This window comes from Amycolatopsis sp. NPDC024027 (genome assembly GCF_040638975.1).
GTDB lineage: Bacteria > Actinomycetota > Actinomycetes > Mycobacteriales > Pseudonocardiaceae > Amycolatopsis.
The window spans coordinates 55,356-112,302 of sequence record NZ_JBEZYY010000028.1; the positions used below are offsets into that span (position 1 = coordinate 55,356).

Below are 56,947 nucleotides of genomic sequence, written 5' to 3' on the forward strand. Positions count from 1 at the left end.
TCGTGGCCTCCTGGATGGCGTGGACGATCCCGTTGTAGGCGCCGCAGCGGCACAGGTTGCCGCTCATGCGCTCCCGGATCTCCGCGTCCGTCAGTTCGCCACCGGGGCCGGCGAGGTGTTCGGTGACCGCGCTCGGCGTGCCGGCCTTGTGCTCGGCCAGCATCCCGATCGCCGAGCAGATCTGGCCGGAGGTGCAGTAACCGCACTGGAAGCCGTCGTTGCGGACGAAAGCCCGCTGCAGCGGGTCGTCGACGCCCTCGATGGTCGTGATTTCGCGGCCGGTGTACTGCACGGCCAGCGCGAGACAGGAGTTGATCCGCTCGCCGTCGGCGAGGACGGTGCACGCGCCACAGGCGCCCTGGTCGCAGCCCTTCTTCGTGCCGGTCAGCCCCAGCCGCTCGCGCAGCGCGTCGAGCAGGCTGACCTGTGGTGGGAGGTCGAGCAGCTCGTCGACCCCGTTGACCCGCAACCGCACCTCGACCACGTGGATCCCCTTCGCTCGTGACGGTGCTCGCCAAATTAACAGAACGATGTCCTCTTAACAAGAGAACGTTGTCCTGTTAAGTGGACCGTATGATGGCTGAGATATGTCTCAGTCGATGTTCATGCGGGCCAGGCGGCCGGAGCAGAAGGAGCAGCGGCGCGTGGCCATCCTCGCGGCGGCCCGTGAGCTCGCTCTGGAATCCGGCGTGCGCAACGTGAGCCTGGGCAGCGTCGCCACGGCCGTGGGGCTGGCCAAGTCCAACGTCACCCGCTACTTCGGTACCCGCGAGGAGATCTACCTCGAGCTGGCCTCCGCGTGCTGGCGCGACTGGGCGGACGAGGTCGCCCGCCGGCTCACGGCCGGGAACGACGTCGTCGACGTGCTGGCCGAGACGCTCGCCGAACGGACGCTGTTCTGCGATCTGCTGGGCCACACCGCGACGTCGCTGGAGCACAACGTCTCGGTCGCGGCCGCCCGCGACTTCAAGCGGGTGGTGCTGGGTGCCCTCACCGAACTCGGCGCGGCGGTCGCCCGGGCGTGCCCGGAGCTGACCGAGGGCGAAGGGGCCGAGCTGGCCGGGGCGGCCAGCGGCTTGGCCGGGATGGTCTACCCGGCCGCGAACCCGCCGCCGACGCTGCGCGAGGTCTACGCCCAGGACCCGGACCTGGCCGCGGCGTGCCTACCGTTCCTGCCGACGCTGAAGCGTGCGCTCGCCGCCTTGGCTGCCGGATTGCCGTCCCTGCGCTGACGGACCACCAGGCGCCGACACGGCCGCGGCCTGCCTGTGCGCGGGGTCGGCTGAGCGGACCGCTGCGTTCGAGTCCCCCTTCGAGCACGCGGACGACGATTCACCAGGGCGGCGACACCGGCTGCCCGACCTATCGGCTACCGGTACTCCGCCTGAGCGGTCACGAGTAGGTCCAGTGGCCGAGCCAGGACTCACGCCATGCCACCGTCAGCTCGCCCACACCGTCCACCTCGGACTGGTCGACGTGCGCCTTCCACGCCTCTTCCAGCGACGAGCACAACTTCGCCGCGGGCTGTTCGATGCCGCCCGAGGAGAACTGCTGCAGGACCGATTTGGGCACGGCCAGCTTAGCTTTGCCCCGGACCACCGACTGCTCGGTGGCGCGGCAGATGAGGTATTCGACCGTAGCCAGGTCGGCCGCCGACGCCGTGGTGTCCGCCACGGGCACTTCGGGCGCGATCTGCGCCAGGGCCCGGTACAGGCAGTCCAGCGGCGCCGCGAGGCCCCGGTGCTGGCGGGCGACCTCCCACGACACCCACACCGCCATGCAGTCGGGCATCTGAAAGGGGCGGTAGGTGAACGCGGGGCCGGCGAACGTCTGGTAGTCGCTGGTCGGGTCCGGCGCGGCCGAGCTCGGCCCGTCGGGGTCGGGTGGCAGGCCGAGCCGTTTGAACAGCTCGCGCAGCAGCTTGTGCGGCCGGGCCGGCGTCGAGGACTCGCCGAGCAGCTTGCCCAGGATGCGGTTCAGCCGGTCCGCGGCCACGCCGTGGATCGACAGCTGCAGGTGGACGAACGCGACGTCCGACAGCGTCGTGCCCGCGCAGCCGACCACCCCCACTTGGGTGTAGCGCTGCAGGAAGGAGGCGATCGCGTGGGTGGAGCCGATGCGCGCCGGGCCGACGAAGGTCAGCGGCAGGATCGTGCCGATACGCTGGCGGGACCGGAGCTCTCCCCGGTACATCGGCGAAAACTGGCCGTCGGCGTGGGAGACCTCGAACCAGTTCCCCTGGCGGTGGCCGGGCCGCGTGTCGGCGAGCCACAGGCTGTAGCCGTGCTTCTCGCACAGCTCGCGGAACCGGTCGGCCAGTTCGAACCGGGCGGCGACGGACACGTCCCGCAGTGCGATCGCGAACCGGACCGCCAGCGACGCGCACGGTGGCGCGACCTCCTTGCGGGTGCGCAGGTCGTGATTGCGGGTCTTGACGATCGTCGGCATCTGGGCCGGGCACTGCAGCGACAACAGGGGCGCGTCGATGAGCGACGACGCGGCGTCGGAGATCTCCTTCACCAGGTCGCGGACGGCCAGGCCGTGCCACTCGAAGACTTCGCGCGCCCCGGGGTCGACAGCGATCAGGCCCTCGAAGGTCTGCGCCGACTCGTAGATGAACGTCGGGTTGGGCGAGGTCGTCTGCTGGAAGACCCAGCTGCCCACATTCTGCTGGGGGCGCTCCGCCGGCTGCTGGCCGTCGACGCGCTCGACCACCTCTGTGCCGTCGAGGGGCTTGCGGGTGCGGGTGCCGATCACGACTCCGGCGCCGTTCGTGGCCGAACACAGCGTTTCCAGGAAGACCGCGCTGTCGGTGCCCGCGGACACGAGCTCGCGCAGGTAGCCGGGGCGGGCCGCCGCGTGGTGGACCTCGAAGTCCACTTTGGTCACGGGCTGCCGCGCGATCTCGAAGCCGGCCCGCGCCAGGTCGGCCACGTTTCGCACGGAGATCCGCTGGCGCACCCTCACCACCCGCCGGAGGAGTCGAACCGCACGTCGGCGTCCAGCGGCTCGCGGCGGTCCCAGGCGCCGGCGCCCGCCCAGCGCGGTGCCCCGATGCGCGACAGCGGGATCGCCGATTCGCGCCACGACGCCCGGCTCAGCAGCACGAGCGCGGCCAGCACCGGCAGTGCCACCGCGACGGTGAGCGTGACCTGCACGACCTCGCCCCGGCTCTGCGTCGCGACGGCCGCGGCGAACCCGGCGACGGCCGCGATGCTCAGCTGGACCAGCGCCTGCGGCAGGGTGCCGAGGTAGCCGAGCACGGTCCGGCGTGGCGGCAGCGACAGGCGGCTGTAGAGGAAGCCGGGCAACAGCAGCAGCATGGTGATCACGGACTGGCCGTCGCCGATGTGGCCGAGGGCTTCGGTGGCTTCCCGGCCGTACGGCCACGGACGGCCCACCAGCAGCCACCCGAGCACGAATGAGACCGTCGCGACGGCCAGCGCGTAGAACGTCACGTTGAGCGGGCCGGCCTTCGTGGAGTCCTTGAGCACGAGCGTCGCGCGCACCCGGATGTGGTCGCCGCGCGGGTCGGGACCGCCGGACCGGCGCCAGTACGCCCGCGCCTCGTCTTCGGCGATGCCGTTGACCAGGACGAGGTCCTGCCCGAACTCCCGGTCGGCCAGCTCGCGGGCGGCCTCGCGCAGGTTCGCGGCCGTGAACTCCGGGTGCCGCCGGAGGGAGTTGTCCAGCTCGCCCGAGTCCGTCCGCACGGCCTCGCCCGTCGTGGCCGCGGCGGTGAGCAGATGGCAGGCCGGCAGGCTCCGCGGGGACAGCTCCACCCCGGACTGGCTCGCCTCCCATTTGCGCCGGCGCACCAGGTCCGCCAGCCGGCGCAGCACGGTCTGCGCCTGCAGTTCGAGGATCTTGTGCCGGGCGCCGTCGGCCTCCTGCAACGGGGCGGCGTCCTGCCGTTCGGCCAGCGACAGCAGGTCTTCGACCAGGCCGTCCACCTGGTGCTGGTCGGCGTCGGTGGACAGGTACATCCGGGAGATCTCGGCTTCCGGCGCGGTCCGCGCCACCAGGTGGTAGGACTTCAGCGTGGCCGGGATCATGGTCTCGTAGCTCACGACGTAGCCGCGGCGGCTGGCGGCCAGCCGCCGCCACTGCTCGTTCGCGACGGACTGGCGCGCGTCGACGTGCAGCGGGGTTTCGTAGCTGAGCCGGTGTTCCTCGACCGAGTCGTCCAGCGCCACCACGAGCATGTAGTCGCGGACGGCGACGTTCAGCAGGTACGCGTACTCGACGAGCAGGTCGGAACAGCCGGAGAGGACGTCCAGAGCCAGCTCCCGGCATTGCCGGCCGTAACCGGGCACCGTGCCGGCCGCCGGCGCCAGCGTGAACTCCTCTTCCGGGTGGTTCCGCTCGGTGAGCAGCGTCAACAGCGCCTGCTGGATCAGCCAGCGCGGCTCGTGCACCTGGAAGAGGAAGGTGTTCAGTTCGTGCTTGGCGGTCTGCGCGTTCTCGTCGCCGGCGAGGATCCCACGCAGCAACCGGTAGAGCCCCGCGGCGACCAGCCGGGACGCCTCGTGCTGGGTGAGCCGCGGCAGTTTCTGGCCTGAGCTGTCGAAGACGTCGATGGGGGAGACGTCGCGGCGCGGCAGCCGGGCCAGCGGAACCCAGAGGGACCGGTGCCGCGCCGGCCGCGACGCGGCCCGCTCGCCGTGTTCCCGCCCGATGAGGTCCTGCAGCTGCGCGGTGGCCTGACGCTGTCCCTCGTCGAGCAGCTTGAGGCTGACGTCGACCTCGGTGCTCCGGCGCGCGGTCCCGTGCTCGACCACGGTCAGCCGCTCGGTCAGCCGGCGCACGTGGTTGAGCCGCAGCGAGGTGTCCAAGAGCGCCAGCCCGACCGCGGCGCCCTGCCGGGACAGGCGAGGCGGGGCGCCGGGAATGGGGATCGTCTCGATTGCGTGCCGGAGACTCTCGATGCCGTCCACCCGACCGAGCGTAGGAGGTGACGCGCCCGGAGTCAGGAAAACTCCGGCATGCGCGCGGAAAACGGCGGCTGCGGGCCGGAATTGGTCCGAACGAGTGTACCGATCGGCCCGGCGGCTTCGGGCTGCGGTTACGACAGGCCGGTCTCCGGGCGGGGCCCACGGCGGTGCGGCGTTCGCACATCCGGGCACGCCGGCACCTGCTGTTCCGGCCAGGGGCGGCCTGTCGCGGTGCCCGCGCGCGGTTGACCACCGCCTCCTCCGGACGGTGGAGGCGATGCGGACCGTTGTGTTGACGCGCCGGACCGGGTCGCCGCGGGATTCTCGATCTGTCGGAAACGGATCGGGAAGGGACGGCGGCATGCCGGTCATCGAGGTCGAGCACCTCCACAAGCGGTACGGGGAAAAGGTCGCGGTCGACGACGTCTCGTTCGACGTCGAGCGCGGGGAGATCTTCGGCATCCTGGGCCCGAACGGCGCGGGCAAGACGACGACCGTGGAGTGCCTGGAAGGACTCCGGGTGCCCGACGGCGGGAGGCTGTCGGTGCTGGGGCTCGACCCGCGCCGCGACCGCGCCGAGTTGCGCCAGCGCGTCGGGGTGCAGCTCCAAGAGAGCCGGCTGCAGGACAAGCTGCGGGTCGGCGAGCTGCTCGACCTCTACGCCGCGTTCTACCGGACGCCGGCCGACCCCGGCGAGCTGCTGGCCACGCTCGGCTTGGCCGAGCACCGGAACACCGCGTACAAGAAGCTCTCCGGGGGCCAGCAGCAACGGTTGTCCATCGCGCTCGCGCTGGTCGGGAGCCCGGAGCTGGCGGTGCTCGACGAGCTCACCACCGGCCTCGACCCGCAGGGCCGCCGCGACACGTGGGACCTCATCGAGACCGTGCGCGCCCAGGGCGTGACGATCCTGCTGGTCACGCACTTCATGGAGGAAGCCGAACGGCTCTGCGACCGGATCGCCGTCATCGACGCCGGCCGGGTCGTCGCCGTCGACACGCCGGCCGGGCTGGTCGCCGGGGTGACCGACGAGCAGGTCGTGCGGTTCCGGCCGTCGGCGCCGCTGGACCCCCGCGTGCTCGAAGCGCTGCCGGAGATCCACCGCGTCGAGCGGCGCGGCGAGCAACTCGTCGTCAGCGGCCACGGCAACGTGCTCCACGCGGTGACCTCGCTGCTGGCCCGCCTGGGGGTGATCGCCGGGGAACTGCGCGTCGAACAGGCCGGCCTCGACGACGCGTTCGCGGCTCTGACCGGCCACCGGCCGGAATGAAGGGGAAGACCGTGTCCGTCCTGACCAAGCTGACCACCGCCGAGGCGAAGGTGTTCCTCCGGGACCCGGGCGCGCCGGCCATCGTCGTCGGCATCCCGCTCGCGCTGCTGCTGGTGTTCGGGCTGCTGCCCGGTGTGAACGAGCCGGACCCCGAGTTCGGCGGGCACAGCGTGCTGGCCACCTTGATCGCGCCGATGGCCATCACGATCCTGCTGGCCATGCTGGCGCTGACGCTGTTCCCGACCGCGATGGGCACCTACCGCGAAAAAGGCCTGCTGAAGCGGCTTTCCGCCAGTCCCGTGTCGCCGAGCCTGCTGCTCGCCGCGCAGCTGCTGGTGAACCTGGCCGCCGCCGTCGTCGTGGTCGCGCTGATCGCCGGGGTCGGCGGTCTCGCGCTCGGCATCCCGTTGCCGGGCAACCCGGGCGGCTTCCTGCTGTCGCTCGTGCTCGGGGCCGTCGCGCTGTTCTCCGTCGGCCTGCTGGTCGCTGCCCTCGCGCCGACCGGCCGCGCGGCCAGTGGCATCGGGAGCGCGCTGTTCTTCCCGATGCTGGCGCTGGGCGGGGTCTGGGTGCCGAAGGAGAAGCTGCCGGTCTTCCTGCAGCACGTCGCCGACGTCCTGCCGCTGGGAGGCACGCTCAACGCGCTGCGCGCCACCTGGGCCGGCGATGCCCCGGAGCTGCTCCAGCTCGGCGCGATGGCCGTCTTCGCCGTCGTCTGCTCGACGATCGCGGCGCGGGTGTTCCGGTGGGAGTGACGATCACGCCCGCTCCGGCCCCGGTCCGGCCGGTCGCGCCGGTCGCCGGGGCCGGAGTGGCGATCGTGACCGGGCTGATGGCGATCCCGTTGCTGCTGACGGCGAACCGCTACGGCTACGCCGGCGACGAGCTGTACTTCCTGGCCGCCGGCCGGCACCTCGCCTGGGGATACGTCGACCAGCCCCCGCTGCTTCCGTTGCTGGCCACGGCGATGGACGCGCTCGGGCACTCGCCGTTCGTGCTGCGGATCCCGGCGATGCTGGCCGCGCTCGCCGGAATCACGCTCACCGCGCTGATCACCCGCGAGCTGGGCGGCGGCGCGAAGGCCCAGACGCTCGCCGCGGCCACCTTCGGCGTGTCGGCGGAACTCCTGGCGGGTGGGCATTACCTCGCGACGTCCACAGTGGATCCGTTGCTGTGGACACTGGTGCTGTGGCTGCTGGTCCGCTGGCTGCGCACCCGCGCCGACGGCCTGCTCGTCTGGGCCGGCGTCGTCACGGCGATCGCGCTGTACACGAAGTTCCTCATCGGTGGCTTCTGGCTCGCCGCCGGGGTCGCGGTCCTCGGGTGCGGACCACGGGAACTGCTGCGCCGGCCCGCATTGTGGCTCGGCGCGGCGATCGCCGCGGTGGCGCTGGTGCCGACCCTGCTCTGGCAGGCCACGCACGGCTGGCCGCAGCTGGGCATGGGCGCGGCGATCTCGGCGGAGGTCGACGGCACCTGGGGTGGCCGGGTGGCGTTCGTGCCGGGGGCGTTGCTCGTCGCCGGGCTCCCGGTCGGTGTCGTCCTGCTCGGCTACGGCCTGTGGCGGCTCTTGCGCAGCCGGGAACTCCGCTTCCTCGGCTGGACGGTGGTGCTGCTGACCGTGGTGTTCCTGGCGGTGAACGGCCGGTTCTACTACCTCGCCGGGATGTATCCGGTGTGCTTCGCGACGGCCGCGGTCGCGCTCGAACGCGGGGAGCCGGCGCGCTGGTGGCGGTGGATCGCGACCTGGCCGTGCTACGCGCTGTCCGCGTTGCTCGTCCTGCCCGTCGCGTTGCCGGTCTGGCCGCGGGCGTGGCTGATCGAGCACCCGGCACTGCCGTCCCCGGTGCTAGCCTTCACCGAGATCGGTTCGCCGGAGGCCGCTCTCTCGGTGGCCGGCGCGTTCGCGCAGCTGCCCGAGCGGGTTCGGACCGCGGTGGTGACCGAGACCTACTGGGAGGCCGGCGCGCTCGACCGCTACGGCCGCGACCTCGGCCTGCCGGAGCCGGCCAGCGGCAACCGCGGGTACGCGACGCTGGTCGTGCCGTCCGAGGAGCTGACCGACGTGCTGTTCGTGGGCGCCGACCCGCGGCCGCTGCTCGGGCACTTCGCCGGCTTGCGGCCGATCGGGAAAGTGGACACCGGTGCGGCGAAGCCGAGCTACTTCGACGGCGTGCCGTTGTGGCTCGCGAGCGGCCGGACCGAGCCGTGGTCCGCGCTGTGGCCGAAACTGGTGAACACCCACACGTGAGCCGCGTCCCCGGCGTCACCGTCCGCGCGGGACGCCGGGGCGGGCTCTCGGGGGTGCCTCGTCAGAGCTGAGACGTGCCCGCGCCCCTTCGTCCACACATCGACCGAATCGAGGGCCGGCGGCGGAAACCGGTCCGCCGGATGACCAAGCCGCATCCACCGATCGGATGACCACGGGTGTGCGGAACCGCGCGAGCCACTGCCCCTACGGCGCCGCGACCGCCATCGCGGTGATCACGTGGACGACACCGGCGACGGCCGGGCCCACGGTCATGCGTATCTCGCGCCGCTGAGCGCCGATGACGGCGTCCCCGGCCTGGACGACCGCGGCGGTGACCAGCACCAGCGCGCTGACCGGCCCGGGTGCGACGAACGGCACCGCGCAGCCGAGAAGTCCCAGCGGCACCCCTCTGATCGAGTACATCCACGCGTAGAAGCGCTCGCCCCCGGTCGGTGTCTTCTCGTGGCTCAGGGCCGACGGCCGGACAGCCGCCACGATCGCGAACCCGGTGGACACCAGGGAGATGATGCCGTTGAGCACGGCCAGCCAGATCATGCCCGCACTCATGTCACTGCCCGGTGATCCGGGGGTTCGGTTCGCGGGCGGGAGTGGCGGTCCAGCTGGCGAGGACGTCCATGGCTCGTCGTGAAGGCGATCCGGGTTCGGTGGTGTAGATGAACAGGGTGGTCTCCGGGTCGCCGGGGAGGGTGAGGGTTTCGTATTCGACGGTGAGATCTCCGACGAGGTTGTGCCGGAGGCGTTTCGAGCCGTGGGTGCGCTGGTGGACGCGGTGTTGTTCCCACCATTGGTCGAATTCGCGGCTGTGTTCGCGCAGTTCGGTGACGAGGTCGGTGGTGGCGCGGTCGCCGGGGTTGCGGCCGACTTCGAACCGGAGGCTTTCGACGGCGGCGCGGGCTTGGTCGGGCCAGTCGAGGAAGAGGGCCCGGGCGCCGTCGTCGAGGAACATCCAGCGGGCGTAGTTGCGGTGGGTGGCCGGGAGCTGGTCGAAGTCGGTGAAGAGGGCTTTGGCCATGCGGTTGGCGGCGAGGATGTCGGTGCGGCGGCCGAGGATGAGGGCGGGCTCGCCGTCGAGGGCGTCGAGGAGCTGGTAGAGGCCGGGGCGGACGCGTTGGACGTCGCGGGTCCGGCCGGGGGAGGGTGTCGAGGTCAGGCCGATGAGGTCGTTGAGGTGGGCGCGACCGGCGTCGTCGAGGCCGAGGGCGCGGCCGATGGCTTCGACGACGGCGGCGGAGGGAACGATGCGGCGGCCTTGTTCGAGGCGGGCGTAGTAGTCGGTGGACACGCCGGCGAGGCGGGCGACTTCTTCGCGGCGGAGACCGGGTACGCGGCGGACGCGTCCGTCGGGGGGCAGGCCGGCGCGGGCGGGATCGATCTGGCTGCGGGCGCGCCGCAGGAAATCGGCGAGTTCCTGATTGGTCCGGTGCACGGGTTCGAGTATCCCCGAGCCGGCGCGGTCCTGGGTGGACCGGCGAGTCCCAGGTTCCGAAGACCGCGCCTCCGGAGGGCGCGAGATAGGCCCCCGAACGGGCTTGCGGTGGGCGAATCTTGAAGCACGCCGCCACGGAAACACCCCCGGAGGCGGAGCCCCGAAATCGCGAGCGAAGGACGACCATGAGTTTCCCGTCGGATCGACCCGCGACCTGGTTCGTGACCGGCACTTCCCGCGGCCTGGGCCCGGAGCTGGTCACGCAGCTGCTCCGGCGTGGCGACCAGGTCGGCGGGGTGTGGAAAGTCTTGCGTGCCACGCTGCCGCTCCTTCGCAGCCAGCCGGGCGACCCGGTCAAGGGCGCGGAGGCGATCATCCGCCAGGTCGTCAGCGGCGAGGGCCCGACTTCGCCGATGCTTGAGAACTCGCCCACCCGTCAGAGAAAGGAACAATCGTGCGCAAGATCCTGATCGTCATGTCCGCCGCGAACATCTGGGAGCGCACCGACGGCTCGGAATACCCGACCGGGTACTGGGCCGAAGAGGTCGCTGCGCCGCACGAGAAGTTCGTGCAGGCCGGATTCACGGTCGACTTCGCTTCTCCGGGCGGGGTTCTGCAGCCGCTCGACGCCCACAGCGCCGACCCGGAGATCGCCGGCCCGGACTGCGCGCACTACGTGGCGCACGCCGCGCGGGCGCTGAGTGAGTTCGGTCCGCTGCTCAAGCTGGACGAGATCGACATCGACGACTACGCCGCCGTCGTCGTCCCCGGCGGGCACGGTCCGGTCGTCGACCTCTACCAGGACCGTGACCTCGGCCGCCTGCTCACCGAGGCGGACGCGGCCGGGAAGATCATCGGGGCCGTCTGCCACGGCCCGGCCGGCCTCCTGTCCGCTGTGGACGAAGACGGCAAGTGGCTGTTCGCGGGCCGGGAGATGACGGCCTTCACCGACGAGGAGGAGCAGAGCTTCGGCACCGCGGACGGCGCTCCGTGGCTGCTGGCAAGCACGCTGCGTCAGAAAGGCGCGAAGCACTCCGGGGGACCGGCGTACCAGGCGTACACCGTGCGGGACCGGAACCTCTTCACCGGCCAGAACCCGGCCTCCAGCGCCCCCATGGCCGAGGCCATGATCGCCGCCCTCGCCTAGGAAGGAGCGTGGAACCCGTGGTCACCTTTCTGCCTCGGCCCGATGCCGTCGGACGTGTCGAGAAGGGCTTGTTCATCGGCGGTCGATGGCGATCGGCATCCGGCGGGGACAGCTTCCCGGTGGAGGATCCGGCCACCGGGCGGACACTGTGCGAAGTGTCGGACGCGACCCCGGAGGACGCACTCGCCGCCTTGGACGCGGCCAGTGCCGCCCAGGCGAAGTGGGCTGCGGTACCCCCGCGCCGGCGGGGCGAGATCCTTCGGCGGGCCCACGACCTGCTGATCGAGCGCATCGACGAGTTCGCGTTGCTGATCACCCTGGAGATGGGCAAGTCACTGGCCGAGTCCCGGGCGGAGGTCGAGTACGGCGCGCACTACTTGCGCTGGTTCGGTGAGGAAGCCGTCCGGATCGACGGGAGCTGGAAGGTCAGCGAGGACGGCACCGCCCGGGTGCTGGTCACCCGGCAGCCGGTCGGGCCCTGCCTGCTGATCACGCCGTGGAACGCGCCGCTGGCCATGCCGGCCCGCAAGATCGGCCCGGCCGTCGCGGCCGGCTGCACCATGGTGGTCAAACCCGCGCCGCAGACACCCCTGACGACGGCTGCGCTGGCGGCGCTCCTGACCGAAGCCGGCCTGCCCGGTGGGGTGCTCAACATCGTTCCCACCACCCGGGCCGCCGCCATCACCGAGCGGCTCCTCCCGGACGGGCGGCTGCGCAAGCTGTCGTTCACCGGCTCCACGCCCGTCGGCCGCACGTTGCTGTCCCAGGCCGCCGGCACCGTCCTGCGGACCTCGATGGAGCTGGGAGGCAATGCTCCGTTCATCGTCTGCCGCGACGCCGACATCGACGCCGCGGTCGAGGGTGCGATGACCGCCAAGCTCCGGAACGTCGGTGAGGCCTGTATCGCCGCCAATCGCTTCCACGTCCACACCGACGTGGTCGACGAGTTCAGCGAAAAGCTCGTCGCGCGCATGAGCACCATCACCGTCGGACCCGGCACGGATCCCGCCACCGACCTCGGGCCGATGATCGACGCGCGCCAGCGGCGCCGGGTCGCGGACCTGGTCGACGAAACCGTCGGCGCGGGCGCCCGGGTGCGCACCGGCGCCCGGGTTCCCGAGGGAGCGGGCTACTTCTACCCGCCCACCGTGCTCACCGACGTCCCCGCCGGCACCCGGATCACCCGCGAGGAGATCTTCGGCCCGGTCGCGGCCATCCGGACGTTCACCACCGAAGCCGAAGTCCTGCACGACGCCAACGACACCGAGTTCGGTCTCGTGAGCTACCTCTACACCCGGGATCTGGGTCAGGCGCTCCGGATGAGCGAGCAGCTCGAGACGGGCATGGTGGGTCTCAACCGCGGTTACGTGTCCGACCCGAGCGCGCCCTTCGGTGGGATGAAGCAGTCCGGCATCGGCCGGGAAGGTGGCAACACCGGGATCGACGAATACCTGGAGCAGAAGTACGTGGCCATCCACCTGGGTACTCCTCACAGCGGAGAGGCCGGACGATGACCGGCAGCACCGTTTTCGACTCGTTCCTGTTCCGGGACTTGTTCGGGACAGCCGAGATGCGGGCGGTCTTCTGCGACCGGTCCTATGTGGACCAGGTCGTTCGCGTCGAAGTCGCCTTGGCACAGGCCGAGGCGCGGGCCGGCGTCATCCCGCGCCACAGTGCGGACGTGATCGCGGCATCGTGCGACCCGGCGCGGCTCGACCGTGATCGGCTTCGCCGCGACACGGAGAAGGTCGGCTACCCGATCCTGCCCATCGTCGGGCAACTCGCCGAGCAATGTGGTGACGCCGGCGGATATCTGCATTGGGGAGCCACCACCCAGGACATCATGGACACGGCGACGGCCCTCCAGTGCGCCGAGGGCTTGACCCTGATCTCGGACGCGCTCGATCGGCTGCGCGCGCACTTGCGCAGGCTGGCCGCGGAGCACATCGACACGGTCACCGCCGGCCGGACTCACCTCCAGCACGCCCTGCCCGTCACCTTCGGCTACCGGGTGGCCGTCTGGATGTCCGCCCTGGACCGGCACGCCGATCGGCTGACCGCGGTGCGGGAGCGGGACCTGATGGTGCAGTTCGGGGGAGCGGCGGGAACCCTGGCTTCCCTGGGCCCGGGCCCGGCCGGCCTTCGGGTCCGGGCCGAACTGGCCGCGGAACTCGGCCTTCGCGACCCCGAGATCACGTGGCACGTCGCGCGGGACGGCTTGGCCGAGATCGTCGGCCTGCTCGCCGCGATCGGTGCTTCGGTCGGCAAGATCGGCACCGATGTCGCGTTGATGTGCTCGACGGAGTTCGGCGAACTCGCCGAACCGTTCGTGGCCGGCCGGGGGGCCAGCTCCACCATGCCCCAGAAACGCAACCCCATCTCCAGCGAGCTCATGGTGGCGGCGGCGAAGCTGCTTCGTGACAAGTCCTCCGCCATGCTCGACGCGATGGTGCAGGACTTCGAGCGCGCCACCGGTCCGTGGCACGTCGAATGGGCCGTGATCGCTGAGGCATTCCTGCTGCTCGCGTCCTCGCTTTCCCAGGCTGAGCAGGCGATGGCCGGCCTGCAGGTCGATGCGGAGCGCATGCGGGCCAACCTGGGCTTGACCGGCGGGCTCATCGCCGCGGAAGCCGTGATGATGGCGCTCGCACCCGGAATCGGCCGTCAGCACGCCCACGAACTCGTCTACGCGGCCTGCAGCCGAGTACAGGACACCGGTACCGAGCTGGCCGTCGAACTGCGGAAGGACCCGGCTGTCGCGGCGATCCTCGGGGACGACCGGCTCGACGCGCTCTGCGACCCCGCCGGCTACCTGGGAAGCGCGCAGGACATGGTCCGCAGCGCAGTGGGGGGAACCGACGCGGAGGACCGAGACGGCGTTCGTCGGTTCAAGCGGTGCGAAGAAGCACACCCCCGCCTTGCCCGTCATCCTCCGATCGGAGGATGACGGGGTCCACCGCGTCCGCGGTGATCCCGGCCCTCGTGGTCGATCCGGCACGCCCCCGCGGGCGGCAGGCTTGCTTCCACCGGGAAAGGGCGTGCGATCATTGCCGGACACCATGCTGGGAGCGGGTCGTGAGTGTCGAGGCGGAGTTGCGCGAGGAGTTCGACCGCTGGGAGCGCAAGGAGACCGCGGTCCTGAAGGTGCTCCCGTACCCGCTGCTGGCGGTCAGCGTCGTGATGACCCTGCTGCTGCAGCCGCTCTGGAACGGGGAGGTGCACCTTCCCGAGGTGCTCGGGCTCTCGGTCCTGCTCACCGCGTGGGTCATGTGGTTCCACACGTTCCACCCGGAGTCGCACCGCAACGGCCTGCTGATGGGTCTCTACTACACAGGGCTCGTGGCGTTGACCGCCTGCCTGGTGCTGCTCACACCCTGGTTCGGCTTCTTCGCCTTCGTCGGCTACGTGCACGCCTTCCAGTACCTGAAGGGCCGGTGGCGGTACGCCGGCGTGGCCGCCACGTCCGCGGTCTCGGCGATCTCCTACGTGGGCGGGGCCGCCAACATCGCGGCCGGCGAGTGGTGGAAGTGGCCCGCCGTCAGCGCGCTCACCACGGTGATGGCCACGGTGGCCTTCCACGCCGATGTGATGTCCGACCGGCGCAACCACCGGCAGAAGCGGGCGCTGGTCGAGCTGCACAAGGCCAACGTCGAGCTGGAGACCGCGCTGGCGGAGAACGCGGGCCTGCACGCTCAGCTGCTGGCGCAGGCCCGCGAGACCGGCGTGCTCGAAGAGCGGCAGCGGATGGCGCGGGAGATCCACGACACCCTCGCGCAAGGGCTGGCCGGCATCCTCACCCAGCTCCAGGCCGCCGAGCAGGCGTCGCACGCGCCGGCGGTGTCGCGCCGTCACGTGGGGAACGCGATGGACCTGGCTCGCGAGAGCCTCATCGAGGCCCGCCGGACGGTGCACGCGGTGGGACCGTCCGCGCTGGTGGAAGCCCGCCTCCCGGACGCGATCGGCGACGTGGCCGGGCGCTGGTCGAAGGTGAACCGCGTCGAAGCGGTGCTGACCACGACCGGCGACGTCCGGCCGATGCACACCGACGTCGAGGTGACCCTGCTGCGGACCGCGCAGGAGGCGCTCGCCAACGTCGCCAAGCACGCCCGAGCCGGTCGGGTTTCCCTGACCCTGTCGTACATGGAGGACCTGGTGACGCTCGACGTGCTGGACGACGGAGTGGGCTTCCGGCCCGGCGCCGAGCGCGCCGGCCGCTCCGCGGACGGAGGCTACGGGCTCACCGGCATGCGGCGGCGGGTGCAACTCCTCGCCGGGCGGCTGGACATCGAGTCCGAGCCGGGCGGGGGCACCGCGATCACCGTGACGGTGCCGGCGATCCCCGCCGGGAGCGAGAGGTGATCTCACTGCTGATCGTCGACGACCACCCGGTGGTGCGGGACGGGCTGCGCGGCATGTTCGGCGCCGATCCGCGCTTCGAGGTGGTCGGCGAAGCCGGGGACGGGGCGGAAGCGGTCTCGGCCGCGGAGCGCCTCCGCCCCGACGTGATCCTCATGGACCTGCGGATGCCCGGGACCGACGGGGTCGCCGCCATCAAGGAGCTGGCGAAGCGCGGGGTGCCGTCACGGGTGCTGGTGCTCACCACGTACGACACCGACAGCCACGTGCTGCCGGCCATCGAAGCCGGCGCCACCGGCTACTTGCTCAAGGAGGCGCCGAGGGCGGAGCTCGTCCGCGCGGTGGAGGCTGCCGCACGCGGACAGGCGGTGCTTTCTCCCACCGTCGCGACGAGGCTCTTGGGCCAGGTGCGCAAACCCGCCCCGGCCCTGCTGTCCCGGCGCGAGCTGGAAGTGCTGGAGCTGATCGCCCGAGGCTCGACGAACCGCGAGGCGGCGAAGCGGCTCTACATCAGCGAGACGACGGTGAAGACGCACCTGCTGCACGTCTACGCGAAGCTGGGCGTCAACGACCGGGCAGCCGCCGTGGCCGCCGCGTTCTCCCTGGGCTATCTGGCGCCTCGGGACTGACGACCGATCGGAGCTCGGTGATCGAGCCGATGAGTTCGGATTTCTGATCCGTGACCGGGCCGGCCAGTTCGCGGCCTCGTTCGATGCCGTCCCGGCCGGCGTGGGCATCGAAACGATCAGGATTCCTCCGCGTTGCCCGCAGGCGAACTGCTGTGCCGAGCGATTCGTGCTGACCGCCAGAACCGAACTCGCTGACCGTATGTTGATTCTCAGCGAGCGGCAGCTGCGGGCCGTGCTCGCCGAGTACGTCCGGCACTACAACGATCTACGCCGCATCGTTCCCGCGGGCTTCGCCCACCCCGGCCGACCCACCCTGTGGCAGATCTCAACTCTCAGCGGATCAAGCGACAGCGGCTTCCCGGAGGTCTGATCAACGAGTACGAACGGGCAGCCTAAAGCTGCTGGTCAGCGCCGGTAAGCGACTTTTGGAACCCCACAGGCCGAATACCCGGGTGATGGCGGCCGGCAGCTCGACGCTCTCGGCCGGCAGTGGCACACCGTCGCCGCCGGGCACTCCGCAGGAGAGACTCTCGTTCAGTGCCACGGCGAACGGGTCGACCACCAGGGAGATCGCGCCGGCACCGAGCCGTTCCGGCGGTAGCGAAATGTCGATTTCGAAGGGCTGAGCCAGATCTTCCGGTGCGATCCGCACCTCATGTTCGGTCGGCAGTCGCCTGCTGACCCTATCAGGCAACGACAAAGTGCCACAGTATCCCCAATTGAAGCATTTATTTGGGCTATGACGCGAACCACGTGAATATCTGAGGCGCGCTCATTCACGCGGCGATACGAACATATTGTTTCCCCCGGGAGTCGACATCGGCCCTCAGAAGTCGCTCAGGAACGATTCTAGCAGCTGTGCGGAGTCAGGGCAACGCGATTGGGGGTCCGGTAGCCCGGCGTGGACACCCGAGGAGGTTGTGTTGATCACCGGAGCCGTGCAATATGAGAGAACATGGGTGTTCGGCCTGCGGTGAGCGGGCATGGGGGAAATGGGGAGGCATGACCGTAGGAAGTTAGCGCCGTATTATCTGTCGCGTGACAGACGCGTCCGGTGACGCCGGAACGGCAATCGAACATCGAACCAACGTGCACCGGTCGATCGCGCGGCCTGGGGACAGGTGCGAGACCGGAGGTCAATGCTGTCCGGGCACCAGTCGACCGCATTCTTCTGCCGGCCGTCTGATCCGCCGGCGGCTGGGTCGTACGCACACCAGGTTGGGGGACCCGCGCTTGTGAAGAACGCACTCGTCGGCAATCGCACGCGAGTCATCCTGGCGGAACGGAGAACGCTTTTCCGGATCGGAATGCGCAAAACTCTCGACGAGGCCTCGGGGATCGAGGTGACCCACCAGGTCGACACCTTCGAAAGCCTGGCCCGGCACACTCGGGAGCTGCCCGACGTGGTCGTGATCGGCTGCCTCGCCGACGTGCCGCGCGCACCGCTGGCCGCGCGCCGGTTCCTCGACCGCAGGCCGTCGGCGAACGTCCTCGTGCTGGATGACAACGCGGTGCTGCCGGACGCGCCCCGGGTGGGCGTGCTGCCGCTGACCTCGAGCCCGGACGAGTTCCTCAGCGCCATCCGGATGCTCGCCGCGGGCTACGCGTTCTACGCCGGCCCCGCGCCGCGCACCGCCGAACGGGGCGAGCCACAGCTGGAGCGCATCACCCGCCGGGAGACCGATGTGCTGCGCCTGCTCGTGGCCGGCCAGACGAACTCCGCGATGGCACGGCACCTGTCGCTCACCGAGAGCACCGTCAAGTTCCACGTGCAGAACCTGTTGCGCAAGCTACGCCTGCCCAACCGCGCGAGCGCCGTGGCCTACGCGTACGAAACCGGGCTGATCAACGTGGGGGAGCTGTCCGAAACAGCAGGGAGGCCGTGAACCGTTGATCAGGATGACCGAGGTGCGCCGTGGCGCGATAGGCGCCGCGACCGCGATGTTCTGCGTGGGCACGCTGACCGGCGTCTCCCCGGCATTGCACGACTATCCCGTGTACGGCGGCCAAGCCGTGCGTTACCTGATCGGCTCGCTGCTGCTGCTCGCCATCGCGCGCGCGACGGGGAACGGCATCGTGCGGCTCACCCGGCGTGAGGTGTTCTTCCTGATGGCGCTCGCGCTCACCGGGCTCACCGCGTTCAACGTGCTGATCGTGGAGAGCACCCGGTTCGCCGACCCGGCGACCGTGGGCACCGTGGTGGCCGCCGTGCCGATCATCCTGGCCCTCGTCGGGCCGCTGCTGGAACGGCGCAAGCCCGCGCCGCGCGTGCTGCTGGCGTCCGTGATCGTGGTCATGGGGGTCGCGGTGACCGGCGGGTTCGGCGGCGGGTCGCCGCTGGGGCTGCTGCTGGCGTTCGGCGCGCTGGCGTGCGAAGCGGGGTTCTCCCTGCTGGCGCTGCCGGTGCTGGGCCGGCTCGGCGCGATCCGGGTGTCAGCTTACTCGGCGGCGCTGGCCGTGCCGCAGCTGATCGTGGTGGGGCTCGTCGTCGACGGGCCGGACCTGGTCCGGGTGCCGACCACGGCCGAGGCGCTCGCCCTGGGCTACCTGGCCGTAGTGATCACGGTGTTCGCGTTCCTGTGCTGGTACACCTCGTTGCCCCGGCTCGGTGCGGACAAAGCCGGGCTGTTCTCCGGTTTCCTCCCGGTCGGCGCGGTCTTGTCCACCGTCGTGCTGGGCACCGGCCACCCTCGGCTCGCGGACCTGGTCGGCGCGTGCCTGGTGCTGGGCGGACTCGCGATCGGGCTGCGGCCCGCGCGCAGCCGGCAACCGGAGCCGGCGTGATCTCCCATCAGGTGGTCACGCTGCTCGTGGCGCTGGCCGTGATCGTCGCGCTGGCCAAGGTGATGGGCTGGCTGGCGACGCGGATCGCGCAGCCCGCCGTGGTGGGCGAGATCCTGGCCGGCGTGCTCGTCGGGCCGACCCTGTTCGGCGGGACCGTGGCGAACCTGGTGTTCCCCGCGGACATCCGGCCGATGCTCAGCTCGCTGGCCAACGTCGGGCTGGTGTTCTTCATGTTCCTGGTGGGCCTGGAGTTCAACCGGGACCTGCTGCGCGACCGGCTCGGGTCGATCGTGGTGCTGTCGATGGGGTCGATGCTCACGCCGTTCGTCCTGGGTGTGGTGCTGGCGACCGTGCTGCGGCCCGCGGACGACCGGCTGGCGTTCGTGCTCTACCTGGGCACCGCGATGGCCGTGACCGCGTTCCCGGTGCTGGCGCGGATGCTCGGCGACTGGCGCATGACCGACACGAAGATCGGCGTGCTCGCGCTGGGCAGCGCCGCACTGGGCGACCTGCTGGCGTGGACGATGCTGGCCGTCACGATCGCGACGCTCGGCGCCGGCACGTCCGGACAGTGGCGGCTGTCGCTGGTGCTGCCGTTGGTCCTGCTGAGCTTCCTGGTGGTGCGGCCGCTGTTGGCACGGATCGCGGCCGCCCGGCGGGACATGTTCGCGGTCGTGCTGATCGGGCTGCTCGTGTGGAGCGCGCTGACCGAGTGGATGGGGCTGCACTTCATCTTCGGCGCGTTCCTCTTCGGACTCGTCATGCCGCACGGGACGGACCTGCGGACGGGCGTGACGCAGCGCATCGAGCAGGTCGGCAAGGTGTTGCTGCTGCCGGTCTACTTCGTGGTCGCCGGGCTCGACGTCGACCTGTCCGGCACCACGTGGTCGGGGTTCGCCGAGTTCGGGCTGATCATGCTGGTCGCGGTCGGCGGCAAGTTCGCGGGCGCGGTGCTGGCGGCCCGGCTGTGCCGGCTGAACTGGCGGGAGTCCGCGACCATGGGCACGTTGCTCAACACCCGGGGCCTGACCGAACTGGTGATCCTCAGCATGGGCCTGCAACTGGGCTTGCTCGACCGGGACCTGTACTCGCGACTGGTGCTGATGGCCGTGCTCACCACGATGATGAGCGGGCCACTGGTGAAACTGCTGTACCGGGAACCCGCCGCCAAGCTCGCCTCGGTGTGACGGTCAGCCGGCCACGTCGTGCAGCACCGGCCGGACCAGCTCGACCAGGCTTGCCGCGGCCACCTCGATGGTCTCGTCGTCCCGGCCGCTGCCGCAGTAGACCGTGCCCATGTCCGGCACGGTCGTGTGGAACACGACCGTCCGGCCGGCGATCTCGGTCAACGGGCTGATGCCGCCGGGAGCCATGCCCAGCTCCGCCAGGTCGTCTTCGCCGGCGCGGCGCAGCTTGGCCCGGGACACGCCCGCCGCCTTGGCGATCTTGCCGTAGCCGGCCGGGGTCAACATCGGCATGGACACCAGGATGAACCGGTCCTCGGTACGGAACGCCAGCGTCTTCAGCAACCGCTCGGCGGGCAGCTTCAGCTCGCGTTCGATGTCCTCGTACGTGCGGATCGGCGCGTGGGTGAAGGACGAGAAAGGCACGCCGGCGGCTGTCAGGATCTGCCCGGGAGTCGGTCTGCTCACGTCCGGAGTGTATCGGGACGGACGTCGGCCGAGGTGGCGGGGCGATACTCACGCCGCTTCATCAGTCCGTGGAACACGAACCGCATGACGGGTCGCCCGGAGTCGTCCGCAAGTTCGCCGCGCTGGCGCACGATCCCGCAGTCCTCTCGGGACAGTGACACGGTCGTGCCCAGCACGGTCATCCGCCCGACCAGCAGGTCGCCAGGCCGCACCGGGCGCAGCCAGCGTAGCTCGTCGATGCCCGGCGACACCTCCGCGGCCGACCCGCTGACCACCGAATCCACGTACAGCCGCATGAAAGTGGCTGCCACGTGCCACCCGCTCGCGATCAGCGGTTCGCCCGGCTCGCCGAGGTGGATCGGCTGCGGGTCGAACTGGCCGGCGAAGGACCGGATCTCCGCTTCGGACATCCGCCGGCTGCCCAGTTCGTACACGTCGCCGACCCGGAAATCCTCGAAATAACGCACGTCACGTCCTGGCGATGGCGCGTAGCTCGGGGAACAGCGCCATGCCCGTCCCGCCGATGCCGGGCCGGTACGCGGCCACCTCCCGCCGGGTCTGCCCGACCACCGGACCGGCCATGAACGGGAAGTCCGTGCCGAACAGCACGTGTCCCGGCTGGGCAACGGCGTCCACGCACGCCAGCGCCGCGGACGAGGACGACTGCGCCGTCTCGTAATAGAGCCGGCCCAGATCCTCGCGGACCGAGCCGTCCTGGCCGGGCAGCACCCACGTGCGGGCCAGCTCCCACCGCCCCACCAGGAACGGTATGGTGCCGCCGCCGTGCGCGAGGACGAACCGGATGCCGGGGAACCGCCGCAGCGTGCCCCGGAACAGCATGTTCGCCACCGCGCGGGTGGTGTCCATGACGAAGTCGACCAGCGGCGGCGGCACCGCGGCGGCGAAGTCCGGCGCGCCCGTGCAGGAGCACCGGTAGCCGGGGTTCGGGTGGACGAACACCACCGCGCCGCGCCGGTCCAGCTCCGCCAGCAGCGGGTCCAGGCCGGGGTCGCCCGGGACCGAGCCGTCCGGCAACGAGGCCGGCAGCACCACGCCGTCGGCGTCGAGCACGTCGAAGGCGTACTCGACCTCGGCGAGCGCAGCGGTCACATCGGGCAGTGGCAGGGTGGCCAGCAACCCGAACCGGTCCGGGTGCTCCCGCACCACGTCGGCGGTCCACTCGTTGGTCTGCCGCACCAGGTCCGCGGCGCCGGGCAGCAACAGCGCCGCGTCGGGCATCAGCACCGACAGCACGGCGGCGGCCAGGTCGTGCTCGGCCATCACCTGGAGCGTGTCGGCCGCTGCCCAGCTGGGCACCGGCACGCCCGGCGCCATGTGCGTCACGCCGCGGGCGGCCAGCGCGTCGGCCAGCCGCCCGTGGTACGCGTGATGGTGTACGTCGATCCAGTCCACTTCGGACACGTCAGGCCGGCTGGGCGGTGATCGTAGGCACGTCGACGAACGCCGCGTCGATCTGCTCCTGCGGCAGCTCGTAGTCCTCGAGGTTGCCCGCCAGGAACGAGTCGAACGCGCCCATGTCGAAGTGGCCGTGGCCGGAGAACCCGAACAAGATCGTGCGGGCCTCTCCCGCCTCCTTCGCGGCCAGCGCCTCGGCGACCGCACCGCGCAGCGCGTGCGACGATTCCGGCGCCATCACGAAGCCCTCGGTGCGGGCGAACCGCACGGCCTCGGTGAAGACCTCGTTCTGGTTGTAGGCGCGGGCTTCCACGAAACCCTCGTCCTGCAGCAGGCACAGCGTGGGCGCGTCGCCGTGGAAGCGCAGGCCGCCCGCGTGGATGGGGGGTGGGATGAAGCCGTGGCCCATGGTCTTCATGTGCAGCAGCGGGCCGAGGCCGGCGGTGTCCGGGTAGTCGTAGGTGTAGCGACCCCTGGTCAGGGTCGGGCACGCGGTGGGCTCGGCGGCGATGAACCGGGTGCCGCTCCGCGCGCCGGTCAGCGTGTCGGCCAGGAACGGGAACGCCAGGCCCGAGTAGTTCGACCCGCCACCGACACAGCCGACCACGACGTCCGGGTAGTCGCCGGCCATCTCCAGCTGCCGCTTGGCCTCCAGCCCGATCACGGTCTGGTGCAGCACCACGTGGTTCATCGCCGAGCCGAGGGCGAACCTGGTGTCGTCGTGGGCCAGCGCGTCCTCGACGGCCTCGCTGATCGCGATGCCGAGGCTGCCCGGCGAGTCCGGGTCATCGTCGAGGATCTTCCGGCCGGCCTGGGTGTGGGTGCTGGGCGAGGCGTACACCTCGCCGCCCCACGTCTCCATCAGCGAGCGCCGGTGCGGCTTCTGCTGGAACGACGCCTTCACCATGTACACGGTGACCCCGACGCCGAACAGGCTGCCCGCGAACGACAGCGCCGAGCCCCACTGGCCCGCGCCGGTCTCCGTGGTCACCCGCTTCACGCCCTGTCGCGCGTTGTAGAACACCTGGGGCACGGCGGTGTTCGGCTTGTGCGACCCGGCGGGCGACACCGCCTCGTACTTGAAGTAGATCTTGGCCGGGGTGTCCAGCGCCTTCTCCAGCCGGTCCGCCCGGTACAGCGGGGAGGGCCGCCAGATCCGGTAGATGTCCTGCACCTGCTCGGGGATGTCGATCCAGGTCTGCGGGCTGAACTCCTGCGCGATGACCTCGTCCGGCAGCAGGGCCTGCAGGTCGGCCGCGGTGACCGGCTCGTGGGTCACCGGGTGCAGCGGCGGCAGCAGCGGCTTGGGCAGGTCCGGCAGGATGTTGTACCACTGAGTCGGCATGTCGTCTTCGGTCAGCAGGAACTTCTTCACGTCACTCTTCCCTTCAGAACAGCGGTGCCTGGCTCGGTGCGCGCAGCGTGCCCAGGTGCGGGTGCCACAGGTGGTCCGGGTTCTCCTCGACCTCGCGGGTGATCTCCCGCATCCGGGTCAGCGCGGCCGGCTCGCCGTCACCGTCCCACACGTCGCCCTGGAGCATCCGCAGCACGTCCAGCCGGTAGCGCGGGTCCGCGACGAACGCGGTGAACAGGATGTTGAGCCGGTAGTAGATCGAGATGAACTCGTACCAGTTGCTCACCGCGCGGCGCAGCTTCGTCTCGTACCGGCCGAACGACGGCTTGGTGAAGTCCCCGTACTCGGCCGCTTCGAGGATGTCGTAGGACGCGATCCGCGCGCTGTTCATGGCGACGCTGACGCCGCTGGAGAAGATCGGGTCGACGAACCGGGCCGCGTCGCCGACCATCAGCCAGCCGTCGCCGCACACCTGCCGCATGGCGTAGCTGTAGTCGCCCTCGGGCTTGAACGGCCGGACCCGCTCGCTCTTGCGCAGCGCCTCGGCCAGCTCCGGGCGGGACCCCGTGGCATCCTCGAAGAACGCGCCCCACTGCTGTTTCGCGGCGGTGAAGTGCTTCTTCTGGGTCACCACTCCGACGCTGGTGATGGTGTCGGTGATCGGGATCTGCCAGACCCACGTGTCGGTGATCGGCAGGAAGTGGATGAAGATGAAGTCCGCCTGCTTCTTGTCCACCGCCAGCGCGGTGCGGTCCAGCCCGTCGAACCAGGTGTGGATGGCGTACTGGTTGAACACCGGGTCGGGCACCTTGAGCTTGAGCTGGCGGCCGAGCAGCGTGCTCCGCCCGCTGGCGTCGACGACGAGCCGCACCCGGACACCGATCTCGCGCCGCCCCATGGTGAACACGATCCGCTTGACGTCCTCGTCCAGCTCGACGCGTTGCACGCGCACGCCCTCGTACACCTTCGCGCCCAGGGATTCGCTGTGCTGCAACAGCAACAGGTCGAACTGACCCCGGTCGACGTGGTAGGTGTAGTCCTGGTCGACGCCCCGCTGGTCACGTTCGCTGAACGCGACCTCGGCGGCCTTGAAGCCGTGCGAGAGCTTGAAACCCAGTGACGAGATGTCGTTGCTGGTGGCGGAGGTCCAGGCCGCGCCGTACTTGCGCGGAAACCCGCTTTCGTCCACTTTGGCCAGTGCGCCGATGTCGGCCAGCACCGGGGTGGTCGCCGGGATCAGCGACTCGCCCACGTGCGGGCGCGGGAACAGCTCGCCCTCCAGCAGCACGACGGACAGGCCCGCCTTGGCCAGGTACGAGGCGATCGTGGAGCCGGCGGGGCCACCGCCGATGATGCCGATGTCGAAGTCGACGTCTGTCACAGCGTCCCCATCTCGGACTCGCGGGCGTCCGCCGCCAGCTCCAGCACCAGCCGCGTGACGCTGTTCAGGTCCCGGAAGTTGCGGCCCACCATGCGTTCGGCGGGCACGTCCACCCCCAGCCGCTCGTTGATGAACACGACGAGAGCGGTCGTGGACAGGCTGTTGAGGATGCCCCACTCCAGCAGCGGGGTGTCCGGGGCAACCTCCATGCCCGCGGAGTCCAGCACCTTCTCCCGGATGAACTCGGTCAGTGTGCCAAGGACTTCAGCATGTTCCATGCACGTCTCCGTATCCGCGTCGCACCAACAGACCGGTCTCGATGCTATGAGCCGTGGACAACCGGTGTCTTCCCTCGGAATGGCGGGCGGCAGCCAGCCGTTCGGCGGAGCCCCGACCTATCCGTGCGGCCAGGTCGGGGCCGGTATTCCGGGGGAGGACAACCGGGCCCGCGCTGCCTACTGTTGCGTCACGTGGACTTCGGATGGCACCCGGCCGCCCAGGCCGACTTCGACCGCGTTCGCGCGGAGACCGCGACCTGGCCGGACGAACGGCCGGCGGCGTTGACCGGACAGCAGTGGCGGCGGTGCGGCGACGCCGGGCTGCTCGGCTACAGCGTGCCGGCCGATCTCGGCGGAACCGGGCACGGGTTCCTCGACACCGCACGCGCCATGGAGGCGTTCGGGCTGGGGTGCGCGGACATGGGACTGGTGTTCGCGTCGCTGGCGCATCTGTTCGCCTGCGCGATGCCGATCGTGGAGCACGGCGACGAACGGGTGCGCAAGCGGATGGTGCCGCTGCTGGCGTCCGGAGAATGGGTCGGCGCCAACGCGATCACCGAGCAGGACGCGGGGTCGGACGTCACCGCGCTGCGCGCGACCGCCCGCGCGGACGGCGACCACTATGTCCTGGACGGAGTGAAGTCGTTCGTCAGCAACGCTCCCGAGGCCGATGTGTTCGTGGTCTACGCGTCCACCGACCCGGACTTCGGCCACCTGGGAGTGACCGGTTTCGTCGTGGAACGGGACACGCCGGGGCTGACCGTCGAGCCGTTCGCCAAGGCGGTGCTGGCCACCTGCCCGGTCGGCGAGGTCCGGCTGGCGGGGTGCCGGGTGCCCGCGCACCACGTGCTGGGCGTGCCGGGACAGGGCGCGGCCATCTTCCAGTCGTCCATGCGCTGGGAGCGGACCTGCCTGTTCGCCGCCTACCTGGGCCAGGCCGGCCGGCTGCTGGAGCGGTGTGTCGCGCACGCCCGTGAGCGCCGCCAGTTCGGCCGGGCGATCGGCACGAACCAGGCCGTGTCGCACGGGATCGCGCGGCTGCGCGGCCGGTTGGAAGCGGCCCGGCTGCTGCTGTGGCAGGCGTGTTGGCGGCTGGACATGGGTGAGCGGGCCTCGTTGGCTGTGGCCGCCGCAAAGCTCGCGGTCAGCGAAGTGGCCGTGGATACGGCGGCGTTCGCGATGCGGGTGCTCGGCGGAACCGGCGTGCGCACCGACACCGGGGTGTCGCACGAACTGCTGGACGCCATGGCCGCCACCACGTTCTCCGGCACCTCCGAGATGCAGCTGGAGCAGATGGCCAAGGAGCTGGGGCTGTGAGACTTCTGCAGGACCTGGTCCGGGCGCACGGGTCGAGCGACGCGATCGCGGTCAGCGCGGGCGACGGCACGCTGACCTACGCCGAACTGAACACCGAGGCGGACCGGCTCGCGCACCAACTGTCCACAATGGGCTTCCAGGCGGGGGACCGGGTAGCCTTGTGGTTGCCCAAGTCGACGGTGGCGGTCGTCGCGATGCAGGCGGCGCTGCGGGTCGGTGCGGCCTACGTTCCGGTCGACCCGCTGAGCCCGGTGGAGCGGGCCCTGCGGGTGATCCGCGACTGTGCGCCCCGGGTGGTGATCACCACGCCGGAGGGCGTGGCGGCGTTGGGCGAGGAGTTCACCACGCTGTGCGTGGCCCTTGGCGGCGAGCCCGTGGCGGCGCCGCCGGACGTGCGGCGGGCGCCGGACGACCTGGCGTACATCCTCTACACCTCGGGGTCCACCGGCGTCCCGAAAGGTGTCCGGATCTCCCACCGCAACGCGCTGGCGTTCGTGGACTGGGCGGCGGACGAGCTGAAGGCCCAGGCGGCGGACCGGTTCGCCAACCACGCGCCGTTGCACTTCGACCTGTCGGTGCTGGACCTGTACGTCGCGTTCCTGGCGGGCGCGTCGGTCCACCTGGTGCCGCAGGAGACCGCGTACGCGCCGCGCCTGCTGGTCGAACTCCTCGCCGCGCGACGGATCACCGTCTGGTACTCGGTGCCATCGGTGCTGATCCTGATGGCCCGCGACGGCGGCCTGCACACCGCCGACCTGCCGGACCTGCGTGCCGTGCTGTTCGCCGGCGAGCCGTACCCCGTCGACCACCTGCGGGCGCTGCGGGCCCACTTCCCCGACATCCGGCTGCTGAACCTGTATGGGCCGACCGAGACGAACGTGTGCACGTTCTACGAGGTGACCGACGTCCCGCCCGGCTGGACGCGGCCCGCGCCGATCGGGCACGCCTGCTCGGGCGACCGGGTGTGGGCCGTCCGCGACGACGGATCCACGGCCGCACCGGGGGAGGAGGGCGAGCTGGTGGTCGACGGGCCGACCGTCATGCTGGGCTACCACGGCGCCGAGCCGCACAGCGGCCCGTACCGCACTGGCGACCGCGTCGTGCTGCGCGCCGACGGCGAGTACCACTACGTGGGGCGCCGGGACAACATGGTGAAGATCCGGGGGAACCGGATCGAACTGGGCGATGTGGAGGCCGCGCTCCAGTCCCACCCCGAGGTGAGCCAGGTGGCCGTGGCTGTCGTGGGGACCGGGATGGACGCCTTGCTGACGGCGTACGTGGTGGCTGTGGAGGGCAGCGCGTTCGGCCTGCTGGACGCGAAGCGGCACTGTGCGCAACTGCTGCCCCGCCACATGATCGTGGACCGGGTACGCGTCCTGGCCGGCCTGCCGCGCACGGCGAACGGCAAGCTCGACCGCAAGGCACTGGCCACCGGCTCGGGTACGTGACCCGGCTGCGCCGGCGGCCGCGCGTTTGAGGTTGTCCTGGTCGTCCGCGGCTGGGCCGGGCCGATCGCGCGGTGCTCGCGGCCCTGGCTCGGCTTCCACCGCAGTCGCTGAGGCTCCGTCGCCGGCTTACAGCTCCGCAAGCGCCGCGGATGAACGCGATCGCCGAGGCGGCGGGTGACCTGTCCCGGTTCACCCCGCAGATGACCAACGCGGCCGTGGCTCCGCAGCCGACCTGCCGGAATCGACTTCGATGCAGGCACCAGTCGAGAGAAACGCGTCGCCTCGCCCAGGCCGGTGAAATTTTCAATTCCAGGCGCTCCCGATGAAATTTTCAAAGGTGAAAACAAAACCCGTTTCTTGACGTCGCGCACGACGGAGTGCTTTCATTGATCTCTGCTTACGCCGACAGGGTGCCTTTCCCCGGGTGCTGCGAACTCCGCTCGGTTCGTGATGGCGACTCCGATTCCGACGAAAGGGCTCGTGTCATGCGTCGACACCCCCGGCCGCCGCACCGCCGAGGCTTCCTGTCGGTGCTCACGGCGCTTCTCATCGCGGTTGCGGGAACGTGCCCGGCCACGGCGGTGGGTCCGCGAACCGCGGAGCCGGTTCCCGCCACGTCGATGTCGCGGGTGGACGGCGTCTCCGAGGGCAACGGCGCGATCGGGTCGGTCGACCTGGCCGGGACGTGGAACTTCACCCCGGCGGGGCGGGCGGCGACGTCGATCACCGTGCCCGGTGGTGGCTGGTACAAGCAGGGTTTCACCGACGTGAACGAGGCGGTGTACTCGCGCAGCGTGACCGTGCCGGACTCGGGTCAGCCGCAGTCGGTGTGGATCGAGTTCGGTGCGGTGAACCACCAGGCGACGCTGTCGGTGGACGGGCGGGTGGTCGCCACCCGGACCACGGCCTTCACCCCGTCGAACTTCGACATCACCTCCTACGCCGCCCCCGGCACCACGCACACGATCAGTGTGGCGGTGAAGGGCCGCGGCGCGTTGAAGAACAGCGCGGGCAAATACCTGGTTCCGGTGGCCGCCGACTGGTCGGAGGCCGTGCCGCAGGGCATCTTCCGGTCGGCGTTCCTGCGGACGTACCCGGCGGTGTACGTCAGCGACACGTTCGTCCGCACGTCGGTGGCGAACCAGTCCCTCGCCTACGACGTGTCCGTGACGAACACCTCCGCCGTCGCCCGGTCGGTGACCCTCACCGGGACGCTCGCCTCGGACGCCGCCGGCTCGTTCGCCTATCCGGCCCTGCCGAGCCGGACGATCAGCGTGCCGGCCCACTCGACGGCCAAGGCGACCGTCGGTCCGATCGCGTGGAACCTCGGCCCGACCTCGTACTGGTGGCCGAACGTCCCCTACCGCCCGGGGTACCGGGCCCAGCTGCACCGGCTTTCGGTGCACGCGACCGCCGACGACGGGCACACCAGCGACGCCGCCTACCGGTTCGGGTTCCGCGAAAGCACGCAGAACGGCGAGTACTTCGAACTCAACGGCGTCCGTGTGAACTACCGCGGCGACAACCTCCAGGGCGCCGACTACGACCGGATCAACAGCGGTGGGAAGGGCGACGCCTACGACACGCTGCCCGGGTTCCTCCCGCCGTCGGGCGGGAACGGCGGCTGGCCCCAAGCGGTCGACAACTACCAGCGGCTGAACTTCAACGTCGTGCGGATCCACCAGGAACCGGCCAGCCCCTACATGCTCGACATCGCCGACGAGCAGGGCCTGATGATCATCGACGAGAGCGGGGTCCGCGGCGGTGCGGAAGACTTCGCCGGCGGGCACGACAACATGGTCGACCACGTCCGGGCACTGACGCTGCGGGACCGCAACCACCCGGCGGTCGTCCGCTGGAGCCAGGCGAACGAGCCGAGCTTCGGCAACGATTCGGAGCAGTTCGAGCAGGACCTCTACGCGGCGGTGAACGGCGCCGACGGCACCCGCCCGATCAGCGTGGACGCCGCGCCCGGCGCCGACTCGCCCGGCCGGTACCCGAACATGAACCAAGCCAACTTCGCGATCTTCGCGCACTACCTCGACGGCACCGGCCAGTACGGCGAGCGGGTGCCGGCGGTGACCGGCCGGCCCGACGGTGAGGGCGAGTACATCTGGCCCAGGTGCAACACCAAACAGGGCTTCGAATGGTTCGCCACGGCAACGGCCGCCAAACGCGGCAAGGGCGCCAACGACCTGCGGCCCTACACGCTGCTGTCGGCCTGGGCGGGCGTCATCCCGGGCGTGCGATCCACGGACTTCACCCCCGAGGAGGGCGGCCACCCGATCTACGGCGCGGACAACCTGACCGACCCGTGGAGCAACCCGCAGTTCCAGCGGGTCCAGGCCGCGTTCAACCCGGTCGCCGCGCTCGACCTGCCGTACTGGTCGGCGTCCGGCGTCTCGGACGCGGGCGGCACCTTCCCCCTGCCGCAGGCTGTGCCGAGCTACACCGCCGGCACCACGGTGAACCGGGCCGTCACCGTCTTCAACGACGACCTGACCGGCACCGGCGTGGACTTCGCCTGGAGCGCCCGGCTCGACAGCCCGGCCGGCGCGGTGATCGCGTCCGGTGGCGCGACCCTTTCGGTTCCGCTGGGCTCACGGGTGACCCAGCCCGTGTCGTTCACCACCCCGGCCGCCGGCTCGCGGGTGTACCTCGTCCTGTCGACCGCCAAGGCCGGCACGGCCGTGTTCAACGACGCAGTCGAGTACTTCACGCTGGGTGGCTCGAGCACCGGTCCGGCGCCGGGCACCTACCGCATCGTCAACCGCAACAGCGGCAAGCCGCTGGCCATCGCCGGCAACTCCACGGCCGACGGCGCCAAGGCGATCCAGCAGACCGGGAGCGCCACCTGGACCGTCAGCACCGTCCAAGGCGGGGCGTACACCCTGCGCTACACCGCCAGCGGCAAAGCCCTCGACGTCAACGGCTCCGCCACCACCGTGGGCCTGCAGTTGCAGCAGTGGACCGCCAACGGCGGCACCAACCAGCAGTGGTACCTGCGCCCGGCCGGTGACGGGTTCTACTCGATCGCCGGCCACGACAGCGGCCTGGTCGCCGACGTGTACGGCCAGGCCACCACCGACGGCGCGCAAGTCGTCCAGTGGTCGGCCAACAACGGACCCAACCAGCAATGGCAACTGACACCGGCGTGAGCGAACGCCGCGGACGTCCACCGGCCAGCACGCTGGGTGACGGCGGCGCCGGTGAGGACGACGTCGCCGGGCGCAGCGGTTCGCCACGCCGGGCGGCGAGCGGGCGGGGGCGTTGAGCGGATCGCCCGGGCAATCCCGGCCGATACCCCGCGACACGAGTTCGGTCGGCCGGTCCGACGTCGTCGAGGGCTTCGCGGCCGTCTGTGGACAGTTCGTCGACCGTGCGCCGGAGCCGGCCGTTGAAATCGGCCACTGCGGCCGCGTACCCGGCATCGCTTTGCGTGCGCTGGTTGGGCAGCAGGGTGCCGAACACGAACTGCACGCTGGAATCCGCCTGGCGGGCGTCGGCGACGAATTTGCGCAGGCTTTCCTTGGTGGCGTAGGCGGTGTGGGTGGTGCAGGTGCCGTCGGAGGGGTCGGTAGCTCCGGCACCGTCACCGGCGGTGGCGGCACGGATGTCATCGCCCTCGTCAACGGCATCAACGGCGCCAATGGCGCCAATGGCGCGGCCGGCGGCATTGGCGTCTGCCTCTGACGAACGGCAGCATTGGCATGAAGTGCCAACAGCACTGGAAGACAGGGGCAACATCACCGGCACGCCGAAGGTGTTGCCGCTGCCGACCAGCCCGTGGCCGTCCGGCTCCGGCGGACAGCCGCGGTCACGGTCGCTGATCACCAAACGCACGGCGTCGACCTTATTCCTGGGGCAAACTCTGGCATGGCGGCGTGCCCAGCAGCGGGCAGACCCGGCAACAACACCACGTTTAGCGGACGGCCTTGAAGTGGACGAACCATGTGGTGTGGTAGGTCATGCCCTGGCAGCGTACGTCGGTGTCGGCTTTGAGCTTCACGGCATCAATCATTTTGTACGGGTGGTTGGCCTCGTGCTTCGCGAGGGTGGGCAGGTGGGGGTCCGCGCCGACGGTGGACAGTTCGATCTGGTCGTGGCAGTAAGGCTTGTCGGCGGGGTTCGCGAGAGTGTCGATGACGATGTCACCGGCGGAGATGGGCTGTACTTCGGTCTTCATGTTGGCGTGCGGGTTCGTCAGGGTGAGGGTGACGTACGCGGTTTCACCCGGCAGCAGAACGCCGATTTGTGTGCCGGGAACCGTGGCGTGGATGACGGACTCGGGCGAGCCTGCCGCGCCGTTCGCGATGTCGTGCTGGACGACCGCGGCGATCGAGAAGACACCGACGGCCACTACGGCACCTACGGCGGCGTGGATGAGCGGCAGTGGACTGTCCTTCCCCTTACTGCGCATGGGTTTCTCCATTCTGAAATCTACCGATGGTGGGCGGCAACCACGAGGTCGCCGGCCTCGTGGTTGCCGCCGGTCGTGCCTAGCGGACGGCCTGGAACTGGGCGGTCCAGGTCGTGTGGAAGGTCATGGCCTGGCAGCGAATGTCCGTGTCGTCCTTCAGTTTCACGGCGTCGGTCAGCTTGTACGGGAAGTTGGCCTCACTCACCGCGAGCGTCGGCAGCAGCGGGTCCGCGCCGGCCACGGACAGTTCGAGCTGGCCCTGGCAGTACGGTTTGTCGGCGACGTTCCCGACGGTGTCGATCACGACATCACCGGGGGCCACGGACACCAATCTGATCTTCACGTTGGCGTTCGGGTTGGACAGGGTCAACGTGACGTAGCCCTTCTCGCCGGGCAGCAGCGTGCCGACCTGCGCACCGGTCACGGTGGCGGGGGTCATCGCCTCGGCGGAGCCGGACACCCCGCCGGTGGTGCTGTCCTGGACGAACGCGGCGACCGCGAAACCACCGACTCCCACCAGTGCGCCGACCGTGGCGACGATGAGGGCGGACTTGGCCTTGTTGTTGATACGCATGGAACTTCTCCTTGGATTGACTGGCGCTCGGTTATCAGGGTTCGGTCGTTGGTGCCGGTTCGCTGGGACTGGCCGTCCCCTCGGTGGGTGTGCTGCTCGTCGGCGTGGCTGTCGTGGCAGGGATGACCGGCTCCGCCGACGGCGTGGCGGACGGCGTCGTTGTTTCGATCGCCGGTGTCGGTTCTGGTTCTGGCGTGGCGGATCGGCCGGGTTCCCAGTAGCCGGCCTTGCCGTCGACCGTCGCGGTCACCACGACCACGTCGTACCCGGTGGCCACCGCTACACCAGTGACGGAAAACGTGATGGCCATCAGGACAATGACGCCGGTTTGACGGAAGGTACGCATGTGCATGCCCTTCAGGGCTGGATTTCCGGCGTTGTGGCGCCATCGTGGGGATCGAGCACTGCGGGCTCAGATCGATTTTCTCGGAGCTGTTCGATGCGCTCATCGTCTCAGCCGCAGCCAAGCGTTTGAACCTTTTTCTTCGTACCCCCATACGTCGACCTCGCGACGTTTTCCGTTACGAATATCGGCTCGTGACGTCGAAACGTGATAAATCTCCTCAAATTCGTGTGGAAAACGAACTGTGCATGAATTACGTTCGTGAACGCGCCAGGCGACGAGCTTTGGGCGCCGACCGTGCACCATCCCGCGCCGCCAGAAGCCTTGGCAGCGAACTCATTTCACCCATCCTCGCCGAAGTCCGCCATCCCCTGCTTACCTGACCGCCTCCCTGCCCCTGTCTGGCCGAGCGCGCCGGAGGGTGCGCGTCCGTTCGAGGGGCAGCGGTATTGATCCAGGCGAACGCAGGGTGGATTCGGGTGTTGTTGCCCCGGACCTCGATGACGTGGCAGGTCCGCGATCGATCGCGTTTGCGGATCAGCCGGTACTGGAGTCGATGACCGGGGCCAGGCGATCACGTACGACGGGGATCAGGCACGATTGTGCAACGGCACGGCTCTTTCACACGATCATGGGACCTGGACAATCACATGATTGATGAGGGTCGTGCCCGTTTCAGGTTGCCGTCGCCGGGTGATCGCCAGATGAAGGCAGGTGGAAAGCGCGGGGAACGCGTCAGTTCCGCCGGTAGGCGGCCAGCCGGTCGGGGTCGGAAAGGATGTCGATCGCGACGATCTTCTCGTGGGCGATGGTGAAGCTCATGATCGAGACGAGCTCGTCTCCGACAGTGTTGACCAGCCCGGCCGTGCCGTTGACGAGGGCGGGGCGGGTGGTCGAGATGGTGGCCATGCGGTGGAACGTGGCGAGCTGTCCGGCCACGGTTTCGGCGCCGGACAGGATTCGCATGCCGCCGGGGAACGCCTTTCCGCCGTCCGCGCGCAGCGTGACGCCGGGGGCAAGGATGGCCAGCAGGGCAGTGAGGTCGCCGCCGCGGGCGGCGGTCAGGAAGGCGTCGACGACCCGGCGCTGGGTCGCCGGGTCGGGGTCGGGGACCGCGGCCGCGCCCTGGACGCGCCTGCGGGCGCGGCTGGCGAGTTTCCTGGCCGCGACCGGTGTGCGGTCCATGATCGGGGCGATCTCCTCGAACGGCATGCCGAACATGTCGTGCAGGACGAAGGCCAGCCGCTCGGCCGGATTCAGCGATTCCAGCACCAGCAGCAGAGCCAGTCCCACCGAGTCGCCGATCAGGGCCTGGTGTTCGGGGTCGGTGCGGTCGTCGCTGTCGACGATCGGGTCCGGCAGGCGGGCTTCCAGAGGGTCCTCGCGGCGCAGCCGGCGTGAACGCAACATGTCCAGGCAGACCCGGCCGACGACCGTGGTGAGCCAGCCCCCGAGGTTGTCGACCTCCCCGGATCCGGCGCGCGCAAGCTTGAGCCACGCTTCTTGGATGGCGTCGTCGGCCTCGGTCAGGGAGCCCAGCGGCACGGTGACCAGCGGTTTCGAGGGGGTGCGCGAGGAATTCGCGGCCGCGGTCGCCGAGGAGGCCGGCGCGCAGCTGGCGGTGTATGCGCACGGCCGCCTGGTGGTCGACCTGTGGACAGGCGACGAAGTGACCGGTGACACCCTGACCGGGGTCTACTCCTCGACCAAGGGTGCCGCGACCCTGGTGGTGGCCCTGCTGGTGCAGGACGGAGTGCTGGAGCTGGACCGTCCGGTCGCCGGCTACTGGCCGGAGTTCGCGGCGGCGGGGCAAGGACCGGATCACCGTGCGGGATCTGCTCACCCACCGTTCGGGGGTGATCGGGGTCGACGGCGGGTTCAGCGCCGCCGAACTCGCCGATGACCAGGTGATCGCGGGGCGGCTGGCCGGGCAGCGGCCGTACTGGCGGCCGGGTTCGGCCTACGGCTATGGCGGGTTCGTGACGTTCGCGATGGTGGGCGAGGTGGTGCGCAGGGCCACGGGCCGGTCGCTGGGGGAGCACTTCGAACAGCGGGTGCGTGCGCCTTACGGGCTGGACCTGTACCTGGGGCTGCCGGAGACGTTGGAGGGCCGGTACCGGGAGGTGCTGCCAGGGCCGGCCGACCCGGACCAGCTCGCGGCGTTCTGGGCGAACGTCCCGGGACCGCACAGCCTCACCGGGATCGGTTACGGCCTCAACTCCGCCCCGCCCCTCGACCAGGTGGCGTTCCTCAACACCCGGCGGGTACGCGCGCTCGGCCAGGCCTCGGCCGGCGGGGTGGGCAACGCCCGGGGGCTGGCCGGGATGTACGCCGCCCTGGCCTTCGGCCTGGACGGACGGGCCTCGCTGCTCGCCCCCGGCACCCTCGGCGAGTTCGCCATGCTGCACTCCACCGGTCGCGACCTGGTCACCGGTGAGGCGGGCCAGTACGCCCTGGGGTTCCAGGCCAAGGGTGCGCGCTACCCGTTCCTGAGCGCGAACGCCTTCGGCCACAACGGGTCCGCGGGCTCGGAAGCGTTCGCCGACCCGCTGAGCGGCATCGCCTTCGGCTACACCCGGCGCCGCTTCTCCTTCGACTGGTCGTATCCCGAACACGACCGGCTGGCCGCCGCGGTCCACCGCGCGGCCACGGCCTCCTGAAGAGCCGGCATGACTTCGCAGACCGAGGCCCGTTCCTCCCGCGTTGGCCTGGCGTTGCCGGTGATCGCCGCCGCGCAGCTGCTGATCGTGATGGACGGCACCATCGTCACCGTCGGGCTGCCCGCCATCGCGACGGGGCTGAACATCGCCGAAGCCGACCTGAACTGGGTCCTGACCGCCTACGCGCTGGCGTTCGGCGGGCTGCTGCCGGCCGGCGGCCGAGCCGGCGACGTGTTCGGCCGCCGCAGGTTGTTCCGGGTGGGACTGGTGGTGTTCCTGCTGGCCTCCGTGCTGGGCGGCGTGGCCCAGAACGGTGGCATGCTGATCGCCGCGCGCGTGCTGCAGGGCGTTGGCGGCGCGATCATCGCCCCCGCCGCGCTGGCCCTGCTCGCCGACACCTTCCCCGCCGGGCCGCGACGCAACCAGGCGCTGGGCGTGTACGGCGCGATGGGCGGCCTCGGCGCCGTGGTCGGCCTGCTGCTCGGCGGCACCCTCACCGAGTACCTGGGCTGGCGGTGGATCATGTTCGTCAACATCCCCTTCGTACTCCTGCTGCTCGCCGGCACGTTCGTGCTCGGCCCCGGAACCCGCAGGCGCGGCGGCATCGAACTGCCGGGCGCCATCACCGCGACCCTCGCACTCGGCTCACTGGTCTACGCGATCAACCGGGCCGGGTCCGACGGCCTCGCCGACGGGCCGGCCCTCGTGTCCGGCACGGCCGCCGTGGTACCGGCACTCGCGTTCGTGGCCTTCCAGCGCCGCGCCCGCACGCCGATCCTCCCGGCCGCGGTGCTGGCCGATCGAACCAGGCTCGGCGCCAACCTGGTCATGCTGCTCATGGGCGCCGGTCAGCTGGCCACGTTCTCCTTCCTCACCCTTTACATGCAGTCGATCGAGCACTACCCGCCCGTCCTCACCGGACTGGCCTACCTGCCGTTCGCGATCGGCATCGGCCTCGGCTCCGGTGTGGCCGGCCCTTGGTTACAGGCACGCACCCCGCCCGGAACACCCTGGCGGCCGGCCTGATCGTGGCCGCCGTGGCGATGGGCTGGTTCAGCCTCCTCACCCCGGACCAGAACCCACTGGCCGTCCTGCTGCCCGCTCAGCTGGTCGGCGGGATCGGCCTGGGCATCGGCATCGTCGCCGCGACAGTCGGCGGTGTACAGGGCGTCGCCGCGGAGGACACCGGCGTCGCTTCCGGACTCGTCAACACCAGCCAGCAGATCGGTGGCGCACTGGGACTGGCGATCCTGGCGAGCGTCGCCACCGCCACCGCCGCGCGGCCGGGAGCCACACCCACCCGGGACGCTCTCACCAACGGCGACACCACCGGCCTGCTCGGCGCGAGCGCGTTCTACCTGACCGCCATGATCGCCGCCCCGCTCCTCATGCGGCCACGCCCGAGCCGTCCGGCGAACCCGGACAGCCCCGCGAACCGGTCGCCGGAACCGGTTACCTCCACGACCCGCCATCCGTCAGAGCAGTGAACACCGCAAAGTCCGGAAAGGACACCAGCACCATGACCACGCCCACGACCGGCCACCAGTCGCGACTTCCCGACCCCGCCAAGCTCGTCCCCGAACTGGCAGAGGTCGGCGCGGCCTGTTCAAAGTCACCGGGAACGGCTCGATCCCGCGGACCACCATCAGCCTGCTGCAGCTGCGCGCCGGTCAGATCGTCGGGAACACCTACCTGACCGTCCTGCACACCGGCAACCTCCGCAAGGCCGGGGAAACCGACGAGCGCGTCACCGCCGTGGCTTCCTGGCGGGACGCAACCTGCTTCACCGAAGCCGAACGGGTCGCGCTGGCACTCGTGGAGGCCGTCCTCACCCCCAATCCCCACGGCGAACGTGTGTCCGACGAGCTGTACGCCCAGGCGTTGTTCATTCGTTGAGAATCGAACACCCATCCTTTTGATGGCGTTTCAGTGAGCATTTTCGATATCGATTAAACTGCCTAGGATTAGTGCGAATGAGCGTGATCATCCTCTCAATCTCGGTGGCAATATTCTTAACGCCTACCAGTAGATACTTTTGTTCACCACCGTCTGCAAGTCCCATGTCGACGAGCGTCGTCAACCTTGACGACTCTACGACTATTCGGGCGATGCGCCCCGTTGGTTCCCCTTCAACAAGGGGGCGTTCAGTAACTCCAGGAGTCAGCTTTGTGATATTATCGCTAATTTGCATGATTAGTTTATCTACTTCAAAGACATCCCCGCGCAGGCATTCCAGGGGAACGTCCGCTTCAAGCTTTTTCTCCAGCAGGGTTAGCTTGACGTCGAGGCCTGCAAGCAATGCCCCCGTGTCACGGTGAAGATTTGCGAATTCAAGAATTCGATCTTTGCGCACCTCAAGGCGCGGCTTTGCCGTGAACTCAATGAATAAAGTGATCACAGCTGCTGTTAAGGCGCTGATAAGCGCGATCTGCATGGTTTTTTCTACCAGATATCGGTCCGCGTGGTCAGTCACCTGATCGGGCGTATCGACAGGCGCAGGGTGGCGACGGGAGGTAGCCGTGGCTATTGGCGACATTCCCAACAAGATCGACAAGTAGCGGATTAACCGTCTGGTGCACTGGCATAACAACGAGCTGCCGGAGGTGCAGAACCTGCTCGACTACTACGAGAGCGCGCAGAAGCTCTCGTACATGCACCCCGAGCTGGTGGACACCCTGGATGAGCGGGTCCGCCCAGGTCGTCATCAACTGGCCGCGCCTGGTCGTCGACACGCTGGAGGAGCGGATCGATCTTCAGGGTTTCCGGCTCGGCGGGCAGCCGGCGAACGACACGAGCTGGACCACGTCGCCCAGTACAACGACCTCGACGCCGGATACCAGCAGCCCCACGTCACGGCGATGGTGATGAAGCGGGCGTACGCGATCGTCGGCAGCAACCCCCGGGCAGCTGACGCGAAATACCGCTGGTGACAGCGAGTCACCGCTGGCCGAAGCGGGCGTCGCGGCACCGGCACCCGCCAAGGACGGCGAGATACGCACCGACCTCGCGACCGGCATCACCGGTGACCACTTCTGGATCATCGCCTCGTACGCCGACATCGTGAACGGTGCAGTGTGGGCCGGCGTCCGGGCCTGCCAGCTGAGGCTGCCGGGCTGGCTGTGCACCGCCGCGGGCAACCTGCTCGTGGAGTGGGCCAATGACTGGGGCAACGCCGCCAACCACGGTGTGTACGCCGAGATCTACTGGTGGCCTCCGCACATCGTGGCCGGCCGCTGGTAGGAGAGGTCGTCCGATGAGAGGGTGAAGGTTCCGGGCAGACGGTGGGGCGGTAGTCGCGGCACACGCGACGACCGCCCCACCGTTGTAGTCAGTCATCGTACGAGAGCGTGGTCGGGCGTGGTGAGCTGACGGATAAGGCGTGGGCGCGGATCGCGCCGCTGTTACCTGCGCAGACAGGTCGGCGAGGCGGGCGGTGGCGTAGCCATCGGCAGGTGATCAACGCGATTCTCTGGCACGAGCGGACCGTGCGCCGTGGCGTGACCTGCCCGAGCGGTACGGGCCGTGGAAGACCGCGCACGAGCGGTTGCGGAAGTGGACCGCGGACGGGACCTGGGACCGGATCCTGGAGCACGTGATCGTCAAGGACGACTCCCTGTGCATGCTGGAGGACAACGTCGAGTTCGTGATTAGCGTCGATTCCACGAGTGTCCGGGCGCATCAGCACGCGGCCGGTGCCCGGAAAAAAAAGGGGCTGCGCAGACTGGATCGAAGACCTCGCGATCGACGGGGAATGCCTCGGACGTTCACCGGGGAGGACTGACAACCAAGCTTCATCTGGCCGTCGACGCCGCGGGGCTGCCCTTGGCGGTGGTCCTCACCCCGGGCCAGGCGGGGACAACCCGCAGCTGCTGCCGCTGCTGGACGAAGTCCGCGAACTCGAGGTGGATGGGCAGCGAGTGCGGGTCGGGCGGGTGCTGGCCGATAAGGCTTACACCCACCCGAGTACTCGAAGGGCGCTGCGGGAGCGGAAGATCAAGGCCACCATCCCCGAATGCGCCGATCAAATCGCCCGTCGCAAGGCCAAAGGCAGCGCGGGTGGCAGACCACCCGCCTTTGACCCGGACCTCTATAAGCTTCGCAACGTCGTCGAGCGATGCTTCAACCGGCTCAAGCAATTCCGCGGCCTGGCAACTCGATACGCCAAGCGAGCCGCCTACCACCGAGCCGAGATCGTCCTCGCCTGCATTGTCCTCCATCTCCGATAAAGATCCGCAGGACACGGCCTAGTCGGTTCCGGCGAGTCGCGTGTTACGACCCGTCGTCCCCGGCTCAGCGAAATCTACCGCCTAGCATCGAAAGCGACCAAGGACCGCAAGAGTGGAGGCGACGCGTCCAAGTGACGCCCGCGTCGGCACGGCAGCCGGACTGGTCCCGCCTTGACGGCGCGTTTCGGTCGACGAGGACGGGACCAAGGCTCAGCGTCGTAACCGGAATGCCGTGCCGGCTCATCGGTTCCGGGTGACCGTGTTGCCTTGGGAACCGGCGGTATGGGTCAGCCTCGCGGCAAGGCAGTCGCTTGGCCCGATTCCCATGGTGTCACACCATCCGTTGGCTTCCGAGGCACTCGGAAACGGGTAAGCGACGACGGTGATCCAGTAGTCCGGATACCGAAAAGTCTTTAGTCCTCAGACGAGGACTTCGCGGAGGAGTGGCTCGAGGCGGTGTCGCCGCGGCTGGAGCTGAATTAGGTCGCGAAGTATCGGTCGTTCCTCGACAGCCAGCTGCTGCCGCAGTGGAAGGCGTGGCCGTTGGTCGCGATCTTCAACGGCTACGTGGAGATCGAGCGGTGGCTCTCGGAGTTGCATGAGGATTATGCCGAGTCGTCGGACTTTGCGTTGTTCTCGACCATCCTCAACGCTGCTGTGCGGGCGCGGATGATCCCGGCCAACCCGTGCAACGGCGTCCGCGTGTCCAAAGGCGAGTTCGACACCGAACGGTTGGTGGCCACTCCGGCACAGGCGTTGCGGGCCGCGATGCGGCTTTACGAGCTGGGTCTCGGGATGTCGGGGTTTGTGCTGTGCTTGAGGGATTTCTATACCGGCGCCCGTTGGGGTGAACTTGTCGGGCAGCAGCGGCACGAGTATGACTCCGAGCGCCGTGGCATCGAGATCCGGACACCGCTGAAGGAGGTTGGCGGGAAGGTCTACAAAGGAGGCCGGAAGAGTGATGACCATCACCTGGATGGCCGCCAACGGCCGCCGACCCGGCGGGGGAACTCCCGGCCGAAGAACGGGCGGACGAAAACCCCTGCCGGGACTCGGTTCGCGGCGCCGCCGCCGGGGATCGCGGTCCTTTGCGAGGAGTTGATGGACAGCCATCGGGAGCCGTTCGTGCTGTGTACGCCGGAGGGCATCCGTAGCGGCGGTCGAACTTCCGGATTCGGTTCTGGCGGCCGGCGTGGGACGGCGTCGAGCTGGACGACGCTGGGGCGGGGGAGCGGCGGCCGCCGATCCTGCCGACGTTCACGTTCCACGAGGGGCGGCACACGCACAGCAACCTGGCTGACCGAGGACGGGATCCGGAGGTTGCGCGGCGGGCGCGGCTGGGGCAGAAGATGAAGGGCATCGCCCGCGTCTACGACCACGTGACGCCGGCGATGGTGAACCAGATCCTGGATGTCCTGGAGGAGTGCTGGCTGCGGTCGCTGGCGTCGCTGTATCCGGGGGAGCGGGCGAACCAGGTGTCCTGGTTCCCACACCTACGGTCCCGGCGCTTAGGACCCGGCCCGGGGCCCATCGCCATTTCATCGCCATCTGACGACTGAAGCCCCGCCCCTCCGGGGAGGGACAGGGCTTCTGACCTGCGAAAGCATGTGGTGCGCGATACTGGGATTGAACCAGTGACCTCTTCCGTGTCAGGGAAGTGCGACACATAGCTCGACCAGTCGAAACGTGTACTTACGCAGGTCGCGGGCTGCTGTTCTGCTCCGGAGGGGCGGGCTTGGCGTCGTTGCTTCCGGTTGCCGTCGCCGGGGGATCGCCAGATGGGCGGGCCGCCCCGAAATGCGCGTGCATGTTGGTGGCGCCGAGCTGGCCGTACTGCACGCCGTTGTCAGGACGTCGGCGGGAGTCACGGGATCCTGGTTTCACCAGCTGGCCTCACCCGGTCGGCTCAGCAGCGTGAGGCAAAAGCAGTCTTCCCGGCGGTGGAACTTCGCGAGGTGTGCGCCGCTACCTCCTGACTTGCCGAGCCGGGTCTTCACCTTTGAGGCTGGCATGCACCGGCAGGGCGGTCCTGGAGCTATGTCGGGCACGCTGACGTGCGATACTCATCTTTGTGAGGATTCGGCCGTCGCGAACGTTCGTGTGCGCGACGTTGATGGCTTCCTCAGCTGGCGCCCAGGTGATGGCGGGTGTGTCTGGCGGGTTGTCGATCTGGCAAGCGTGCTGGTTGCTTGTGACACTCGGGACAGCCAGCATGGGTGTTGCTCTGAGTGCATCTACATCGAGTCAGCCGCCCTCGTTGATTAGACCAAACGGTGGGGATGAGTATAAAAAAACTCTAGCTCGACTACCCCTAGTTAGTTTGTTTGAAGATCGGCGGCTACAGCCCGGTTTCCCTAGTTTCAATGAGTGAATCGTGTAACGCCGCTGGCCGAGTGTGTGCAGCGGTGGTGGACATCCGTTATCAGCGGTCGTCTTGGTTGAGCAGTTGGCGGCGACGGCGCTGACAGGTCGGTATCAGCCCGAAGCGGCTCGTCGTCCGTCGCCGGATGCGCGCGATCGACCCGCTCATCAACGTCGGGCAGCGGCCGGGGATCACCGTTGCCGAATCGCATCCGGAACTTCATGACGTCGACCTGATCATCGGGTGCGTCGACCACGACGGTCCCCGTCACCGGCCCAACCAGGTCGCGGTCGACTCGCGGATGCCCTACCTCGACATCACCGCCGGGGCCGACCACACCGCCGAGCCCGCGGCTCTCGGTGGCCGTGTCGTGTTCGTCCTGCCGGACGGCCCTTGCCTGACGAGTTGGATCCGGCGGAGGTCGGGCTGGGCTAAGAGGTCAGTTCAGAATGAGTTTGCGGAGGCAGATGACGGAGCAGGCCAGGCTGAGGATGGCCTGGTGCACGTCGGCGCGTCGTTCGGTGCGGATGCGCAGCCAGCGGAAGCCCTTGAGCCAGGCAAAGGTGCGCTCGACCGGCCGTCGAACCTTGCCCAGACCCGAGCCGTGCTCAACACCGCGGCGGGCGATGAGCGGGGTGATGCCACGGGCGCGGACCAGGCGGCGGTATTTGTCGTGGTCGTAGCCTCGGTCGGCGTAAAGCCGTTGTGGCCTGCGTCGGGGTTTGCCGACTGTGCCGCGGATGGCTGGGATGGCGTCGATGAGCGGGATCAGCTGGGTGACATCGTTATGCTGCCCGCCGGTCAGCGTGATCGCGAGTGGGGTGCCGTGGGCGTCGGTGATCAGGTGGTGCTTGGAGCCGAGCTTGCGGCGGTCGACCGGGCTGGGCCCGGTGTGGTCCCCCCTTTGAGGGTCCGCAAGTGAGTCGAGTCGACCAGTGCCGCGGACAAGTCCAGCAACCCGGCCGCACGCAGTTCCGCCAGCAGCAGTTCGTGCAGCTGCTGCCATACGCCGGCTTCGTGCCATTCGGTCAGCCGCCGCCAGCAGGTCGCTCCCGAAGCGCCGAACAGTGCTGTCGGCAGCCGGTTTCACCCGATACCGGTGCGCACCACATACAGGATGCCTTCCAACGCAGCACGATCATCGGCACGCCTGCGCCCCGGATAGCGGAAACGACGCGGATGCACCGGGAGCAGCGGCTCCAGCCGCGCCCACAACTCGTCGGTCACAACCTCCTCACGCATACGCCGATCTTGCGAGGCCCTGCCCCGCCAGTGAAGCCGACACGCCGAATCATTCTGAACTGACCTCTAAGTCCGCCGACCAGCAGGCCCTCGATCGGCAGCACGGCTACGGAACCAGCTCGGCCAACCCGTTTGTGGTCTACCTCAACGGGCTCACCGTCCACGCCGCGCTGGGCGAATTGGCAGCTTGGCTCCGGTTCGAGGCCGTCGGCGACGTGGCTCGACGAGGACCTGGTCGGCAGCACACGCCAGCCGGCACCAAGGTCGGCCCTCGACAGATCGCCGGCCCTAGCGAAGGCTGTATCGACTGCGGTGGAGTTCGACAATCCCGGTCGGCTTGACCGTGGTCGAGCCCGGACGGCGAGATCACCGGCGGACCGGCCGCCGAAACCATGCGGCGGATGGAACCCCACCGGTTGCCCGGTAGGGCTGCGGAGTAACGGTTTCAGGGCTGAACGGGTGCTTGTGACAACCTTGTCCTCTTCGCTATCGACGGCAGGAGTGTTGGCGAGGATCCTGGTTGGATCGCCGAAGGATCGGAGAGTGCGATGCGGTTTCTCCTCGCGCTGATGGCCGTCTTCTTTGTCGGCGCCCTGCTCGTCAAGCTCGTGCAGTCCGTGGTCGCCGGCGTGGTCTACCTCGTCTCCGGGGTGCCGGCTCTGTTGGAGACGATCGCGATCCCGCTCGCGGCTGTCGTGATCTTCGTCTTCGGGGTCTGGATTCTCGTTGTGATTGCGAAGCGCCGAGCGGCCCGACCGTCCGGCCGCTCGGCCCGGCGTGTACGGATGCGCCCGTCTCCCGCCAAGCCGATGCGGACGGGCAACGAGATCAACTGGACCGGCGCCAACGTCCGTGCGACTGCGCACCTCGACAATCTCCGGCCCGGAACCGCCCAGCGCGACCCCGACCGCGCCGACGGCCAGAGCTGGTCGACGGACCGCCTGCCGCTGCCCAGACCACACCTGCAAGCGGAAGCCCGTGCCGCCGGCGGTCGGACAACACCGCCACCAGTTGCCTTACCCGGGGCGGGACCGTTCGTGGCGTCCGCGGTGCCGAAGCGTAAACAAGCGGCCCAGGTCGAAAATCCACCGATCGGGGAGATCGGCGATCCCAAGTCATCCCGCCGTGCGGGTGTCACCATCACGATCATCGTCAATGGCCCTGGGCGCCTGACCGGCTCGACGGACGTGCCGATCCGGTTGATTCACTCGGACTCGGTCGACGTCGTCGCTATCGGCGACCATACCAAGGTCGGTTGCGAGACGACCTATGTCGTCAAGCGCATGCACGTGGACATCAAAGAGTTCTGGCGAGACCTGACGCAAGCAGCTCGTGACGCGTTCCTCGACGTGGTGATGAAGCCGCGGGACGGCGCCGCGATCCACCGATTCCAGCGCCTTCTCGACGCAGCACCGGAGGGCAACTTCAGGACCGCCGCCGAGTTGCCGGCTGCTAAGGATGTCGAGCTCAACCTGGGCGACTGCGAAATGGTGGTATACGGCGATCATAACCACGTTTCAGCCAACTCCCGGGTGGTCATCGCTCGGGCGACCGTGCCGCTCGATCACCTGCTCAAGACGAGCGACCTGCTGGTACGCCGCTTCGCGGAAGCGGTGACGGATCCGTCGGCCATTTCGGCCTTCAGTCGAGCACTGCACAGGTTTGAGAACCAGCAGCCCTCCGAAAGTTTCCTTGAATTCCAGCTTTCACATGATTCTGAGGCGATCATCAGCGACGGCCGAGTCGACGCTGACGATATTCTTGCGCTGCCGATTGGTAGAAGCACGAAGTACGCGCAGAATTTCGAACACGAGGTGAGGCGCATGGAGAAGCTGCCATGCTGCGAGCTTCACCGGATTCGGATGGAGTCGGTGGCGACGGAAGAAGTGCGAGCGCCCGGCTTCGGGCTGTTCTGATTCTGAGGATGTGACGACTATGCAAAAATCAGTGAAGAAATTCGTGGTTCTGGTGTCAACGACGGTCGTTTGCGCCGCGCTTGCAGGCTTTTTTCTAACCCAGGGCCTGGACAGTGCTGACAAGTACGCCAGCGTGTTTGCCCTTTTTGCTACGGTTATCCTCGCCGGTGTGTCGTATCGTGCGCGACCAATCACTTCCACGCAGGAACATGTCGGTGAGGCAAGCGGATCGCCGAGTGGTGGTCATAATCACCTTAAGATTAATGCGCGCCACATAGGTCATGTAAGCAATGGTGACAATCAAATAATTAATTACAATAAGCGCGACTGAAGTGTTCCGATGAGTTGCTGGGCCTATTTCGCCACAAGCAAGACGGATCGGGATTCTATTTAATGGGCGAACCTGGCGGTCCCACCGTCGCTTGGCCGCCCGAGTGCCGGGATCTCGCGCTGGGCCGACTGGAGCTGACCGCCCGGCCAACCTCTTGATGGGTGAGGTAATGATCGGCCCGATCCGGGTGTGGCGTCCGATCTCGCGAGGCCGTGGGAGAGACGACTTTTAGTAGGTCATGTGCCGCCACGGTATCTGCGTGATATACGCTTTGCCAGGGTGAGTGATCAAAGCGCAACTGTGAGCCACTCGCGCGAGTTGTCTTCCTGGATACGTTGGTGCGGAGAGCGCTGAAGCACCCGGGAGCGACGGATTCCGCTTTCGCGGAAGCATGGTGGTAGGAGGTTGCAGAAGTCACGGCGGAGCGTCGTAGGCGGCGCCTTCGGCGATCAGTTTGCCAAGACTGTAAGCGTCGAAGCCCGGTACGCTCACCCATGAAGTGTCTTCGAATTCTTTAAAGGCGACTGCTAGTTGTGCGAAGTCTCTGCGTTTTGCCAACTTCGTGTGATTTCCGCTGAAGATCGTCCGGTGCGTGGTATTAGAAATGATTAGAGCGATACTCATCGAGCTGCCAAGACGCTCTTTGGCGCATCGGAGAGCTAATTTCTTGAACTGTGGAGACTCTAATAGTCGGTTGCATGAAATGTTACTAGGGTATAATCCTGGTTTGGCTGGAAGTGGTCCAACCTCAACGGCGATCCGCAAGCGAAGTTCCGGCTTGTACCATTTATTATAATCGAAAACGAGCTCGGCCAGAACGTAAGCTAGATCGACGACTTGTCCGAGTTGGCGGCTGGAGAAGGCAAAGGACTGCCCATCTCCAGTGTATTGATGTCCCACGGCCGACTCTCGGTCTAGGTCGACGTCGGCCAGCCCGATGCGCACGAGGCGGTCAAGTCTTTCGGGAATCTGTGATAGTAGATGTGGTGCGGTTTGTGCGGACTCAATCACGTCAATTTGTAGCAGTGAGCGAAAATCGGGAACTGCGTTATCCGGGTTCCGACGCGGAATTCTCCAAAGTCCCATGCTTTCTTCCTTATGTCTGCTATTTGTTGCTATTTTTGGAAAGTTTGAAAAGGTTTGGGTCTGTGAGGTTGTATTGAGCTAGTCGTGATTGCTGCCGGGGTGCTCTGGTCTGGATAGCACTTGCTTCATCCGAGACACTGTCGCGTGCGGGAGCAGCTCGGAACAGGTCTTCCAGTTCGCCGAGTTCTCCGGGGCGTTGGGGTCGCCGTGCACCAGCAGCACGTGCACCCCGTTTCGCATCTCGTCGCGCTCGGCGTCAGTCAGCTGGTTCTTCAGCACCGTCTGCACCAACCGGTGCAGCTGGAGGGTGTTGCTGCGGTGATCCAGTCTCGCGAGGCTGTATCGGCTGATCTCCCGGATCGCGAGGTTGAGCTTGATCGGCTGGCTGAGCGCCTCGCCGAGGGCTTCCGGCACCGGCGCGTTCCGCACCGCCGTGAAGAGGTTGCGCGAAATCGGCTCGGGGCCGAAGAAAGCGCAGACCTGGAGCAGCTGCAGGGCGGCCGGGTGCGAGGCCCGGAGCTTCGCCAGCGGGACGTTCCAGGCCGCGGCCACCGAACGCTGGTAGTCAGGGGATTCGAACGCCGTCGTCAGCTCGGCGAGGTTCTGGTCCAGCAGCAGCAGGTACTCGGCCACCGGCATCCCGGTCTGCGCCCGCCACGCCGCCGCCTGCTCCACAGTCAAGGGTAGATCGCCCAGCGCTTCCGCCAGCGCGTCCGCGTCGTCGTCGGTGATTGCCCCGCCGGCTTTGCGGAGCAGCTTTTTGCTTCCTTGCCTGGTGAAGAGGTCGACCTCGACCATGTGCGCCACGCCGGACCGGCGTGAGCTGCGAGAAGTGACGACGACGTGCCCAGTGTCACCGGAAATGGTCGGGAAGAACGGGGTCACCAAGTCCGGCCGGTCGGCGCAGTCGAACACCAGCAACCAGCGTGAATTCGGTTCACCTCGTCGCAGTGCTTCGAGTACACCCGGGACCGCCGCGTCCGCCGTGCCTGGCGCCTGTGAGCTGTGGCGTTTGGCCAGTTCGACCAGGCTGCTCGAGATTTGGGGCGGCTGTTCGGCGGGTATCCACCAGATCACATCGCACTCGTTGGCGTGCCGGAAGATGTACTCGACCATCGTCTGCGACTTGCCGACACCGCCCATGGCGTGGAGGGCTTCGGGCAGGACCGCGGTCGCGCCGGCCGCCGGGGCCAAGCGGTTGCGGAGCTGGTCCAGTAGCTCGTCGCGGCCGACGAAGTAGGGGTTGCGCAGCGAGACGGTGCCCCACATCTGAGGCCCCGTCCGCACCGACATCTGCGAACTCGAGCCAGAAGTGGCTGATGCGGAAGCGGTCACGGCGTTGGCTCCTTCCCGGGGATGGTTGCACACGCGGTCTCGAGAGCGTTGGTCGTCGTAACTCTCGCGGCCTCGGTCCTGAATTGATACAGAAGCGGTGTTACGCCTCACATTAGGGGATCCGGCAAGGGCGCCGCCCGCCAGCTCACCGTTCCGAGGCGCCAACTCCGCCCGCAGTTTCTTCGCCCGCCGGGCGTACCTTCCGGACAAAGCGCGGAAGACCGCCTCTTGTACACGCAGGTAAGGGGACGTTCTCCGGAGACGCTTCGAGCTCTGGTGTCGCGTCCGGATCGTCTATGGTGTCCCGGTAGTTCCGCAGGGCCGCGATCCGCGAGCCCGCATACTGCCCCAGAACGCGGGCGACCCGGACCGTCGTATCGCGCCTTTCACCCGACAAGAGTTCCGCGCGGACTCCGTCCCGGAACTCGGACGTCACCTCGGACGGACCAGCGGAGCCGCTGTTCGGGGAAACGCGCTGGAGCAGATCTCCGAGGAGGACCTCCGCCAGCGCCGGCAGTCCCGAACCCGGGAGCAGCGCGCGTCGGCACCAGCCTGATCAGCGGCAGGTTCAGCGGTGCCGCGGCGAGCAGGCCGGCGAGCTGGAACGCCTGCGCGGACGCGTAAGTGCGGAAGCGGAGCACGCGGGAGCGCGGCGAGAGCTCCTCCGGCGGCTCGGCGGGCGGGCCGGCGGCCAGCCTCTTACGGTGGTCGCGGTGCGCGAGGACCGCCGTCGTTTCGATCGTGGTCGCCGTCGAGACCAGCTTCGCCCAGTCGCCCAGCCACGCCTGGGACAGGTTCAGGACCGGCACGGCCACCGCGCCCTTGGCGGCGGCCGGCGCGTCGCCGTCGACCCGCCCGCAAGCCCGGACCCGCAGCTGCCGGTTCGGCACCCCGGGCGCGGTCGCGGACAAGCGGAGCCGGCTCGGCGAAAGCCTGCCCCACGTCCAAAGGCGTTGCGGCAGCACGTGCGCGACCGCCACTGGCATCTGCTCGTACCAGCGGGCCAGCATCTCGTACGCCACGCCGTCATGCCAGGTGGAGCCGATCGCGTCGGTCAGGACCAGGACGAGCCTGCGAACGGTGGGATCGGCGAGGTCCCGGGCGCGGTATCGCGCTCTGCCTGGCCCTTCCGCGCGCAGCACGGGATCTCCCGCCGACGGCTCCGAACTGTCCATCAGGTGCACCCGGACGTCGCGGAACGCTCCCTGCCTGCGGGTCAGCTTCCGGAACTCGGTGACCGTGTTCTGCCAGAGCTCCATCGAGGGAGCGGTGTCCACCACGAGCGACAGCTCGAACTTGTGCCACAGGTCGGGTTGCCACACCGGCAGCCACATCCCGTCGTCGGCCGCTCGGATCGCGGTGGCCTCCTCGTCCACGACTGTCGCCCACGGCGAGGGTGACGCGCGCATGAGCGGCCGAGCGCCTGGCGACCCCTCTGGCGTCCGGCAGCGCGGGAGAAATCGACGTGAGCAGCGGAGCGGCCGCCTGACCGTCATCGGCGATCACGCCGGTGGCGTGGAGGAATCCAGGGTCGCCGGGCTCGAAGACCTGCCTGCCCAGCGGAGCCGGCTGCTCGGTCTCGGCGGGTTCAGGTTCCCGGCGCGGCGGGGTCTCTTCCGCTTTCGCGGCCGGCGGCGGACCGCTTTCCTGGGCGGCCGGCTTCGGTTTCGCGGTCCCGGCCGGACCCGGCGGCTCCGGCTCGGCCGGCGCACTCGGCTCTCCGGCCAGCCATTCCAGACCGAGCTTTCTGGTCAGTCACAGGGCGTCGCGCACTTCCCGCCAGGTCAGGTCGCCCCTTCCCAGGGAAGGGCGTCCGTTCGGCGGCGGTGTCTCGTCGGCGGTCATTCCGCCTCCAGGGACGACAACGGGTGCCAGATCGCCTCGCGGAGTTCCCTCCACTCGTCGTCGCTCTGGTACGCACCGGACGTCGCGAGCTCGGCGGCGAGGTGGACGGCGTTCAGCAACTGGTCCCGAAGCCAGGCCGCCGACCCGTCCGCTGTGCTCGAGGAACTGGGTGGATGTGCCCGCGGACGTCCACGCCGTCGGTTTCCCCGAACTGGGCCGCCACCATTTGCCCGAGCTGTTCGGAAGTCGGTGGCCGCATTTCCAGCCGCAGGCACCTTCGCAGAAATGCGCGAGGAAAGTCCCGCTCGCCATTGCTCGTGATGATGACGAGGGGAAAAGCGCGCGGCCGGACCCGGCCGTCCTTGACGACGGCGGAACCGCCGCGGTCGTTGGTGAGCACCGTGACTTCCGGTTGCTGCTTGTCGAGCCGGACGAGCTCGTCGATTTCGTACTCGCCGTCCTTGAAGACGTTGAGCAGGTCGTTCGGCAGGTCGATGTCGCTTTTGTCGAGCTCGTCGATGAGCAGTACGCGCGGTTTCTCGAACGGCAGCAATGCGGTGCCGAGTGGACCCAAACGGATGTAATCGCCGATGTCCGACCGCTCTTTGAGGGTGGGCACCCGCCGCTTGCACGCGGCCGATGACGTCGTAGAGGTAGAGACCGTCCTTGAGTTTCGTCCGGCTGGTGACCGGCCATTTCAGCGCCGGGTCGAGCCCGAGTTCGGTCGCCACCAAATAGGCCAGGCTCGATTTCCCCGTTCCCGGGCGGCCGGTGACCAGCAGCGGACGGCGCAGGTAGATGGCGGCGTTGACCATGGCCACCTCGCGCGGGTCGGGAACCCGTGGCTGCGAGCGCAGCCTGCCGATCCGGCGGCCACTGTCGCCGTCGTCGCCCTCCGGGTAGCGGGCCTTGCCTTCGCCGTTGAACTGCCGCCAGGGCGGTGGGCTCGGCGACGCGTCGGGAACGTCGTCGGGGAGTCCGGTGCCCCGGCAGAACCGCCAGTCCCTGGCATTGTTCGGCGATTCGGTGTCCGTCATGTGCTCGGCACCGCCTCCGGGGCTCCCGGGCGCTGCTGCAGGACGATCCGTTCCGGATCGTCCTGCAGCAGCGCGAGCCGGCTGCCGACGTGCGTTCCTTCCGCTCCTTCGGCGAAGGCGGACAGCCTGATGAGCCGCAGGCGCTCCAGGAGGTGGTGCGAGTCCTCGGCGTGCAGTAGTTCATTCACGGTGTGGGAAAATTCCTCCGAACGGCAGTCGTCGCGGTGCCAGACCATGATGGGGAAGCCGACGCGCAGGCCGACGGTTATCTCGTCGCTTTCCGGGGTGAACGCGTGCGGAGCCGCGCTCAGGACGAAGGCCACGAGCTCCGGCCGGGACTCGCGATGGGACCACCGTCGCTGGCCTGGGCTTCAGTTCCTTTCAGCGGACGAACCGCGCGCGATGCCACTTCCGCAGCTTCATCCGTTCCAGGCTGCGCACTCCGAGCGGGAAATGGCAGCTGAGCGGTTTCGGCACCGCGGTTTCCGCTTCCCACTGCCACTGGTCGACGTCCAGGTGGAGCAGATCGCGGCTGAGCACGAAGTCGAGGCGGATGTCGGGGTCGTAGGGCGCCCATTTGCCTTCGAGCTGCTCGGCCAGTACCGCGACTTTGTACTTGATCTCTTCGAAGCCGCCGATGTAGTCCTGACCGCGTTCCGGGAACCACCCCCGTCGGAAACGTCGAGGTGGCGCCAGTGGGACAACCGGTAACTGTCGCCGGTCGGCCCTCGGGTTGCAACAGGAAGACGGGGTAGGCCTCGGACCGGGGGGCGGGCGATTCGGCTGGTCGGGCGATGCCCTTGATCCGATCGCGGAAGGCGCTCATCTCCGCGGTCAGATTCATCTGTTCGGTCTTCTCTTCGGCCCATTCGCATATTTCCGCCGTCAGGTCGAACCGGAGCCGGGCGGCGACGCGCTCGACGAACAGCAGGCTCCTGGGCAGTCCGTCCGGGCCCGAGTTCAGGGTGTCAATGGCGTCGACCATGCCGGCGCCCGGGCGTTCCGGCGCTTGAGCGAGTGCCACGCCACGGCCAACGTCAGCAGGATCGCCAGCGCTAGCATGGCGTTCGTGCGGGTCACGGCTGGAGCGGCATCAACGCTGGGCCTTCAGGTCTGGGTCGTGTCCATGACCGTCCGGCGGGTCCGGGTGTGGGTTCGACAAGCCGACGCGGATGTGCTCGACGCTGGCTGCGCGATCGCCAAAGATGAGCTGGCGTGGCTCGACGTCTCGCTCGAGACTGCCCTGTGTGCCGCTACAACTGGTCAAGTACTCGCGGCTCGACCGCGGCGGGCAGCCGGTCGGCGTGCTGGATCCACGGGTCGTCGACCTCGGGGATCTGCAGGCCGTGCATCTGCCCGACGGTGAGCACGGCCAGGTGCCGCGAGACGCCGGCGTTGGAGCCGGTGCGGCCGCGGACGGTCACCGTCGGCGCGTACGGGTCGGCGTAGTAGTCGGCGGCGTCGGTGAAGCTGGCCAGGTCCTCCGGCTCCCAGGCCGCGCCCGGCACGGCCGGCATGTTCCGCGGCGCGGGCAGGCCGAGGGAGCACGAGCGGTGCATCAGCCAGGACATCTCCTCGGCGTGCACCGGACGGCCCTCCAGCCCGGCGCTGCCGATGACCTGGTCGAGGTGCTCGACCTCGGAGTCCAGCGCGGTCAGCTCGGCGTCGACGGCCTCGGGCAGGATCTTGCGCAGCACCGGCGCGGCCGCTTTTTCCGCCATCGAACGGGCCATGAGCTGTCGTCGGCTACGCTCGGTCATGCGATATGACTATGCGTCAAGCAGAGTGCATCGAACTGTGATGTGAGTCGCATTAACGCGGTATTTCGTCGGTTGGGGGGTGTGGACCGGGTCGGAACGACGACCAGGGTGTGATGACGCAGGTCAACGAGGACGACGAGCTGCTCAGCGCGTGGCAGGATGGACGCGCCGAGCGCCTCGACCTGTTCAAAGCTGTTCGCGCGCCGATGCGCCAACGGGCTCGCCAGGGCATCGCGATGATCACCGCGGACGTCGCGTACGAACACGATGTCGACGACGTGGTGTACGACGCGTTCCTCGAGCTGGAGCGGATCGGGCCTGCGGGCGTGAAGTCCTTGATCGGCTTTGCCAAGACGATCGCGTACCGCCGGGGACAGGACGCCGGCCGGGTCATCATTCGCGAACGCGAGCGCATGCGTGACCTCGTGATCGACCTCGGCGTCACGGCCGATCCACAGTTCGCCGAGGATGATGTACGGGAAGCGGCAGAGCAAGAGGTGCTCGTCCGGGTGGCTCTCGAGTGCATGAAGGGCCTCACCGACGAGCAGCGCGCCGTCGTGCGCGAGACGATCATGAACAGCACTACGTTGTCCGACTGGGCGCTGCAGACGGGGAGGAGTTATCAGTCCGTCGGCAGGCAACGCGATCGAGCGCTGGATGCGCTGCGCAGATGCGTCAACCGCAAGCGATCACCCGATCATGAAGGGGCAAATGATGAACGGTGACGACGAAATCGGCGACCTGAGCAGCGACATGACCGAGCGGTACCTGCTCTTCAAGCGCGGGCGTGGACCGGAGCCGGACTTGACTGAACTGCCTCAAGAGCTACGCGACACCGTGCGAGAACAGCTCGAGATCGTCGCGGCGCTCGCCGATCGCGGCCCGGAGCCGCCTCCTATCGAGCAGGACCCGGTGGCGATCCGGCTGGGACTCGTGCCCGGACCCAAGACCCCGGAGACGCCACCGACGACTGGGCGGGATCCCGGCAACGGCCGCGTGCGGCAGGTGCTTGAGGACCTGCAGTTCCGGTTCGGCGGGCAGATCGATCTCGAGTTTTCCCCTTCCTGGGGAGCACGGGTTCCAAGAGGGATGGCCCCGATCGCTCAGTCGGCGGTCTTCGGTGAAATCGTCGCCGTGTGCCTGGCAGAACCCGGCCAGTGGCTCGGAGAGGCGGAAGCCGTCGCCACGTTCTTCCGCGAGAGCCCGATCTCGTCGCTGGCGATCACTTCGGCAGATGCCGAACGCGCGGTGCTGATCACCGCGGCCGACGCTCAGCGCTCGGTGGACCCGGTCCGCGGATGGCTACCTCCGCGGAGTCCGGCGCCCGAACCGCTCGACATCGCCCTCGGCCGGCATTTCGATCAGCTGCTCCCAGCTTGGGACCAGGTTGTAGGGCTTGACGGCTTCCTCGACGCCGCTGACACCGAGACGACCGGGGCAGAAGCCGCCCAGGATCAATGGCAACTGGCTCTCCAAGGGAAGCCGCGCCTCGATCACAAGAAAGAGGGGCAGCGCTGGCTCCAAGAAATCGGTTCCTCGCCGATCGCCGCGATGGTCACCGCTGTTCAGGAGCGACGTCTGGCCGGCGATGAACTGCTGGCCGAGCTCGCCAGGGTCAGTGGGGCAGGCGCGTCGTGATCCGCAGTATCCAGCTCGCCAACTGGCGGACGTACCGGAGTCTGGACCTGCATCTCACTCGTCCCGTCACATTCTTCGTTGCTCCCAACGGAGTGGGGAAAACCTCGCTTGTCGAAGCGGTGCGGTGGGGGTTACTCGGCAGCCCCGCCCAAGACCGTCGACGCGCCGTCCGAAGCGGAAGCGAATCGGCAACCGTCCGGCTCGGACTCAACTTGCCCGGGTATCCCGATCTGCAGGTAACCAGGACTCTGAAACGAACCGGAAGCGCGACTTTCACCGCGACGGCCGGTGGTGCGGAGATAAACGAACATCAGTACGAAGCGATTCTCCGTGAATCCTGGTCTGCTCGACCGGGTCTGTTGGATGCGCTCATCTTCGGCACCAAGGCGACTGGGAAGGACACTGGGTTTCCGGTCCGTGACCACCTCGCGGACGTCTTCGGCATCCAGCCGCTGCTGGATGCCGCTTCCCAGCTCAAGGAGCGCCGAGGCGTCCTGGCTGCGAAGATCAAGTCGATCCGTGACGATCTCGTTGCGACCGACGGGGCGGTCGCCGAAGCCGACCGCGAAGTAGCCGACCTCGAGCATGAAGTCGAAGCGGCTGCTAGGGAGCGAAGCATCGCCGAAGCACGAATCGTCGATCTTGAAGTCACTACAGCCAGAGCTGATGCGTGGGAACGCTACCGCCACAGCGCAAAGGACTACGACGATCGAGTGCGCGACCTAGTCGTGCAGATGACCGACGTGCTGGATGTCGGCGCGCGCGATCCGGCGAGCGCGCTGGCCGATGAAGAGCGTGAAGCGGACGCTGCTCTGCAGGACAGCCTGGCTGCCCGGGCAGCAGCCGAGGTCGCGTCGGCGACGGCCGCGAACGCCGCCGATCTCCTGAGCGCCGCGATGACTGAATGTCCGACCTGCCTGCGCCCGCTCAGCGCGGCCGAGCGCGACGCCGCACTCTCCTCGCACGGCGACCTCGGCGTGCACGCTCGCACCGAGGTCGAACGCCGCGACCTGGAGACCGCGTCCGTCCGGCGGCGGCTTGCCGCAATAGCCGACTTCAGCCGGACCTTGAACGGCCTGCAGACTCCGATCGAGCCCGAGAACGAAGACCCAGGCCCGGCCGCAGCCATCGAGCTAGCCAACGCACGCCGGTTGGTGTCCGAGCTCGCCGAGAAACATGGCTCACTCGGTGCCCGGTTATCGGAAGCACGACGAAAGGCAGCGAGCCTGCGCCAAGCCGGACGTGAGCACAACGACCTTTTGACCGCGGCTCGCGAGGACGCCGTCGCCGAGGTCACGCAGAACAGCTTGAACCGGGTGGCGGACCACTACCTGAACGAACGGATACAACCGCTCACCCAGGAGATCGGCCGCCGCTGGAAACTTGTGTTCGGCAGTGACGGGCTGCGGTTCGGTCCGGATGGGCACCTGGGTGTTCAGCACGGCGACGTCGAACTCGGCCTCGGCGACCTCAGCGGTGGCGAACGTGCGACAGCGCTACTGGTGACCAGATTGCTTTTGATAAAGACGTTGGCGCGCGCGTCGACGATCTGGTTCGACGAACCCCTGGAGCACCTCGATCCTCGCCGTCGCGCCACCATTGCGCGGACACTCCTGCTCGCCGCCGACGCGGGTGCTGTCGACCAAATCGTGGTCACGACCTACGAGGAAGGTTTGGCCCGCAGGTTGGCCGCGATCGCGCCGAACACGGTCGAGCTCATGTACGCGCGAGCGAATAAAGAATTGCAAGATTTTCCCGAAGAGGGGGGTGTGGAACCGACGAGGCCGACGACCTCTTAGTGAAAGCCCGCATCAGGCGGGCCGACCACAGGAGGCGATGTGCCAGCCACCCACACCGGTGCCGACATCGACGACACCCCGGGACGTCACCCCGGGGAACAGCGGGCCAAGTTCGTGTTTGACGTCGACGGCACGACCTACGAGTACAAGCACCCCACCATCACCGGCGCGGAAATCATGGCCATCGCTGGGATCAGCTCCAGCGACGGACTGATCCAGATCCTGCCGGACGGGACCCGCAAGACTGTCGCACCCGACGAGACGGTTCACCTGGTGCCCGGAGCGCAGTTCAAGCGCCGTCCGCGGTTCAAGCGGGGCTGATCATGACGGAGCCGAACCGGCTCGTGGCGCGCCTGGCGCAGGAGGAAACCCTGCTGCGCCAGGCGTACCCCGGAGCCCGCATCGATCGGGAGTCGCTCGTCGTCGTGCTGCCCGGTCATCGGCTTCCGGCCGGTTGGTCGCACGACGAAACCGACGTGCTGTTCCAAGTCCCGCCGAACTACCCGGCAGGGCAGCCGGACAACATCTGTGCCCGGCCCGACCTGACCCTCGCCAACGGCGGGACACCGGGTAATAGCCAGGGCGTGCAGGTGCACGCGGGCACGTCGTGGTTGCAGTTTTCGTACCACGTCGAGCCCGGCGACTGGAGGCCGACCGCTGACCCGGCTTCCGGCAGCAACCTAGCCGAGTACCTCGCCGGTGCTCTCACCCG

General features: G+C 68.6%; 58 protein-coding genes and 5 pseudogenes (2 of these 63 only partly in view). 36 read left to right on the forward strand and 27 right to left on the reverse strand.

Features of this window, described 5'->3' with window-relative positions:
• Positions 1-484 carry the 5' portion of a 2Fe-2S iron-sulfur cluster-binding protein gene (locus tag AB0F52_RS43990; protein ID WP_360184091.1) on the reverse strand. It extends 5 nt beyond the left edge of the window, so 484 of the gene's 489 nt are visible here — the first part of the coding sequence; its start codon is at positions 482-484; its stop codon lies beyond the left edge, outside the window.
• A gap of 103 nt (positions 485-587) precedes the next feature.
• On the opposite strand from AB0F52_RS43990, the gene AB0F52_RS43995 reads away from it, so the two are divergent.
• A complete protein-coding gene (locus AB0F52_RS43995; RefSeq protein ID WP_360184093.1) occupies positions 588-1,232 on the forward strand; it encodes a TetR family transcriptional regulator in 645 nt (214 codons plus the stop codon).
• A 160-nt stretch (positions 1,233-1,392) separates the two neighbouring features.
• On the opposite strand, the gene AB0F52_RS44000 is transcribed toward AB0F52_RS43995, so the two are convergent.
• Both AB0F52_RS44000 and AB0F52_RS44005 read right to left on the reverse strand, forming a co-directional pair.
• Entirely contained in the window at positions 1,393-2,961 is a 1,569-nt protein-coding gene (locus AB0F52_RS44000) for a hypothetical protein (protein ID WP_360184095.1), read from the reverse strand.
• A 2-nt stretch (positions 2,962-2,963) separates the two neighbouring features.
• Positions 2,964-4,937, reverse strand: a complete 1,974-nt coding sequence (locus AB0F52_RS44005; RefSeq protein WP_360184097.1) for a hypothetical protein — start codon at positions 4,935-4,937, stop codon at positions 2,964-2,966.
• Positions 4,938-5,295: 358 nt separating this feature from the next.
• Here AB0F52_RS44005 and AB0F52_RS44010 point away from each other — a divergent pair, with 358 nt between their 5' ends.
• The 3 genes from AB0F52_RS44010 to AB0F52_RS44020 are packed head-to-tail and all read left to right on the forward strand — an operon-like array spanning position 5,296 to position 8,452.
• Complete coding sequence (locus AB0F52_RS44010) at positions 5,296-6,201, forward strand: ABC transporter ATP-binding protein (RefSeq protein WP_360184100.1); 906 nt, start codon at positions 5,296-5,298, stop codon at positions 6,199-6,201.
• Between the two features lie 11 nt (positions 6,202-6,212).
• Positions 6,213-6,956, forward strand: coding sequence for an ABC transporter permease (locus tag AB0F52_RS44015; RefSeq protein WP_360184103.1), 744 nt, complete (start codon positions 6,213-6,215; stop codon positions 6,954-6,956).
• A complete protein-coding gene (locus AB0F52_RS44020; RefSeq protein ID WP_360184105.1) occupies positions 6,947-8,452 on the forward strand; it encodes a glycosyltransferase family 39 protein in 1,506 nt (501 codons plus the stop codon). Before AB0F52_RS44015 ends, AB0F52_RS44020 begins: the two co-directional genes overlap by 10 nt.
• Positions 8,453-8,656: 204 nt before the next feature.
• Here AB0F52_RS44020 and AB0F52_RS44025 read toward each other — a convergent pair whose 3' ends face one another.
• Entirely contained in the window at positions 8,657-9,019 is a 363-nt protein-coding gene (locus AB0F52_RS44025; RefSeq protein ID WP_360184108.1) for a hypothetical protein, read from the reverse strand.
• A 1-nt stretch (position 9,020) separates the two neighbouring features.
• Positions 9,021-9,899: a helix-turn-helix transcriptional regulator gene (locus AB0F52_RS44030; protein ID WP_360184111.1), complete on the reverse strand. Its 879-nt coding sequence runs from the start codon at positions 9,897-9,899 to the stop codon at positions 9,021-9,023.
• Positions 9,900-10,084: 185 nt separating this feature from the next.
• Here AB0F52_RS44030 and AB0F52_RS44035 point away from each other — a divergent pair, with 185 nt between their 5' ends.
• The 7 genes from AB0F52_RS44035 to AB0F52_RS44065 all read left to right on the forward strand — a co-directional run bounded on the left by AB0F52_RS44035 (position 10,085) and on the right by AB0F52_RS44065 (position 16,401).
• Positions 10,085-10,369, forward strand: a complete 285-nt coding sequence (locus AB0F52_RS44035) for a hypothetical protein (RefSeq protein WP_360184114.1) — start codon at positions 10,085-10,087, stop codon at positions 10,367-10,369.
• On the forward strand, positions 10,354-11,046 hold the full coding sequence (locus AB0F52_RS44040) for a type 1 glutamine amidotransferase domain-containing protein (RefSeq protein ID WP_360184116.1): 693 nt from the start codon (positions 10,354-10,356) through the stop codon (positions 11,044-11,046). The genes AB0F52_RS44035 and AB0F52_RS44040 overlap by 16 nt, the downstream gene beginning before the upstream one ends.
• A gap of 29 nt (positions 11,047-11,075) precedes the next feature.
• Positions 11,076-12,560, forward strand: a complete 1,485-nt coding sequence (locus tag AB0F52_RS44045) for an NAD-dependent succinate-semialdehyde dehydrogenase (protein WP_360184235.1) — start codon at positions 11,076-11,078, stop codon at positions 12,558-12,560.
• Positions 12,557-13,993, forward strand: a complete 1,437-nt coding sequence (locus AB0F52_RS44050) for an adenylosuccinate lyase family protein (RefSeq protein WP_360184119.1) — start codon at positions 12,557-12,559, stop codon at positions 13,991-13,993. The genes AB0F52_RS44045 and AB0F52_RS44050 overlap by 4 nt, the downstream gene beginning before the upstream one ends.
• A 128-nt stretch (positions 13,994-14,121) precedes the next feature.
• Positions 14,122-15,405 carry a sensor histidine kinase gene (locus AB0F52_RS44055; protein WP_360184122.1) on the forward strand — a complete coding sequence of 428 codons (1,284 nt, stop codon included), beginning with the start codon at positions 14,122-14,124 and terminating at the stop codon, positions 15,403-15,405.
• Positions 15,402-16,031, forward strand: a complete 630-nt coding sequence (locus AB0F52_RS44060) for a response regulator transcription factor (RefSeq protein WP_360184125.1) — start codon at positions 15,402-15,404, stop codon at positions 16,029-16,031. Before AB0F52_RS44055 ends, AB0F52_RS44060 begins: the two co-directional genes overlap by 4 nt.
• 100 nt (positions 16,032-16,131) lie before the next feature.
• Complete coding sequence (locus tag AB0F52_RS44065; protein ID WP_360184128.1) at positions 16,132-16,401, forward strand: integrase core domain-containing protein; 270 nt, start codon at positions 16,132-16,134, stop codon at positions 16,399-16,401.
• On the opposite strand, the gene AB0F52_RS44070 is transcribed toward AB0F52_RS44065, so the two are convergent.
• On the reverse strand, positions 16,402-16,683 hold the full coding sequence (locus AB0F52_RS44070; RefSeq protein WP_360184130.1) for a hypothetical protein: 282 nt from the start codon (positions 16,681-16,683) through the stop codon (positions 16,402-16,404).
• A 655-nt stretch (positions 16,684-17,338) separates the two neighbouring features.
• Between AB0F52_RS44070 and AB0F52_RS44075 the strand changes: the two genes are divergently transcribed.
• The 3 genes from AB0F52_RS44075 to AB0F52_RS44085 are packed head-to-tail and all read left to right on the forward strand — an operon-like array spanning position 17,339 to position 20,002.
• Positions 17,339-17,917 (forward strand): response regulator transcription factor, encoded by a 579-nt coding sequence (locus tag AB0F52_RS44075; RefSeq protein WP_360184132.1) that lies wholly within the window; start codon positions 17,339-17,341, stop codon positions 17,915-17,917.
• 13 nt (positions 17,918-17,930) lie between these two features.
• Entirely contained in the window at positions 17,931-18,815 is an 885-nt protein-coding gene (locus AB0F52_RS44080; protein WP_360184134.1) for a DMT family transporter, read from the forward strand.
• Positions 18,812-20,002 (forward strand): cation:proton antiporter, encoded by a 1,191-nt coding sequence (locus AB0F52_RS44085; RefSeq protein WP_360184137.1) that lies wholly within the window; start codon positions 18,812-18,814, stop codon positions 20,000-20,002. The genes AB0F52_RS44080 and AB0F52_RS44085 overlap by 4 nt, the downstream gene beginning before the upstream one ends.
• Positions 20,003-20,005: 3 nt before the next feature.
• Here AB0F52_RS44085 and AB0F52_RS44090 read toward each other — a convergent pair whose 3' ends face one another.
• From AB0F52_RS44090 to AB0F52_RS44115, 6 genes are read right to left on the reverse strand one after another with little or no spacing between them, the layout of a single operon-like run.
• Positions 20,006-20,467 (reverse strand): YbaK/EbsC family protein, encoded by a 462-nt coding sequence (locus tag AB0F52_RS44090; RefSeq protein ID WP_360184140.1) that lies wholly within the window; start codon positions 20,465-20,467, stop codon positions 20,006-20,008.
• The gene (locus tag AB0F52_RS44095) at positions 20,464-20,934 is read right to left on the reverse strand and encodes a MaoC/PaaZ C-terminal domain-containing protein (RefSeq protein ID WP_360184143.1); all 471 of its coding nucleotides are present in this window, start codon (positions 20,932-20,934) and stop codon (positions 20,464-20,466) included. The genes AB0F52_RS44090 and AB0F52_RS44095 overlap by 4 nt, the downstream gene beginning before the upstream one ends.
• Position 20,935: 1 nt before the next feature.
• Positions 20,936-21,889, reverse strand: a complete 954-nt coding sequence (locus tag AB0F52_RS44100; RefSeq protein WP_360184146.1) for an amidohydrolase family protein — start codon at positions 21,887-21,889, stop codon at positions 20,936-20,938.
• 1 nt (position 21,890) lies between these two features.
• Entirely contained in the window at positions 21,891-23,258 is a 1,368-nt protein-coding gene (locus tag AB0F52_RS44105; RefSeq protein WP_360184149.1) for a TrpB-like pyridoxal phosphate-dependent enzyme, read from the reverse strand.
• Between the two features lie 13 nt (positions 23,259-23,271).
• Entirely contained in the window at positions 23,272-24,618 is a 1,347-nt protein-coding gene (locus AB0F52_RS44110) for an NAD(P)/FAD-dependent oxidoreductase (RefSeq protein ID WP_360184152.1), read from the reverse strand.
• Positions 24,615-24,896 carry an acyl carrier protein gene (locus AB0F52_RS44115; protein WP_360184155.1) on the reverse strand — a complete coding sequence of 94 codons (282 nt, stop codon included), beginning with the start codon at positions 24,894-24,896 and terminating at the stop codon, positions 24,615-24,617. The genes AB0F52_RS44110 and AB0F52_RS44115 overlap by 4 nt, the downstream gene beginning before the upstream one ends.
• Positions 24,897-25,088: 192 nt before the next feature.
• Between AB0F52_RS44115 and AB0F52_RS44120 the strand changes: the two genes are divergently transcribed.
• The 4 genes from AB0F52_RS44120 to AB0F52_RS44135 all read left to right on the forward strand — a co-directional run bounded on the left by AB0F52_RS44120 (position 25,089) and on the right by AB0F52_RS44135 (position 31,354).
• Positions 25,089-26,213: an acyl-CoA dehydrogenase family protein gene (locus AB0F52_RS44120; RefSeq protein ID WP_360184157.1), complete on the forward strand. Its 1,125-nt coding sequence runs from the start codon at positions 25,089-25,091 to the stop codon at positions 26,211-26,213.
• On the forward strand, positions 26,210-27,661 hold the full coding sequence (locus AB0F52_RS44125; protein WP_360184160.1) for an amino acid adenylation domain-containing protein: 1,452 nt from the start codon (positions 26,210-26,212) through the stop codon (positions 27,659-27,661). Before AB0F52_RS44120 ends, AB0F52_RS44125 begins: the two co-directional genes overlap by 4 nt.
• Before the next feature lie 581 nt (positions 27,662-28,242).
• Positions 28,243-30,819 carry an RICIN domain-containing protein gene (locus AB0F52_RS44130; protein WP_360184162.1) on the forward strand — a complete coding sequence of 859 codons (2,577 nt, stop codon included), beginning with the start codon at positions 28,243-28,245 and terminating at the stop codon, positions 30,817-30,819.
• Positions 30,820-30,931: 112 nt separating this feature from the next.
• Positions 30,932-31,354, forward strand: coding sequence for a hypothetical protein (locus tag AB0F52_RS44135; RefSeq protein ID WP_360184165.1), 423 nt, complete (start codon positions 30,932-30,934; stop codon positions 31,352-31,354).
• 229 nt (positions 31,355-31,583) lie between these two features.
• Here the strand turns inward: AB0F52_RS44135 and AB0F52_RS44140 are convergent, their stop codons facing one another.
• The 3 genes from AB0F52_RS44140 to AB0F52_RS44150 form a co-directional block, all read right to left on the reverse strand.
• On the reverse strand, positions 31,584-32,021 hold the full coding sequence (locus AB0F52_RS44140) for a hypothetical protein (RefSeq protein ID WP_360184167.1): 438 nt from the start codon (positions 32,019-32,021) through the stop codon (positions 31,584-31,586).
• Between the two features lie 139 nt (positions 32,022-32,160).
• Positions 32,161-32,655 (reverse strand): hypothetical protein, encoded by a 495-nt coding sequence (locus AB0F52_RS44145; protein ID WP_360184171.1) that lies wholly within the window; start codon positions 32,653-32,655, stop codon positions 32,161-32,163.
• Between the two features lie 34 nt (positions 32,656-32,689).
• Positions 32,690-33,001 carry a hypothetical protein gene (locus AB0F52_RS44150; protein WP_360184172.1) on the reverse strand — a complete coding sequence of 104 codons (312 nt, stop codon included), beginning with the start codon at positions 32,999-33,001 and terminating at the stop codon, positions 32,690-32,692.
• A gap of 44 nt (positions 33,002-33,045) precedes the next feature.
• Between AB0F52_RS44150 and AB0F52_RS44155 the strand changes: the two genes are divergently transcribed.
• Entirely contained in the window at positions 33,046-33,381 is a 336-nt protein-coding gene (locus AB0F52_RS44155) for a hypothetical protein (protein WP_360184175.1), read from the forward strand.
• A gap of 352 nt (positions 33,382-33,733) precedes the next feature.
• On the opposite strand, the gene AB0F52_RS44160 is transcribed toward AB0F52_RS44155, so the two are convergent.
• Positions 33,734-34,543 (reverse strand): sigma-70 family RNA polymerase sigma factor, encoded by an 810-nt coding sequence (locus AB0F52_RS44160; protein ID WP_360184176.1) that lies wholly within the window; start codon positions 34,541-34,543, stop codon positions 33,734-33,736.
• 1 nt (position 34,544) lies between these two features.
• On the opposite strand from AB0F52_RS44160, the gene AB0F52_RS44165 reads away from it, so the two are divergent.
• The 5 genes from AB0F52_RS44165 (at position 34,545) to AB0F52_RS44185 (ending at position 37,554) form a co-directional block, all read left to right on the forward strand.
• Positions 34,545-34,901, forward strand: coding sequence for a serine hydrolase domain-containing protein (locus AB0F52_RS44165; protein WP_360184179.1), 357 nt, complete (start codon positions 34,545-34,547; stop codon positions 34,899-34,901).
• A complete protein-coding gene (locus AB0F52_RS44170) occupies positions 34,855-35,658 on the forward strand; it encodes a serine hydrolase domain-containing protein (RefSeq protein WP_360184182.1) in 804 nt (267 codons plus the stop codon). Before AB0F52_RS44165 ends, AB0F52_RS44170 begins: the two co-directional genes overlap by 47 nt.
• Positions 35,659-35,667: 9 nt before the next feature.
• Positions 35,668-36,684, forward strand: a complete 1,017-nt coding sequence (locus AB0F52_RS44175; RefSeq protein ID WP_360184184.1) for an MFS transporter — start codon at positions 35,668-35,670, stop codon at positions 36,682-36,684.
• Positions 36,636-37,145 carry a hypothetical protein gene (locus AB0F52_RS44180; RefSeq protein WP_360184186.1) on the forward strand — a complete coding sequence of 170 codons (510 nt, stop codon included), beginning with the start codon at positions 36,636-36,638 and terminating at the stop codon, positions 37,143-37,145. The genes AB0F52_RS44175 and AB0F52_RS44180 overlap by 49 nt, the downstream gene beginning before the upstream one ends.
• 172 nt (positions 37,146-37,317) lie before the next feature.
• On the forward strand, positions 37,318-37,554 hold the full coding sequence (locus AB0F52_RS44185; protein ID WP_360184238.1) for a carboxymuconolactone decarboxylase family protein: 237 nt from the start codon (positions 37,318-37,320) through the stop codon (positions 37,552-37,554).
• Here AB0F52_RS44185 and AB0F52_RS44190 read toward each other — a convergent pair.
• Positions 37,544-38,131, reverse strand: coding sequence for a hypothetical protein (locus tag AB0F52_RS44190; RefSeq protein ID WP_360184188.1), 588 nt, complete (start codon positions 38,129-38,131; stop codon positions 37,544-37,546). The two genes, AB0F52_RS44185 and AB0F52_RS44190, sit on opposite strands and share 11 nt — an antisense overlap.
• 130 nt (positions 38,132-38,261) lie before the next feature.
• On the opposite strand from AB0F52_RS44190, the gene AB0F52_RS44195 reads away from it, so the two are divergent.
• The 5 genes and pseudogenes from AB0F52_RS44195 to AB0F52_RS44215 all read left to right on the forward strand — a co-directional run bounded on the left by AB0F52_RS44195 (position 38,262) and on the right by AB0F52_RS44215 (position 41,237).
• Positions 38,262-38,588, forward strand: coding sequence for a hypothetical protein (locus tag AB0F52_RS44195; protein WP_360184191.1), 327 nt, complete (start codon positions 38,262-38,264; stop codon positions 38,586-38,588).
• Positions 38,589-38,718: 130 nt separating this feature from the next.
• Positions 38,719-38,898: a hypothetical protein gene (locus AB0F52_RS44200; RefSeq protein ID WP_360184194.1), complete on the forward strand. Its 180-nt coding sequence runs from the start codon at positions 38,719-38,721 to the stop codon at positions 38,896-38,898.
• Positions 38,899-39,005: 107 nt separating this feature from the next.
• Positions 39,006-39,439: pseudogene (locus tag AB0F52_RS44205) on the forward strand (IS5 family transposase).
• Positions 39,351-39,884, forward strand: a complete 534-nt coding sequence (locus AB0F52_RS44210; RefSeq protein WP_360184241.1) for a transposase — start codon at positions 39,351-39,353, stop codon at positions 39,882-39,884. The pseudogene AB0F52_RS44205 and the gene AB0F52_RS44210 overlap by 89 nt, the downstream one beginning before the upstream one ends.
• A 543-nt stretch (positions 39,885-40,427) precedes the next feature.
• Positions 40,428-41,237 carry a hypothetical protein gene (locus AB0F52_RS44215; RefSeq protein ID WP_360184197.1) on the forward strand — a complete coding sequence of 270 codons (810 nt, stop codon included), beginning with the start codon at positions 40,428-40,430 and terminating at the stop codon, positions 41,235-41,237.
• Positions 41,238-42,685: 1,448 nt separating this feature from the next.
• On the opposite strand, the pseudogene AB0F52_RS44220 reads toward AB0F52_RS44215, so the two are convergent.
• Positions 42,686-43,488, reverse strand: a pseudogene (locus tag AB0F52_RS44220) (IS5 family transposase).
• A gap of 548 nt (positions 43,489-44,036) precedes the next feature.
• Between AB0F52_RS44220 and AB0F52_RS44225 the strand changes: the two are divergent.
• Both AB0F52_RS44225 and AB0F52_RS44230 read left to right on the forward strand, forming a co-directional pair.
• Positions 44,037-45,404 (forward strand): hypothetical protein, encoded by a 1,368-nt coding sequence (locus tag AB0F52_RS44225; protein WP_360184199.1) that lies wholly within the window; start codon positions 44,037-44,039, stop codon positions 45,402-45,404.
• Positions 45,405-45,435: 31 nt separating this feature from the next.
• The gene (locus tag AB0F52_RS44230; protein ID WP_125591798.1) at positions 45,436-45,735 is read left to right on the forward strand and encodes a hypothetical protein; all 300 of its coding nucleotides are present in this window, start codon (positions 45,436-45,438) and stop codon (positions 45,733-45,735) included.
• A 414-nt stretch (positions 45,736-46,149) separates the two neighbouring features.
• On the opposite strand, the gene AB0F52_RS44235 is transcribed toward AB0F52_RS44230, so the two are convergent.
• The 9 genes and pseudogenes from AB0F52_RS44235 to AB0F52_RS44275 form a co-directional block, all read right to left on the reverse strand.
• Positions 46,150-46,821 (reverse strand): hypothetical protein, encoded by a 672-nt coding sequence (locus tag AB0F52_RS44235; RefSeq protein WP_360184202.1) that lies wholly within the window; start codon positions 46,819-46,821, stop codon positions 46,150-46,152.
• Positions 46,822-46,899: 78 nt separating this feature from the next.
• A complete protein-coding gene (gene fxsT, locus AB0F52_RS44240; RefSeq protein ID WP_360184204.1) occupies positions 46,900-48,090 on the reverse strand; it encodes an FxSxx-COOH system tetratricopeptide repeat protein in 1,191 nt (396 codons plus the stop codon).
• A gap of 452 nt (positions 48,091-48,542) precedes the next feature.
• Positions 48,543-49,652 (reverse strand): SAV_2336 N-terminal domain-related protein, encoded by a 1,110-nt coding sequence (locus tag AB0F52_RS44245; protein ID WP_360184206.1) that lies wholly within the window; start codon positions 49,650-49,652, stop codon positions 48,543-48,545.
• 345 nt (positions 49,653-49,997) lie between these two features.
• The gene (locus AB0F52_RS44250) at positions 49,998-50,120 is read right to left on the reverse strand and encodes a hypothetical protein (protein WP_260473767.1); all 123 of its coding nucleotides are present in this window, start codon (positions 50,118-50,120) and stop codon (positions 49,998-50,000) included.
• Positions 50,114-50,620, reverse strand: a complete 507-nt coding sequence (locus AB0F52_RS44255; RefSeq protein WP_360184209.1) for a hypothetical protein — start codon at positions 50,618-50,620, stop codon at positions 50,114-50,116. The genes AB0F52_RS44250 and AB0F52_RS44255 overlap by 7 nt, the downstream gene beginning before the upstream one ends.
• 414 nt (positions 50,621-51,034) lie before the next feature.
• Positions 51,035-51,382, reverse strand: a pseudogene (locus AB0F52_RS44260) (hypothetical protein); the annotation flags it as partial.
• Positions 51,383-51,419: 37 nt separating this feature from the next.
• Positions 51,420-51,848, reverse strand: a complete 429-nt coding sequence (locus AB0F52_RS44265; RefSeq protein WP_360184244.1) for a hypothetical protein — start codon at positions 51,846-51,848, stop codon at positions 51,420-51,422.
• A gap of 13 nt (positions 51,849-51,861) precedes the next feature.
• Positions 51,862-52,023, reverse strand: a pseudogene (locus AB0F52_RS44270) (hypothetical protein); the annotation flags it as partial.
• Positions 52,024-52,315: 292 nt separating this feature from the next.
• Positions 52,316-52,744 (reverse strand): annotated as a pseudogene (locus tag AB0F52_RS44275) (ATPase); the annotation flags it as partial.
• A 167-nt stretch (positions 52,745-52,911) separates the two neighbouring features.
• Here AB0F52_RS44275 and AB0F52_RS44280 point away from each other — a divergent pair.
• The 5 genes in view from AB0F52_RS44280 to AB0F52_RS44300 are tightly spaced (at most 39 nt apart) and all read left to right on the forward strand, a layout consistent with a single transcriptional unit that may run on beyond the window.
• On the forward strand, positions 52,912-53,523 hold the full coding sequence (locus AB0F52_RS44280) for a hypothetical protein (protein WP_360184211.1): 612 nt from the start codon (positions 52,912-52,914) through the stop codon (positions 53,521-53,523).
• Positions 53,510-54,436 carry a hypothetical protein gene (locus AB0F52_RS44285; RefSeq protein WP_360184213.1) on the forward strand — a complete coding sequence of 309 codons (927 nt, stop codon included), beginning with the start codon at positions 53,510-53,512 and terminating at the stop codon, positions 54,434-54,436. Before AB0F52_RS44280 ends, AB0F52_RS44285 begins: the two co-directional genes overlap by 14 nt.
• Positions 54,433-56,235, forward strand: coding sequence for an AAA family ATPase (locus AB0F52_RS44290; protein ID WP_360184215.1), 1,803 nt, complete (start codon positions 54,433-54,435; stop codon positions 56,233-56,235). Before AB0F52_RS44285 ends, AB0F52_RS44290 begins: the two co-directional genes overlap by 4 nt.
• A 39-nt stretch (positions 56,236-56,274) precedes the next feature.
• Positions 56,275-56,556, forward strand: coding sequence for a multiubiquitin domain-containing protein (locus AB0F52_RS44295; protein ID WP_360184218.1), 282 nt, complete (start codon positions 56,275-56,277; stop codon positions 56,554-56,556).
• A 2-nt stretch (positions 56,557-56,558) separates the two neighbouring features.
• On the forward strand, positions 56,559-56,947 hold the 5' portion of the coding sequence (locus tag AB0F52_RS44300) for an E2/UBC family protein (RefSeq protein ID WP_360184221.1). The gene runs 19 nt beyond the window's last position; the window shows 389 of its 408 coding nt (coding positions 1-389); its start codon is at positions 56,559-56,561; its stop codon lies beyond the right edge, outside the window.

Bases quoted from the DNA above. Each gene is read 5' to 3' on its own strand.
- AB0F52_RS43995 (WP_360184093.1), top strand. From the start codon at position 588: ATGTCTCAGTCGATGTTCATGCGGGCCAGGCGGCCGGAGCAGAAGGAG.
- AB0F52_RS44145 (WP_360184171.1), bottom strand. From the start codon at position 32,655: ATGCGTATCAACAACAAGGCCAAGTCCGCCCTCATCGTCGCCACGGTC.
- AB0F52_RS44285 (WP_360184213.1), top strand. From the start codon at position 53,510: ATGATGAACGGTGACGACGAAATCGGCGACCTGAGCAGCGACATGACC.
- fxsT (WP_360184204.1), bottom strand. From the start codon at position 48,090: ATGTGGGGCACCGTCTCGCTGCGCAACCCCTACTTCGTCGGCCGCGAC.
- AB0F52_RS44150 (WP_360184172.1), bottom strand. From the start codon at position 33,001: ATGCGTACCTTCCGTCAAACCGGCGTCATTGTCCTGATGGCCATCACG.
- AB0F52_RS44115 (WP_360184155.1), bottom strand. From the start codon at position 24,896: ATGGAACATGCTGAAGTCCTTGGCACACTGACCGAGTTCATCCGGGAG.
- AB0F52_RS44075 (WP_360184132.1), top strand. From the start codon at position 17,339: ATGCGCAAAACTCTCGACGAGGCCTCGGGGATCGAGGTGACCCACCAG.
- AB0F52_RS44245 (WP_360184206.1), bottom strand. From the start codon at position 49,652: ATGACGGTCAGGCGGCCGCTCCGCTGCTCACGTCGATTTCTCCCGCGC.
- AB0F52_RS44050 (WP_360184119.1), top strand. From the start codon at position 12,557: ATGACCGGCAGCACCGTTTTCGACTCGTTCCTGTTCCGGGACTTGTTC.
- AB0F52_RS44080 (WP_360184134.1), top strand. From the start codon at position 17,931: ATGACCGAGGTGCGCCGTGGCGCGATAGGCGCCGCGACCGCGATGTTC.
- AB0F52_RS44225 (WP_360184199.1), top strand. From the start codon at position 44,037: ATGCGGTTTCTCCTCGCGCTGATGGCCGTCTTCTTTGTCGGCGCCCTG.
- AB0F52_RS44010 (WP_360184100.1), top strand. From the start codon at position 5,296: ATGCCGGTCATCGAGGTCGAGCACCTCCACAAGCGGTACGGGGAAAAG.
- AB0F52_RS44235 (WP_360184202.1), bottom strand. From the start codon at position 46,821: ATGGGACTTTGGAGAATTCCGCGTCGGAACCCGGATAACGCAGTTCCC.
- AB0F52_RS44035 (WP_360184114.1), top strand. From the start codon at position 10,085: ATGAGTTTCCCGTCGGATCGACCCGCGACCTGGTTCGTGACCGGCACT.
- AB0F52_RS44025 (WP_360184108.1), bottom strand. From the start codon at position 9,019: ATGAGTGCGGGCATGATCTGGCTGGCCGTGCTCAACGGCATCATCTCC.
- AB0F52_RS44280 (WP_360184211.1), top strand. From the start codon at position 52,912: ATGACGCAGGTCAACGAGGACGACGAGCTGCTCAGCGCGTGGCAGGAT.
- AB0F52_RS44175 (WP_360184184.1), top strand. From the start codon at position 35,668: ATGACTTCGCAGACCGAGGCCCGTTCCTCCCGCGTTGGCCTGGCGTTG.